This is a genomic window from Pseudomonas azadiae (genome assembly GCF_019145355.1).
Taxonomy (GTDB): Bacteria; Pseudomonadota; Gammaproteobacteria; order Pseudomonadales; family Pseudomonadaceae; genus Aquipseudomonas; species Aquipseudomonas azadiae.
On sequence record NZ_JAHSTY010000002.1, the window covers coordinates 2,221,487 to 2,279,157 of the forward strand.

The 57,671-nt window shown below is 63.7% G+C and carries 45 protein-coding genes (2 of these 45 running past the window's edge); 10 read left to right on the top strand and 35 right to left on the bottom strand.

Annotation, left to right across the window (positions count from 1 at the left end; genetic code table 11):
• The 15 genes from KVG91_RS26255 to gspG all read right to left on the bottom strand — a co-directional run.
• Positions 1-699, bottom strand: partial view of a putative porin gene (locus tag KVG91_RS26255; protein ID WP_169377444.1) — the start only. Its footprint begins 1,002 nt before the window's first position; only the first 699 of its 1,701 coding nucleotides appear in the window; the start codon lies at positions 697-699; its stop codon lies beyond the left edge, outside the window.
• Between the two features lie 43 nt (positions 700-742).
• On the bottom strand, positions 743-1,447 hold the full coding sequence (locus KVG91_RS26260) for an energy transducer TonB family protein (protein WP_169377443.1): 705 nt from the start codon (positions 1,445-1,447) through the stop codon (positions 743-745).
• A gap of 3 nt (positions 1,448-1,450) precedes the next feature.
• Positions 1,451-1,876, bottom strand: a complete 426-nt coding sequence (locus KVG91_RS26265) for an ExbD/TolR family protein (RefSeq protein ID WP_076955068.1) — start codon at positions 1,874-1,876, stop codon at positions 1,451-1,453.
• Positions 1,877-1,887: 11 nt separating this feature from the next.
• Positions 1,888-3,687, bottom strand: a complete 1,800-nt coding sequence (locus KVG91_RS26270) for a DUF2341 domain-containing protein (RefSeq protein ID WP_169377442.1) — start codon at positions 3,685-3,687, stop codon at positions 1,888-1,890.
• A gap of 24 nt (positions 3,688-3,711) precedes the next feature.
• Complete coding sequence (locus tag KVG91_RS26275; RefSeq protein WP_169377441.1) at positions 3,712-5,295, bottom strand: ShlB/FhaC/HecB family hemolysin secretion/activation protein; 1,584 nt, start codon at positions 5,293-5,295, stop codon at positions 3,712-3,714.
• Between the two features lie 59 nt (positions 5,296-5,354).
• Complete coding sequence (locus tag KVG91_RS26280) at positions 5,355-5,948, bottom strand: transposase (RefSeq protein ID WP_169377440.1); 594 nt, start codon at positions 5,946-5,948, stop codon at positions 5,355-5,357.
• Between the two features lie 219 nt (positions 5,949-6,167).
• Positions 6,168-18,791: a filamentous haemagglutinin family protein gene (locus KVG91_RS26285; RefSeq protein ID WP_169377452.1), complete on the bottom strand. Its 12,624-nt coding sequence runs from the start codon at positions 18,789-18,791 to the stop codon at positions 6,168-6,170.
• 229 nt (positions 18,792-19,020) lie between these two features.
• On the bottom strand, positions 19,021-20,244 hold the full coding sequence (locus KVG91_RS26290) for a substrate-binding domain-containing protein (protein ID WP_450091394.1): 1,224 nt from the start codon (positions 20,242-20,244) through the stop codon (positions 19,021-19,023).
• A gap of 625 nt (positions 20,245-20,869) precedes the next feature.
• A complete protein-coding gene (gene gspF / locus KVG91_RS26295) occupies positions 20,870-22,081 on the bottom strand; it encodes a type II secretion system inner membrane protein GspF (protein ID WP_169377439.1) in 1,212 nt (403 codons plus the stop codon).
• Positions 22,081-23,499: a type II secretion system ATPase GspE gene (gspE, locus tag KVG91_RS26300; protein WP_169377438.1), complete on the bottom strand. Its 1,419-nt coding sequence runs from the start codon at positions 23,497-23,499 to the stop codon at positions 22,081-22,083. Before gspE ends, gspF begins: the two co-directional genes overlap by 1 nt.
• Before the next feature lie 820 nt (positions 23,500-24,319).
• Positions 24,320-26,644, bottom strand: coding sequence for a type II secretion system secretin GspD (gene gspD / locus KVG91_RS26305; protein WP_169378412.1), 2,325 nt, complete (start codon positions 26,642-26,644; stop codon positions 24,320-24,322).
• Positions 26,641-27,153: a type II secretion system protein GspM gene (gspM, locus tag KVG91_RS26310; protein WP_169378411.1), complete on the bottom strand. Its 513-nt coding sequence runs from the start codon at positions 27,151-27,153 to the stop codon at positions 26,641-26,643. The genes gspD and gspM overlap by 4 nt, the downstream gene beginning before the upstream one ends.
• Positions 27,146-28,204 (bottom strand): type II secretion system protein GspL, encoded by a 1,059-nt coding sequence (gene gspL / locus KVG91_RS26315; RefSeq protein ID WP_169378410.1) that lies wholly within the window; start codon positions 28,202-28,204, stop codon positions 27,146-27,148. The genes gspM and gspL overlap by 8 nt, the downstream gene beginning before the upstream one ends.
• The gene (gene gspK / locus KVG91_RS26320; RefSeq protein ID WP_169378409.1) at positions 28,201-29,070 is read right to left on the bottom strand and encodes a type II secretion system minor pseudopilin GspK; all 870 of its coding nucleotides are present in this window, start codon (positions 29,068-29,070) and stop codon (positions 28,201-28,203) included. Before gspK ends, gspL begins: the two co-directional genes overlap by 4 nt.
• 8 nt (positions 29,071-29,078) lie before the next feature.
• Positions 29,079-29,528, bottom strand: a complete 450-nt coding sequence (gene gspG / locus KVG91_RS26325) for a type II secretion system major pseudopilin GspG (protein WP_169378408.1) — start codon at positions 29,526-29,528, stop codon at positions 29,079-29,081.
• 147 nt (positions 29,529-29,675) lie between these two features.
• Between gspG and gspI the strand changes: the two genes are divergently transcribed.
• Positions 29,676-30,056: a type II secretion system minor pseudopilin GspI gene (gene gspI, locus KVG91_RS26330; RefSeq protein WP_169378407.1), complete on the top strand. Its 381-nt coding sequence runs from the start codon at positions 29,676-29,678 to the stop codon at positions 30,054-30,056.
• Here gspI and KVG91_RS26335 read toward each other — a convergent pair.
• A complete protein-coding gene (locus tag KVG91_RS26335; RefSeq protein ID WP_169378406.1) occupies positions 30,043-30,474 on the bottom strand; it encodes a type II secretion system protein N in 432 nt (143 codons plus the stop codon). The genes gspI and KVG91_RS26335 overlap by 14 nt on opposite strands.
• A gap of 93 nt (positions 30,475-30,567) precedes the next feature.
• Between KVG91_RS26335 and gspH the strand changes: the two genes are divergently transcribed.
• Both gspH and KVG91_RS26345 read left to right on the top strand, forming a co-directional pair.
• Positions 30,568-31,020, top strand: coding sequence for a type II secretion system minor pseudopilin GspH (gene gspH, locus KVG91_RS26340; RefSeq protein WP_169378405.1), 453 nt, complete (start codon positions 30,568-30,570; stop codon positions 31,018-31,020).
• Positions 31,017-31,613: a prepilin-type N-terminal cleavage/methylation domain-containing protein gene (locus KVG91_RS26345; RefSeq protein ID WP_169378404.1), complete on the top strand. Its 597-nt coding sequence runs from the start codon at positions 31,017-31,019 to the stop codon at positions 31,611-31,613. Before gspH ends, KVG91_RS26345 begins: the two co-directional genes overlap by 4 nt.
• A gap of 1 nt (position 31,614) precedes the next feature.
• Here the strand turns inward: KVG91_RS26345 and KVG91_RS26350 are convergent, their stop codons facing one another.
• Genes KVG91_RS26350 through KVG91_RS26360 form a run of 3 tightly spaced genes read right to left on the bottom strand, consistent with a single transcriptional unit; the run spans position 31,615 to position 33,765 of the window.
• Positions 31,615-32,541 carry a FecR family protein gene (locus tag KVG91_RS26350; RefSeq protein ID WP_169378403.1) on the bottom strand — a complete coding sequence of 309 codons (927 nt, stop codon included), beginning with the start codon at positions 32,539-32,541 and terminating at the stop codon, positions 31,615-31,617.
• A 37-nt stretch (positions 32,542-32,578) separates the two neighbouring features.
• Positions 32,579-33,124, bottom strand: coding sequence for an RNA polymerase sigma factor (locus KVG91_RS26355; protein WP_169378402.1), 546 nt, complete (start codon positions 33,122-33,124; stop codon positions 32,579-32,581).
• Positions 33,121-33,765 carry a secretin and TonB N-terminal domain-containing protein gene (locus KVG91_RS26360; RefSeq protein WP_169378401.1) on the bottom strand — a complete coding sequence of 215 codons (645 nt, stop codon included), beginning with the start codon at positions 33,763-33,765 and terminating at the stop codon, positions 33,121-33,123. Before KVG91_RS26360 ends, KVG91_RS26355 begins: the two co-directional genes overlap by 4 nt.
• A gap of 216 nt (positions 33,766-33,981) precedes the next feature.
• On the opposite strand from KVG91_RS26360, the gene KVG91_RS26365 reads away from it, so the two are divergent.
• Complete coding sequence (locus tag KVG91_RS26365) at positions 33,982-34,281, top strand: hypothetical protein (RefSeq protein ID WP_169378400.1); 300 nt, start codon at positions 33,982-33,984, stop codon at positions 34,279-34,281.
• Here the strand turns inward: KVG91_RS26365 and KVG91_RS26370 are convergent, their stop codons facing one another.
• The 8 genes from KVG91_RS26370 to KVG91_RS26405 all read right to left on the bottom strand — a co-directional run bounded on the left by KVG91_RS26370 (position 34,282) and on the right by KVG91_RS26405 (position 41,832).
• Positions 34,282-35,526 carry an OprD family porin gene (locus KVG91_RS26370; RefSeq protein ID WP_169378399.1) on the bottom strand — a complete coding sequence of 415 codons (1,245 nt, stop codon included), beginning with the start codon at positions 35,524-35,526 and terminating at the stop codon, positions 34,282-34,284.
• Positions 35,527-35,614: 88 nt separating this feature from the next.
• Positions 35,615-37,000, bottom strand: coding sequence for a tripartite tricarboxylate transporter permease (locus KVG91_RS26375; protein ID WP_178115282.1), 1,386 nt, complete (start codon positions 36,998-37,000; stop codon positions 35,615-35,617).
• Positions 37,000-37,500 carry a hypothetical protein gene (locus KVG91_RS26380; protein ID WP_169378397.1) on the bottom strand — a complete coding sequence of 167 codons (501 nt, stop codon included), beginning with the start codon at positions 37,498-37,500 and terminating at the stop codon, positions 37,000-37,002. Before KVG91_RS26380 ends, KVG91_RS26375 begins: the two co-directional genes overlap by 1 nt.
• A 52-nt stretch (positions 37,501-37,552) precedes the next feature.
• Positions 37,553-37,948: a hotdog family protein gene (locus KVG91_RS26385; RefSeq protein WP_169378396.1), complete on the bottom strand. Its 396-nt coding sequence runs from the start codon at positions 37,946-37,948 to the stop codon at positions 37,553-37,555.
• Between the two features lie 2 nt (positions 37,949-37,950).
• Positions 37,951-38,406: an FAS1-like dehydratase domain-containing protein gene (locus KVG91_RS26390; protein WP_169378395.1), complete on the bottom strand. Its 456-nt coding sequence runs from the start codon at positions 38,404-38,406 to the stop codon at positions 37,951-37,953.
• The gene (locus tag KVG91_RS26395; protein ID WP_169378394.1) at positions 38,403-39,629 is read right to left on the bottom strand and encodes a CaiB/BaiF CoA transferase family protein; all 1,227 of its coding nucleotides are present in this window, start codon (positions 39,627-39,629) and stop codon (positions 38,403-38,405) included. The genes KVG91_RS26390 and KVG91_RS26395 overlap by 4 nt, the downstream gene beginning before the upstream one ends.
• Before the next feature lie 17 nt (positions 39,630-39,646).
• Positions 39,647-40,543 (bottom strand): hydroxymethylglutaryl-CoA lyase, encoded by an 897-nt coding sequence (locus tag KVG91_RS26400; protein WP_169378393.1) that lies wholly within the window; start codon positions 40,541-40,543, stop codon positions 39,647-39,649.
• A 2-nt stretch (positions 40,544-40,545) separates the two neighbouring features.
• Entirely contained in the window at positions 40,546-41,832 is a 1,287-nt protein-coding gene (locus tag KVG91_RS26405; protein WP_169378392.1) for a hydroxymethylglutaryl-CoA reductase, degradative, read from the bottom strand.
• Between the two features lie 134 nt (positions 41,833-41,966).
• Between KVG91_RS26405 and KVG91_RS26410 the strand changes: the two genes are divergently transcribed.
• The gene (locus tag KVG91_RS26410; RefSeq protein ID WP_169378391.1) at positions 41,967-43,343 is read left to right on the top strand and encodes an aminotransferase-like domain-containing protein; all 1,377 of its coding nucleotides are present in this window, start codon (positions 41,967-41,969) and stop codon (positions 43,341-43,343) included.
• Positions 43,344-45,297: 1,954 nt separating this feature from the next.
• Here KVG91_RS26410 and KVG91_RS26415 read toward each other — a convergent pair.
• On the bottom strand, positions 45,298-46,365 hold the full coding sequence (locus tag KVG91_RS26415; RefSeq protein WP_169378879.1) for an NAD(P)-dependent alcohol dehydrogenase: 1,068 nt from the start codon (positions 46,363-46,365) through the stop codon (positions 45,298-45,300).
• A 148-nt stretch (positions 46,366-46,513) separates the two neighbouring features.
• On the opposite strand from KVG91_RS26415, the gene KVG91_RS26420 reads away from it, so the two are divergent.
• The 3 genes from KVG91_RS26420 to KVG91_RS26430 all read left to right on the top strand — a co-directional run bounded on the left by KVG91_RS26420 (position 46,514) and on the right by KVG91_RS26430 (position 49,704).
• On the top strand, positions 46,514-47,410 hold the full coding sequence (locus KVG91_RS26420) for a VOC family protein (RefSeq protein ID WP_169378880.1): 897 nt from the start codon (positions 46,514-46,516) through the stop codon (positions 47,408-47,410).
• A complete protein-coding gene (locus tag KVG91_RS26425; protein WP_217894956.1) occupies positions 47,407-48,798 on the top strand; it encodes an alginate export family protein in 1,392 nt (463 codons plus the stop codon). Before KVG91_RS26420 ends, KVG91_RS26425 begins: the two co-directional genes overlap by 4 nt.
• 87 nt (positions 48,799-48,885) lie before the next feature.
• Entirely contained in the window at positions 48,886-49,704 is an 819-nt protein-coding gene (locus KVG91_RS26430; protein ID WP_169376221.1) for an alpha/beta fold hydrolase, read from the top strand.
• A gap of 55 nt (positions 49,705-49,759) precedes the next feature.
• On the opposite strand, the gene KVG91_RS26435 is transcribed toward KVG91_RS26430, so the two are convergent.
• Positions 49,760-50,146: a DoxX family protein gene (locus tag KVG91_RS26435; protein ID WP_169376220.1), complete on the bottom strand. Its 387-nt coding sequence runs from the start codon at positions 50,144-50,146 to the stop codon at positions 49,760-49,762.
• Positions 50,147-50,311: 165 nt separating this feature from the next.
• On the opposite strand from KVG91_RS26435, the gene KVG91_RS26440 reads away from it, so the two are divergent.
• Positions 50,312-51,310: an NAD(P)H-quinone oxidoreductase gene (locus KVG91_RS26440; RefSeq protein ID WP_169376219.1), complete on the top strand. Its 999-nt coding sequence runs from the start codon at positions 50,312-50,314 to the stop codon at positions 51,308-51,310.
• A gap of 279 nt (positions 51,311-51,589) precedes the next feature.
• Here the strand turns inward: KVG91_RS26440 and KVG91_RS26445 are convergent, their stop codons facing one another.
• From KVG91_RS26445 to KVG91_RS26455, 3 genes are all read right to left on the bottom strand, one after another.
• Positions 51,590-52,717 (bottom strand): alkene reductase, encoded by a 1,128-nt coding sequence (locus KVG91_RS26445; RefSeq protein WP_217894957.1) that lies wholly within the window; start codon positions 52,715-52,717, stop codon positions 51,590-51,592.
• A gap of 80 nt (positions 52,718-52,797) precedes the next feature.
• Positions 52,798-53,475 (bottom strand): type 1 glutamine amidotransferase domain-containing protein, encoded by a 678-nt coding sequence (locus KVG91_RS26450; RefSeq protein ID WP_169374776.1) that lies wholly within the window; start codon positions 53,473-53,475, stop codon positions 52,798-52,800.
• Positions 53,472-54,101 carry a TetR/AcrR family transcriptional regulator gene (locus KVG91_RS26455; RefSeq protein WP_169374775.1) on the bottom strand — a complete coding sequence of 210 codons (630 nt, stop codon included), beginning with the start codon at positions 54,099-54,101 and terminating at the stop codon, positions 53,472-53,474. Before KVG91_RS26455 ends, KVG91_RS26450 begins: the two co-directional genes overlap by 4 nt.
• A gap of 173 nt (positions 54,102-54,274) precedes the next feature.
• On the opposite strand from KVG91_RS26455, the gene KVG91_RS26460 reads away from it, so the two are divergent.
• The gene (locus KVG91_RS26460) at positions 54,275-55,219 is read left to right on the top strand and encodes a GlxA family transcriptional regulator (RefSeq protein WP_169374774.1); all 945 of its coding nucleotides are present in this window, start codon (positions 54,275-54,277) and stop codon (positions 55,217-55,219) included.
• Here KVG91_RS26460 and KVG91_RS26465 read toward each other — a convergent pair.
• From KVG91_RS26465 to KVG91_RS26475, 3 genes are all read right to left on the bottom strand, one after another.
• Entirely contained in the window at positions 55,197-55,703 is a 507-nt protein-coding gene (locus tag KVG91_RS26465; RefSeq protein WP_169374773.1) for a GNAT family N-acetyltransferase, read from the bottom strand. The two genes, KVG91_RS26460 and KVG91_RS26465, sit on opposite strands and share 23 nt — an antisense overlap.
• A gap of 219 nt (positions 55,704-55,922) precedes the next feature.
• Positions 55,923-56,747, bottom strand: coding sequence for a sugar phosphate isomerase/epimerase family protein (locus KVG91_RS26470; RefSeq protein WP_169374772.1), 825 nt, complete (start codon positions 56,745-56,747; stop codon positions 55,923-55,925).
• Between the two features lies 1 nt (position 56,748).
• Positions 56,749-57,671, bottom strand: the 3' portion of a protein-coding gene (locus KVG91_RS26475; RefSeq protein WP_169374771.1) for an NAD(P)/FAD-dependent oxidoreductase. The gene runs 292 nt beyond the window's last position; only the last 923 of its 1,215 coding nucleotides appear in the window; its start codon lies beyond the right edge, outside the window; it ends in the stop codon at positions 56,749-56,751.

Here is a 57,671-nt window from a genome sequence, read left to right on the forward strand (position 1 = left end):
CTTCTTGCCGAAACCGCCGCCCAGGGTCTGGGTGGTGGACACCGGGCTATTGTCGGAACCGGTGCCCAGGCGAATACCGGCGGTCCAGTCCGGCGCCAGCAGCGCTTTCATGCCCAGGCGTGCGCGCAGGCGGAACAGGTTTTCGCGGTCTTCGCGGGTATTGAGCAGCGGTGGCAATTTGCTGTTGGTGTTTCGGTTGACGTCGTAAGGCCCACTGTCATTGAGCTTGGCGTAATCGAGGATTTCATTGCTGTTGTTGCCCGAGAAGTAGCGTGACTCGTCGCGCAGGCGGATATCGCCGTCAAAGGTGACGCGCGAGACCCAGTCGGGAAAGGTATTGGGCTGGGCCCAGTTTTCCTGTTTGGCGGTGGCCATGACCTCGGCCTTGACCTGATCGCGGATCTGATCGCGCACCGCTTGCGGCACATACTGCACGCGCACATCGCCGGGCGCAGCCGTGGGGCCGCTGGCGACCACCGGGGCTGCATTGGCCTGGCGCGCCTGTTGGGCTTCTTTTTCCGCCTGGGCGATCAGCCCGTTGGCGGTGTCCTGGGTAAGCACGCCTTGCTGCACCAGCAGGCGGATCAGGTTGATGGTGACGTTTTCCGATGGCGCAACCGGGGCAGCCGTCGCCTGGCCGACCAAGGTCGCGATGACGATGCCAACCGCCAGGGTCAGTCGATTCACGGGGGAAATCATGTGTACGCAACTCCTGTAAAAAATGACCAGAAAATAAGGTTGATCAATCCGGGCGTCGGCCCTTGAGGGACAGACGTACCGGCATCGTCACGGACGCCGGCACACGCTGCGTGGCATGGGGCGCACGCAAGGCCGCCAGCACCTGGGCATCGGTTTCGGCATCGCCGCTGGACTTGACCAGCTCGACACGCGTGACCTGGCCTTCGGCGCTCAGCCACAAATCCGCCTGCACCGCGTAAGCCTTCTTGCGCAACTGCGGGTCATCGCGCAGCAAGCGCTGAAACAGCCCCGCCAGGTACTGTTTGTAAGTGCCGGTGCCAAGGCCGCCGCCACCGGATCCGGCCATACCGCCACCCTTGCCGGCACCGATGTTGAAACCGTCATTGCCCGACTGAGCATCGCCATCGATCTGCATCGGGTTGGCCAGGTCGTCGGCGGGTGAAGGCGGTGCCTCCTCGGCCGGCTTGACCTCTTCCGGCTCAGGCGTGGGCACAGGTTCCGGTATTTTTTCCTCAACCTGAGGCTCGGGTTCCTTGGGTTTTTCCGGCGGCGGTGGCGGTGGCGGCGGCAACGGAATAATCGTCGGCACCTTCGGCGCTTCGCGGCGTACGCCACTCATGTCATTGGCCCACTGCCACAAGAACCAGGCCGCCACGGCGCCCAGCAGCAGGCCGGCGCCCCACTTCAACGGGCGCAACGGCGGTTTGTTTTTCGCAGGCGATGGCGTGATCGGAATTTGTGCGGTCATCACTCAGCCCTGGCTCGGTTTGCCGGTGACCAACCCGACCTGGGACAGCTCCAGCCGGCGCAACAGGTCGAGCACTTCGATGACCTTCTGGTACTGCACCATCGCATCGCCGCGCACGATCACCGGGAAATCCGGGTTCAGCGCTTTCTCGATACGCAGGCGCTCTTCCAGCTCGCCGAGGGTCACCGGGTAGGCATCAAGGAACACCTGGCCACCGTCATTCACGGAGATCGCCTTGGTCTTGGCCTCCGACAACGACACCGAAGCGCTGGCTTTGGGCAGGTGGATCTGGATGCCCGAGACCTGGGCGGTGGCGGTGAGAATAAACATCACCAGCACCACCATCAGCACGTCCACCAGGGGCGTGATGTTGATGCTGTCGACGGCGGCATCATCGTCGTCGTCATGGGAGCTGTTTACGGAAGCCATGGCGATTCTCCTCAGGCCGGAACCGGTGCGTGATGGGCAACGCGGTGCGCCGCTTCACTGTGCTGGCTCTCGCCGTGCATTTCCGCCAGGCGGGTGATGAACTCGTCGACGAACACGCGCATGTCCGCACTGACTTCCTTGTTGCGCGTGATCAGGCGGTTGTAGCCGAACAGCGCCGGGATCGCGACGAACAGGCCCATGGCCGTGGCCAGCAAGGCCGCCGCCATACCCGGCGCGATGGCGTTGATGTTGACGTCACCGGCCATCGCCGTGCCGAGGAACACCACCATGATCCCCAGCACCGTACCGAGCAGGCCGATGTAGGGGCCGCCGGCGATGGCGTTGGACAGGGTCGAGAGTTTGGAGCTGAGCGCCTGGTTTTCGCGGGTGCGCACACCGTCCATGGAGCAGCGGATGGCTTCGATGGTCGCGGCCGAGACCGATGAGGTGTCGGCGCCCTGGGCGCGGCGGGTGCGGATCTCCTTGACCGCCACCAGGTACAGGCGCCACAGCGAAGAATGGGTCAGACGCTCAGCCAGTTGCGTGTCGTCGGCGTACATCTCCAGGCGGGTGCCGATCTGCGCGAAGTGCTCGCGGAAGATCTCGTTGGCACTGCTGAGGCGGCTGACCTGGCGGTTCTTGCGCAGCATGATCACCCACGACTGGAACATCATCGCCACCAGCACCAGGATGATCACCCAGGCGTCCACCGGTACGGCGTTGAGCAGGAAGCCCAGGCTACCGAAACCTATGCCGGACTGTTCTTCGTCCACGCCATAGGCCGTAAGCTTCGACTCGGCACCCTGGGCATTGGCATCGGCCAGCAACAGTGCCGCCGGGCGCGCCACCTTGGACAGGCGCAGCTCATCGATTGCCCCGGCGAATGGCAGGTGCGTGCTGCCTGTTTCCGGCAGATCGGCGCCAATGGCCAGTTGGGAATTGAAGGCCGGCAAGGCGACGGCCAGGGTCGCGGTTTCGCGGCCATTCACATACAGCGTGACCTTGTCACCTTCGGCGGTGAATGCCAGGTGCTGCCATTGGCCGGGGTTGAGCGGTTGGGTCGACACGGCGCGCTGGCCGTCGATCTCGACGAACGGCATGCCTTGGTTCAACCCCAGCAACAGGCTGTGGGGGCCGTCGCGGCGGGCCAGCAGCACCTGCTCGCCACTGGCCTGGTCCAGGCGCAGCCAGGCGCTGAAGGTGAACGCGCCGCCGGCAACCTGTTGCAGCGATGGGCTGGCCGGCAGCATCAGCGGCTGGCCGCCGAGCTGCAAGGCGCGGCCGATCACGCCGTCGATGCTCACGCCGGTGGCGTTCAGCGCGGTGTTGGCGTAGGCCGTGGTGTCACGGGGCGGTGTGGCATTGGCGCCATCGAAGTGGTAAAGCGCGGTGTAGTTCGGGTCGAAGGTCAGTTGGCCGTTGGCGCTGGCCGCAGCCTTCTGGTTGCCGTAGTACATCCACAGGTCCTGACGCTGGCCGCCTTCGACCTTGGGCACATCGACCCAAATCAGCGCCATGCCCATCAACGGGTCGAAGCTTTCGATCTGGTGGTTGAACACGGTCTTGTCATCGGCACTCACAAAGCGCAGGTCGGCGCCGTCATCCTTGACCCCGTCAAAGCTGAAGTTGCCGGTGTGCAGGCGCACCAGCAGCGCGGTGCGGCCCAGGGCCTGGTTGATCGCGGCGCCTTGGGCGGTGGTGTCCACCGAAATCTGTTTGCGGTAGTGCCAGTCGTCCTGCCACCACGCTTGGGCAGTGGCCGGGAGCGCGATGCCCAGGCAGATCAACAGGCTCAGGAATAGGCGTTGCATGGGTGAAATCTCCGGAAGAAAAAGTCAGAAAGTCGCCTGCACACTGAAGTGCAGTCGCGAGTCCTGTTTCTGGGTGTTCGGTCCATCGAGCAGCGGGTAACCCCAATCCAGGCTGCCGGACAACCATTTGCTCAAACTGGCGCGGGTGCCCAGGCCGACACTGGCCAGGCTGTATTCGTCTTCTTGTTCGGGCAGCGGGTCGTGCAGGCGCAGGCGCGCGCCTTCGGCGAACGCATAAAAGCGCCACTCCTGCACATAACTGCCGAGAAACTTGGCCAGGGACGGCGTGCGCAGTTCCTGGGAGAGCAAGTAGCCCTCGTCGCCGGTGCGCTCGGCCGCGAGGTAACCGCGCACCGAGGTGGCGCCGCCGGCGGAATACTGTTCGTTGGACACCAGCGGTCCGGAGGCGAGCTGGAAGCCGCCTTTGGTCGCCGACTGCCAATCGTTGGTGAAGGTGTAGGTGAACGTGGCATCGCCCTTGAGCGCCGCGAAACTCGGGCTGGCGTTCCAGCGCTTGGCGGAAAACTCCTGCGCATCGCTGCCGTAGCCGAAGAACGCACGGGTGCCGACCACCAGGTTCAAGCCCAGGCCCAGCTGGGATTTTTCGCTGTAGCGGTAGCCGTTGTAGCCGAAGGTGAACGGCGCGTACTTGAGCGGCACCTGATCGCTGCTGCTGCCCAGTCTCAACTGCTCATCGAAGTCTTTGAAATCGATGCCGAAGGAAAACGAATTGGCCCAATTGCCGGCGGCGGGCAGGTTGTAGATCGTCGACACGCCGTAGGAATGGCCTTTGCCCAACACGTTGCTGCCGCCGATGGTGGCGATATTGCTGTCGGACTGGTAACCGGAGAACTGCAGGGTCCAGCGTTCATCCAGCGGCGCGCTGTAAGCGCCTGACCACACCTCGGCGTTCGAGGTGTCCTGGGGGGCGGTGAAGTAGGTCAGGGAAACGCTGTGGCCCAGTTGCCACAGGTTGTCGTAACCCAGGGTGGCGACCGAGCGCAGCTTCTCGGTGTCAGCGCTGTAATCATTGTTCAGGCCGAGGCTGGCATGCCAGGGGTTCTGGTCTTCGACCTGCAAATCCACATCCATGGTGCCCGGCCGCTGGCCTTCGCGCACCAGTGGCGTGACCTGCCGACCGGCACTGCGGTTGAGCCCGGCCAGTTGGGTTTGTACCGTGGCGAAATCCGGTACCGCGCCTTCTTTCAGCGCCGGGACTTGCTCGCGGATCTCCACCGGTGAATAGTGCTTGGCACCGACCACACGCACACGGCCGACCTTGGTTTCGCTGACTTGCAGGTAGACGATCCCGTCGTCGACCTTCTGCTCCGGCAACTCGACAAACACCGACTGGTAGCCGCGCGACTGGTAGATCTTCTGCAGCGCATCGCGGGCGCCTTCGATATCGGCCAAGGTCTTTTGCGGGCCGAGAAACGGATACACCGCCTCCTCAATGGTCGCCGCATCCAGCGCCGTGTTGCCGCGCACGAAATACTCGTTGACGTCGACCTTGCGCGCCGCCGCTTCCTCATCGGCCAGCGCCGTTTGCGTCAGGCTCCAAAGCGTCACGCAACACAGCGCCAGCGTTAATTTGAACAGATGCTCCACATCGCCCCCTGACTTTCTATTTTTGTGCGCCATCGCCGATTGCCCGGCGTGCGGCCTGCTCAATTGCTGGTGATCGAGGTGTTGCCGTGCCGGGCCAGCCAGGTGTGCAGCAAGGCGAAGTTCAACGAGAACTCCGGCATGTGCAGCAAGGCGCCACAAAACACGTCACCGATGATTTTCTGGATCAGTTGCACCGCACGCGGGTTGTGCAGCAGCGTGGCGATGTCGCGGGTCAGTGCATGGCTGCTCCAGACCTTCTGGTTCAGGTCCAGGCCGACAAACCAGCGAAACAGCAGGTTGTAATTCAGCTGTTCGTGCAGTTGCTGCTCGCTGGGCACCGAATACAGCAGTTGCAGCAAGAGGATCTGCAGCACGGTGTGCGGAGCGATCGACATCGGCGCTTCAGCCACCAGCCAGTCACGATGTTGTTCAAGCACCTCATCGATCTGTGGGCGCAGCAACACCAGCGAATGCCCCGCCGGAATGTAGCTGGACACTTCTTTCAGCGCGCCCTGCCAGTCGTCCTGCGAGACGATCCATACCCACGGTGCGCCGTAGCGATACACCGAAACCGGCTTCTTGCGCGCCGCTTCGACGATCTTCGACAAGCGCTGGTCGAGCTCCTGCATACCTACTTTCGAGTAACGTTCCATAGTTCCCACGTGCCCCACTCCTGGCGTCTTGCCGACGGCTGGGGAGACCACTTGTGGCGGCCTCCAGCGCGTTACATAGGAGAGACGGGAGTGGCCGGGAGCTACCGAACTTTTGTCATGAAAGCTTCATTTGGAATTGGATGGGGGGCAATGCAGACAAAAAAACGGGGCAATCACTGATTGCCCCAAAAGTTACATCGAGAGGTTCTTTGCAAAGCCTTACAAACTGATCTGCTGGCGCTCCTCATCGGTCAACCGCGCCCGCGCTTGCTCACTCAAAGGCCCGGCCCCCAGCACCTGCACCGGGCTGTCGGGGTTGTAGCCCGAGGTTTTCTGCTGTGCCTGCGGCTCGCGCTGCACCGGCTCGGCGCCAAAGCTCAACACCTCCACCGTCACGATCGACGCCCTGCCCTGTTTGGCCGCCGCCTGTTGACTGCGCGCCGCATCTTCCGCCGCCTGGGACGCCGCCGCGCCTGCCGCGCTGGCCGAACTCAAGGCGCCGGTATTGACCGTCGCCGACACCGGCACCCCGGACGACTTGCCCTGGGTCTGGATGTTCGCAGCGTTGACCACGCGCAAGGCCGCGATGTTGACGTTGCCCGATACCCGAATGCCCGCCTCGCCCGCATCGATGGTCCCGGCCGGGGCCAACAGGTCGATATCACCGGCCGGCACTTCGGCAATCGGGGCCAGCGTGGCGATACCGGCACCGGAGCTTGGCACGCTCGGCGACAGGGTCACGTTGCCCCAGGTGTCGTAGATGCGCTTGGGCGGGGTGTAGAGCACGGTGGTTTTCGAGCCACGCCCGGCGTTGATATCGCCTTCGTTGGACCAGGCAAGAATCGCGCCGCCGAAGGTGGTCATGATCCGGCTCTGGCCGAGCAGGATGCTGCCCTGGGCATACAACTGTATGTCCCCGGCACCTTGGGTGAGCACCCCGGCGCTGGCCGGCGGTACCGTGCCTTCGATACCGAACACCTGCTGCCCGCCCGGGCTGAGCATCTGGATATTGCCGCCAAACAGGGTGCGCACGCCGGCGCCGCCATAGAGGGTGATGTCGCCGTCATACACAATCGGGTTGCCCGCCACGTCCTTGCCCGGCAATAACGCGGCAATGGCCGCGCGGCTGCGGGCAAAGCTGCCGGAACGTGGGCCTGCGCTCTGGTTGAACTCGCGGCCGCCGTCGCGCACTTCGGCGAAGTACACCGAGCGGGCGAAGATCCGTTGCTGCTCGGGGCCCAGGCCGGCGAAGTACGCCCGCGCCTGGTCGGCGTCGCCGCTGAAGGCATAGCGCTCGCTGAGCCATTGCAACAGTTCGGCCTCGTAGGTTTTCGCCACCTTGCCGGCCTGCGCCGCCAGCGCTACACCTTCGACCGCCTGGTTGGCGCGGTCCAGGTATGGCGTGACGAACTTCAGGTAATCCAGGCCATTGAGCCCAACCCCGGCTTCCAGCACGACGGACGCGCCCGGACGCGAATCCCCTACCGCCACCGGTCCCAGGCTGATGATCGAGGCCTTGTCCTCCATCAGCAGGTTGCGCCCGGCGCTGACTTCCAGGGTACCGGGGCCGGCGACGTTGAAGCTGCTGTAGACGATATCGCGCCCGGCGGACACCACCGACACGTCCTCGGGACGGTTGTGAACGAACAGATTGCCGCTGCTGACGCCGGTGTAATCACCGTTGTAGGCCAACAACGAAGGGAGCACCGTCGGCAAGCCCAGATACGTGCCGGAACCGACGATATCCCGCCCCGCCCGCATCCAGACCGGGCCGGCGGCCTCATAGCGCACCTGGCCCTGACGCGCGCCATCGAACGTCAGGATCTCACCGCTGCGCAACCCCACGATGTCGCCTTGGTGGGTGTAAAACCTCGCGGGTTCTGCCTGGGAAGCCGGGCGCGCAAGATCGGTTGGGCTGCGAAAGGCGAACAAGGAAAGGTCAGCTTGTATCGCGTCACTGCCCAGATTGTCGACGACGAACGTGAATCCATTTCTGCCGACAAAGGCTGGCGCAAAAGGCGTCGGTATCGAACCCGGGCTGTCACCCGACTGGTTGACCGCGTAGCCGCTGGCGTAGATCGAGTCCCCCGCCAACATTGCCAGCCGCCCGCTGCTTGAGGGCGCCAGCAATAGCGAATAAGCGGGATTGTTAACTGGCGCACCCGCGCTCAACGCGGACTGACCGAGGTAAATACTGCCGTTGGCGGCCACCACGCCGAGTTTGGAGGGGAAGATAAACCGTCCATCGGTACTGGAGTAGTTCTGGCCCTGCAGGGGAGTGCCGCCACTTGCCCCCAACGACACACTCTGCACGCTAGGGGTCAAACTGCCACCTGCGGAGAACAAGTCGATGGCGGTACGCTCCGTCCATAACGAAAACCATGTGGACCCGCTGCCATAGTCTTTGCCGTTGTAGTTGAACGCTTGGGTATTTTCGGTAGAAATCCGCCCCGGATCGCCCGTTCCCGACAGCACCAGGTCACCCCGGGTAAACAGGTTGGCCGTGGCGTCGCCCAGCATCAGCGTCATCCCACCGGTAGCTGTTCCCAAGCTTGCGGTATAAGGCGAATAGGCCCGGGTTTCCTTGGCATCCTGATCCAAACTGAAACTGCCGTAGTTCAAGGCAATGCCCCCCAGGCTGCCTGCCTGCACATTCAGGGCACCACGCAGATTGGTCAGCACACCGTTGAGGCTGAGCACTTGCTGTTTATAGTCGGCTGACAGCGTACTGGTGTTGTTAGCCGTGATGGTCGCACGAGCATCCAGCCCGGGGTTCAAATCCCCGCCCATGCGCACATCCAGGTCACCGCCACCGGTCAGCAGCAGTTGACCATTCACCACCCGACCAGTGCTGCCCACTGCCAATACCAGCCCTTCGCTGCGCGGTGCTCGCAACGCGTCGCCGCGGCGAACCAACATGCCGGCATCGCTGCCCAAGTCCAGGGTCATGTTGCCTCCACCCAAAGTGCCGACTCCAGTGAACCCCACCAGCCGCGGCAGCAGGTTTATCTGGGCGCTGTCCTCCAATTCAGATTTGGCACCGCTTATGCCCTGCACATACGTGCCGAAGTTGATCCACCAGCTGGTCGGCACGGGGGATACACCCGTGGTATCGCCCGTCCCTTGGCGCCACAACCAGTTGCCCAGGTTCGCACTGCTGAGTTGGGTGCGGCCGTCGTTGGGCATTGACACGCCTTGGTTCGGCGTCCAGGCGTTGCCCGTGAGGCTGGCGCCGGTGCGCAGCAACAGGTTGCCGCCGCCGTCGGGATACCAGGCGGCGTAAGGGCTGGCAGTGCTTTCATCGACCAGGCTTTCATAATCCTTGGCCGCCTTGCCCAGCACCGTGTCTTGCGCAGCCTTGGCGCGAGCCCGATCAAAGTCGGCAGTGGCACTGCCTGCGCGAGAAGCGCTGGAAGCGCCTGCGGTATAGATGCCGTAGGGCGATTGCATCGACACGTTGCCCGCAGCGATCAGGTCCAGGTCACCGGTGCCGGTGCGCAGCACGCTGAAATGCTGGCCCACGGGTGAAACCAGTTTTACCGGCCCCACGGTCACCTGCTCGGGTATTGCGGGAAGAGGTTCGCCTAGGGAAATGCAGAAACCGGGTTCACTGCATGAGGATTCATCCGTAGGCGAGACTGGTTGGCCGGGTACTTTTCCGAACAGTTCGCCCAGTTCGTCCCACACATACTTGACGCGCACACACATGTCAGGTTCATCACAAAGACCCGAATCGGACGTCGGCACCGGGGTACCCGCCTCGACGCCGAACAGCTCGCCGGCAAGGTCACTCCAGTACCAAGCTCCCCCTGGCTGGGCGGGTTGCCCCGGAATGATGACTTTGCTGTGGGTCTCGTAAATGCCGTAGTGCGTGTCGGCCAGGGTCAGGTCGCCGACAAAGGCCGGCTGGATCGAACGCGTGTCCGCAGCCTGGGTATCGGCACCGGACACCAGGCGCAACGACCACGACTGCGAGCCTTCGGCCAGCATCGGCGCAATGGCCCAGTTCTGGCGCGCCGTGGCGCCGGTCACGGTGCGCAACGGCACCGACAACGCGCCATTGGGCAATTTGACGTCCGTGCCAAAAGGAATCAGCGCCCCGACATTGAGTGCCAGGCTCTCGGCCAGCACCACACCGTCGACCGCACTGCCGGTCACCGTGCCACGGCTGGGCAAGGGCACGCCGGCCGGCCAGGTCATCGCATGCAGAGAGGCCGCGCCCGCCAGTACCGTACCGGCGTCCAGTCGCGTACCGACGGCCAATACAACCGGTTGTTGCAACAAGGTGCCGGCGGCATACAGCAGGTTGCCGGCGCCGTCGCGCACCGCCGCGCTCAATACGGTATTGGCCGGCAGGGTCAGTGCCGCATCGAGAATGCCCTGGGTCGGCAGCACGGTGCCTTGCGCCAGTGTGGTGGCCTGGATCGGCAACGGGTAGTTGAGGGTCTTGCCCGCAGGGAACGCACTGCCTGCGGCCAGCACCACGCCAGGGCCTGGCACAATCACATCGCTGCCGAACCCCTGCAGACCAGGGGTCAACACCCAGCCGTTGTCGTCCGGAGTGGCCGGCGGCGGGGCGAAGCCATCGTTGATGCTGCCGTAGACATCCAGGTTGCCGCCGGCGCGCACCACCAGGCTGCCGACATCGCCCGACCCCTTGACCAACGTCTTCTGCGTGTTGGGATTGACGCTGGCATAGCGCATGCCCGACAGGTCCAGGTCGCCACTGACCACCAGATCGCCTTCGGTGACGATTTCCACGCCTGGGCGCAGGTGGAAGGCATCGCTGTAGTTGCTGTTGTTCAAGCCGGCGAGCTTGCCCTGCATCAGCCCGGTATTGTTCAAGGCGTTGTTGATGAAGGTTTCGGCAAGTTCGTGTTTTTTCGTCAGGTAGGCCTGGTCGATAAACTGATACGGTCGGCCGCTGGCCGACGGCGCGGGGCCAACCGGTGCATCGGTGTAACGGGCCACCGCGTTGACCGCAATGGAACGGGCGCCGAGGATATTGACCCGCCCGCCGGCATCGATAGCCACGTCATTGGCATTGAGCCGTGGCGCGTTCAGCTCCAGGGTGCCCCGGGCCAGGCCGTCGTATTGCCCACGGCCGCTGCCCACGGCTGCGGCCGTGCCGTGACGCAGATCGATGCGCACGCCATCGGCCAGGGTCAATTGACCGTCACCGCTGTTGAGTTCAACCATCGCACGGTTCGGCGCATCGATGATTTTGCCGTAACTGTCGACCCGCAATGTACTGCCGTGGGCGTCCAGCACGGCGCTGCCGGCGAGGGTCAGGCCCTGCTTGCCGGCCAGGCGAATGCTGCCGACCCGCTCGCCACTGGCGTCGATGGTGCCCAGCACCGTCAAGCTGCCGTTGTCCACCGAGACATTGACTTGATTGGCCTTGAGCTCATCGCCGATCACCAGGTTGCCCTGCTTGAGCTGGAAGCTGCGTGAGCCAAACACCTGCCCCTGGTTCAAGCGTTGGTTCAACGCGGCAAAATTCCCCACCTGCTGCGCCCGAATATCCACCCCGCCCGCCTTGTACGGCACCAGGGTTCCGCCGGCATCGTAATAGCCGCTGCTACCCGCGCGAACCTGCCCTTGGAGGTCGACCTGACCGGCTGCGGCGTCCACGGCCACGGCCTTGAGCAGGCCACCCTGGTTGAATTGGGCTGACAGGTCGATGAGCGCACCCGCCGCCTGGCGAATATTGCCGTGGCGGCTTTCCAGGCTGACGTCACCGCCCCAGCTGTATTTGCTGACGTCGTTGATCTGCACTTTGCGACCGCTGAGGTCCAGGCGCGAAGCTGCGCCCAGGGTCAATGCCTCATCGGCGCTGAGGGTCAGCTTGCCGCTGGGCAGTACCACTGACGTGTCGAGGGTCACGCTGCGCCCGGCCAACAGCAACTCGGCGCCCAGTGCGTCGATGGCTGCCGCATCCACCGGCGCCGCACCGCCGGCCGGCGCCACCACGGTCACCGCGCCACCGGCGGTGATGCGATTGACCGAGCCGGCTGCGCCGGTCAGCAACGGCGCGGTAAGGGTCAGGTTGCCGCCGCTGTAGGCAAAGCCCTTGCCGGCTTCATAGGCACCCTGAGTCTGATGCACCGCCAAGCTGCCTTTGTGGTTGGCGGTGATGCGTTCGCTGGCGTTGAGGTTGACGTTGGCAAAGCCCAGGGTCATCCGGCCAGTGTTGGCCAGGCCGTCGGGCTGGGCATTGCGGCCATAGCCGAATTCGATGCGCCGGGCCTGCACCGCCAAAGTACCGCTGCCGGTGCCCGCGCCATTGGCGATCACGGCCGGCGGTGCGCTGGTGTCGCCGCCCCACACCAGGGTGCCGGTCTGGATCAGCGCCACATCGCTCGCGTTGCCATACCCATAGATCGCCGGCGTGGTCAGCATCAGTTCATCGAGCAACGACTTACCCGAGCCGTCCAGGGTGCTCAGGGTTGTGCTGCCGTAAAAGTTCAACGATTGCCCGGCGGTCAGCGCCAGGCTTTGCAGGGCCGGCGCGCCTCTGGAAGCATCGCCGCGCAGCAGGCGGTCCAGCACTTGCTGGTTGAGGGTCAAGCCCGATGGCAATGCACCTCGCACAGCCGCCTCGGCCAGCGCTTCGGCGCTGCCGACGTTGATCCCGCCCACCGCCAGTGCCAGATGGCGGGTGCCGTAGCGCACGCTGTCGCCCAAGACAAACCGGTTGGTGGTGGCAAAGGCAATCGAACCCTCGGAATACAGTGACGTTTCACCGCTGCAGGCACCTGGATTGCATTGGCCAACGAGGATGCTGCCCGGTCCTATATTATTGGCGCCGCTGGTCGGCGCCAGCATCTGCAAGCGCCCATTGGAGACTGCCAATACGCTGCGATTGCCCGGTCGATAAATAAATCCATCGTCCGAATCGTAGGCGGCCTTGCCGCGCCCCAGCGTGTTGATCGACGCACCTTGCTCGATCTCAATGGCGCCCGAGGAGCGCCCGGTGATCAAGAACACTTCCGGCGCCGCCAGGGTAGCGCCCTGACGCACGACCAACGAAGTCGCAGCGGTGCCTGCGTTGAATCCAACAAAATTGCCACCCTGGCCATACACCACGGTCATGTCGCCGCCCAGCACCAACCGCGCAGCCCCCAAGGCGTTCAAGTCGCGGGCACGCACCGCCACCATAGAGGGTGCAGTACTGGCCTGGGCAGTGTCGGAAATCACCTCAATGCCGTCACTGGCCTGTACCGAGACAGTGGCACCCAATCCGCCTTCCGATGGCTTGAAACGCCCTTCACCGTCAAAGGTGAACCCAACGTCTTTTTGGCCGGCAGTCAATAGCATCCTCAAGTTTTTGGCGTCGGCTTCGAGTGCGGCGCGTGGTACGCCCAGCCTCGTCGCGTCAGCGCGAACGAAGTCTGCGTAGGCGGTTTCGTTGTACTGTGAGTAGCGGCGCAACACCGCCGCCGGGGTGACAATGACCTGGCTTGACAGGCTGTCGCGAATCCCGCTGCGGGCAATCGACAGGAAGCCTTCGGTTGACCAGGAACCGTTATTCATGGCCGAAGCGGTGGGCATCGAACCGCTGGCGAACGGCGCTGCCAAGCCGTTGATCTCCACCCGAAACGCCCCCGGCAACAAGGCGTAAGTGGACGGCAGCAAGGTGTAGGTGCCTGCCGACAAGCCCGGAACACCTGCACCGATATTGATTTGTTGCCCTGTCAGCGGCTGGGTCGCACCCGCTTCTCCACCGCTGGGCGCTACCTCGGGCTGGACGCCGGGAACAATCGCATAGACCGGGTTGGTGGCCAGCCCCGGCAAGGTAAAGCGCCCGTCCGCGCCGATCTGCACCAAAGGGTTGTAGCGTGCATCGGTGGAGCCGCCACGCCCGGAAACGAACGCCGCGCCGAGCAACTCGCCACCGCCGGAGAGGTCCAGCACCGCGTCCCGCTGCACGTTCAGCGAGCGTCCCGTCAGTTGCACGCCCACCGCCACACTGCCCGAGCTGCGGGTACCGCCGACGCCCAGCAGTTCCACTTGCTGGCCGTCGTACTGCCAGGTCACGCCGTCGACGGTGCCGCCATAGGGCAGCACCAGGCCCCCGGCGCTGACGGACGTCAGGCTGCCAGGCAGCAAGTTGACCACCTTGGTAGAACGCAGGGCGCCACTGCTCGCGCCCAAGGTCAGTACACCCATGGGCGCCCGTAGCACCCCACCTTGTTCAATGGTCGAAGCACCCAACAATAAGCTGCCAAACACTGAATAAGGTTGTGCCGGGGCCGTATTGCCGACCCTGCCGATGCGCAAGGTGCGCGTCGGGTCAAAATCACTGTTTGCCCCCGTATAGCCTGCGGTAACCTCGGCAACGGCGCCGGTAGCCGGGTAAATTTGCGCCGCCGTGAGGTTCAAGTCGGCCTGGGTGGTCAGGGCGGTTTTAGTCTTGTCGGAGCTTCGCGCCAGAAAGCGCATATCCCCCTGGCTGACCAAAACGGCCTGATCGAACGCACGCCGATCAACGCCGTTGGCCAGTGCTTTGGAGCGCTCGGCATGGGCGCCGAAATTGACGCTGTCACGTATATCCAGCGCGTTTGCGGCTTCAACCCTCAACAGGCCTGCCGCACCCTGCGTAGAAACGCCGCCCTGAACCGTCGGGCGCACGGAGCTGTCGGTGCCATTATTGTTGTTGCCCACCCCAGCCAGACGCACATAGGGTGCCGCCAGCAGCACTTGAGACTGCCGGGCCGCGCCATCCGTCAAGGCCATGGCCCCTGAATACAGGTTCAGGCTCTGCCCCAGACGCAGGGACACGTCACCGTCAAAGCTGATCAGGCCGTTGCTCAACAGCGACAGGTTATCGAAGCCGCCGGCGTTGACCTGGCTGACGGTCAGCCGGCCATGGCCGTAGGCGAGGCTGCCGGCGACCGATTCGGGGCTGCTGCCGTTCGGCAACGCGGTGCCTGGATCGGTAGCGCTGACGATCACTTCACGGGCTTGCCGCACACGGACGGTGGCCCCATCACCATAGAGCGGCGCTTCCAGGGCCAGGTTCAGGCTGCCGCCCGCCGCCCCCGTACCGCCGCTGCCGGCCTTGAGCATCCCGTCCAGGTACACGCCGTTGTTGGACGCCAGGGAGATGTTGCCACCCCGGCTGGCGATCACCCTCGGACCGCCGCCAGCCGGGTCCAGCACGGCCTGGGTGCCGGAGGCGTCAAGGCGTGCGCCGTCGCGCACCACCACAAACAGGTTGGCCGCGCTGGCGATCCCGGTGGCCGGGTCGATGACCCCGCCGATCACGATGTTGCCACCCTGACCCACCACGCCATAGCGACGGCCAAGACTGTCGACTGCGGTTGCCGCGCGTGCGGCCACGTCCAGCACCGCGTGTTCACCGACCCAGATCGAACGGCCATGGCCCTGGGCTTCAACGCTGTCGCCCACGGTAGCTTGCACGCTGACGCCACCCAGAGTGATGCTGCCGCCCCAGGCGTTCAGTGCGCCGTCCACGGTCAACTGGCCAATGCTGCGAATGCTGATCGCTTGCCCTGGGTCGACATTGATCTGCGCGCCCTGGCCGACGTGCGCCTGCACCGATGCCATCTGCGCCGCTGTCGACAAAAACGTACCCGCCTGCAAGCTCAGGCTTGCGCCCTTGCGCGGGGTCAACAGGCCCTTGGTGGGGTTTTCCTGGTAGTTCGGCGCAGTCCAGATGTCCAGTGCGCTGCGCGGGTCCGCGCCGCTGACCACGCCCTGCGCCGTTTCATTAAGGCGGTACACCGGCGCCGTCACGTTGACCTGGGTACCCTCGGCAACCCGTAAACCCTCATTGCCGGTGATGTCGTAGGCGCCGAAGCCCTTATTGAAAAACCCGCTGTCGAGCTGCAACGTTCCGGCCTGGGGCGCGACGGCCTGATCACTGATCAGCACCTTGCCGGCTTGCACACTCAGGCGCCCGCCGCCATTGACCCCATAGCCGAGCAACTCACCGTTGAGGGCCAGGTTGCCCCGGCTGTCGGCGGTGTTGGCGTTGGCGGCGAGCGTCAGGTCGCCGCCCTTGCCGCCGGTAAGCTGGCCTCGGGCATCCAGGGCCGCGCCGGACGACACGTCCACCCGGCTGCCTGCCGCCAGGGTCATATCAGCGCTGCTTCGCAACGCCACGTTGCCGCCGTTGAGGTAGGGCAAACGGCTACCATCGCCGGCGCCCAGCCGCTGGTTGCTCCACAGGCCGCTGGTGTCCAGGGACACGCCGGTGTTCACGCGCAAATTGCCGCGCCCGTCGAGGGTCACGTCGACTTTGCCGTTAGTGCCGATCTGTGCTTGCACGTTGCCCAATTGCAGGCTGCCGGAATGCGCGGTCAGGTTGGCATTGACCTCGATGTCCGGACCAAACAGGGTGATTTCACCGGCGGGTGCCACCTCCAGCGCGCCGTTGACCAGAATCGAGCCGGTACTGGCGATTTTGATCGAGCCCAGTTGCGTCGCGTTCAAGGCATCGCTGTCCAGATAGAGCGTGGACACCCGCTCAGCCGGCAGCGCAGTGGTCAAGTCCAGACCGGCGGCAATGGCCGCGCCGCGTTGCGCCAGCACGACGTTTTTTACGGTGCCGGCATCCGCGCCCAGGGCGTACTGCAGTGTGGCGCTGTCCTTGACGTAATACGGCACGTAGCTGCCGACCACCAGTTCGGCGCCACGGGCCACGGCTTTTTGCGATTGCAGATAGCCGTCCAGGCCTTTCTGCGCAGCCTGGGTCTGGCGCTCACCCTGGTAGGTGTCGCCGACAATTTGCCCCTCCAGAACCGCGCTGGTGGCACTGACGACCAGGCGCCCGGCGTCGCGTCCCACGGTATAACCCCCCTCGGAACGCTCACGCGGGGCGATCAATGGGTTGTAGTAATACTCGGTCACGCCCCAGCGCTTGCTGTGGTCTTCATACCCCTTGTAAATCCCGCTGTAGAGCACATCTCCTGGCGCGGTGGAGAGTTCATACAAACGACCGTCAGGGCCTTTGAGCCAGGTCTGCCGGACTTTGCCCGCCTGCACATCGAGGGTGCCGCCGGACAGGTTGATCTGCGAACCCTGCTGGGTCACCACGTCCTTGCCGCTGAAGGTCACGGTGCCGCCCTGGGCCATCCATTCGCCAACGCCGTGGTTGCGGGTGCCCAAATAGCCGCCCACCTCCAACAGGCCGCCGGCGGTGTACCAGCGGTCGGTGGCATAGCCGTTGGTGCCGGCCGCGACAAAAATCAGGTCGCGGACATCCACCCACACATCGTTGTTGTTCAGGGATTTGTCGTCGCGATTGACCGCAGCGTCGCGCTGTTCGTTGCCCTGGATGTTGACCTTGACGCTGTTGGACTCCATCGCCAACTTGACCCCGATGGCGCCGGATACGTCGATGACCGCACCGTCGCGCACCAGCGTGCGTTGGGCGGCCTTGACGCCCACCTGACCACCGGTGGCCAGGGTCACCGAACCGTTGCGAAAGTCCACCGTGCCATCGCTGGTGATGTCTATCAGAGACTGGTCGCGGCGGTATTGATCGGTCGGTACACTGTTGCCGGTCTGATCAATCGACGGTGTGATCAACCCGGCACGCTGGCTGTCGAGGGCACTGCCGGCGTCGAGCACAATGGCGTTGAGGGCGCTCTCACCCAGGGTCACGCTGGCGTCGTTGCCCACGCCCTTCAGGTGCAAGGTACCCCGGGCGTCAACCGAGGAGCTGCTGAGTAACACACCGTTTTGCAGCACCTGCTGGCCGGTCAGGGTGATGTCCCCGGTGGAGGCTTGAATCAACCCGCTGTTGCCGACCTTGCCATTGCCGGTGACGCTGACTTCGTTGCCACGCGTGGTGGAAGCCGCATTGCCATCGGTGCTGTAGCCCTTCTTGATCACAAAGCTGTCACCCGCCGCCAGGGTGGTCTGGCCGCGCGCGGTGGAAATGAGCCCGGCGTTCTCCACCTCTTTGCCGAGCAACAGCACATAACCGCCACCTGCGGTCGACGTGGCGGGCAGCTGGGTCTGGATTTGCGCGCCGCGCTCGACCGTGACCTTGCCGGCAGCCTGGGTAAAACCGGGGGCGGTATTGCTTGAACTGTACAGGCCCCTGGCGGTGAATTGCTCATCACTGAAGCTCGTGGCAGCCGCCACCAGGTTGCGCACATTGACCTGGCTGGTGCCGCTGAACACGATGCCGTTGCTGTTAAGGATCATCACCGTGCCATCAGCCTTGATCGCGCCCTGGATCTGGCTCGGCGCGGTGCTGTTGTTGACCTTGTTGAGCACGGCCCAATCGCTGTTCTGCTGGAACTGCACGGTGGTGTTGCGGCCGACGTTGAAGGTTTCCCAGTTGAGGATCGCCTTGTCGGCCGTCTGCTTGATCGACACCAGGGTCTTGCCATTGGCATCGGTTTGCACCGGCCCCTGGGCGTTGACGAACAGCGGTTTGCCATCCGCGCCGACCACCACGTTCAAACCATTGCCGCCCAGGCCGTTATGGATAGTCTCCGGCGCGGCGTTCGCGTTACCTCTGGCGGCGGCTTGCGCGGCCTGTTGTGCGGCAATCGCGGCGACGCTGGTATTAAGGGTCTGCAAAGAGCGCTGCAACTGTTGGCCCAGCCGTTGCTGCTGGGCCAGCGGCGGCGGCGTGCCAGGCATCGTCGTGCCTGGCCGCGCGCCGCCATCGGTCTGCATCGCGCCCGGGGTGGCAAACCAGCCCGAACTGAACGCCTGGGGCTGCGCCGCGTGGGCGCCGCCGGCAAACACCAGCAGTGCAATGACCTGCGCCAGGGGTTTGAGCAGCAACACCGGTTGACCGGCGGTGGCAGGCATCTTGGCGGCGCGGGCAGCAGGCAGCTTCAGTCGGGAACGCATCACTTACAGGTCCTTTTGACGGGGCAGGCGAACGACGAGCGCGCGAACACTGCGCGGGCACGTGTTGTGGTTATTGCTTAAGGCGGTTGCCGGGGGACGGGACCGAACTGATGTCACACAATGTTCATACACAGCGGTTCAACGGGTCGATCTGGGGAGTGAAACGACAAAACCGGCAATGACGCGAAGTCATTGCCGGTTGTGGGGCAAACCCTGTCGAGACGGGGTCTTACAGCGGACGACCAATACCGTTGCAGGTGTTAGGGTCGCCTACGCGCAGCGAGCTGGTGGTGGCGTAGAAGGTGTCAAGAATTGCTTTCTGCCAGTTGGCAGGCACTGGGATGAACGCATGGCTTTCAACAGCACTGTTGTTCACACCCGTGTTGTGACGGTTCAGGAAATTACGAATGCGGATGTTGTCAGTAGAGTCTTTGTAGCACTGGCTGAAGACCAGGTTGGTGTACCCAACGATTGGATAGCCTTGGGCAGGGTTAGGGAACGTAGGTACCCAATCGATAGGGTTGCTGACACTTTTTGTTGGATCAACAGTTGGCAGCGTAGCTTCCGTAAGCGCGAGCTGAACCTTGTCCTTGGTGGGCAGGGAGCCGTTGATCGAAGCGACAGCCGAAGCCTGGTCGAACTGGGAGAAGTCCGGGCTGACGTAGCCGATGGCACCGTTGTTGTCGGCAACGGCGGTAGCGACACCTTGGCTGCCAGTTGCACCGATATAGCTCGAGCCGGCCGGGGCGCCGGTGGCTGGGTTAAAGCCGACGGCGGTGGCGAAACTGTTGCTCACGGCAGGGACCGAGGCAGGTTTCACGGTTTTGAGGTGGTTGGTGAAAATTTCAGTGGTGCCGCTGGTTTCCAAGCGATAAACCACTTTGATCTGCAGGTTCGGACCCGCAGTTCCGTTGAATTGCACCTGGTTCCAGTTAGTGATTTTGCCGGCGAAGATATCCGCCAACTGAGCACTGGTGAGCTGCAACGAGGTTTGACCGTCGATGTGGTAAGGCACGGTGACCGAAGTAGCTTCAGCCGGGATTTGGATCAGCGGGCCGAAAGCAGCGCGGCCTTTGACGGCATCGGCGTTGTAAGCTGCCAGTTCCGCAGCGCTGACGATCGAGTCGCTGCCTGCGTAGTCAACGGTGATGCCGGCGGCCAATTTCAGCTTGGTCGAATCGTTGCCGAAGAAGGCCTTCTTGCCGTCGCCACTGCCCACGCCGATGTAGGCGTTAAAACCTGGGATGGAGGAAGCGAGGATGCCGGTACCGGTCGTGGTGCCGTAGAGTTTTTCCGGCAGGGTGGCACCGCCACCGACCACTGCGGCCATGGATTGGGCCGAAGCCAGTGCTGCAACTGCCAAAGAGGCCGCGATCATAGTGCGCTTAAACATGAAGAATCTCCTTTCGTCGTGTTTGTACGTTTGAGGTAGATAGCTCTTGCAGGACGCCATGGCTCCGGCCCCGAACCGTGTCTCGGGGGTGGCAGGGGTGAGGCCATGGGTAGGAAATTTCGCAGCTTCCGATGACAGCAAAAGGAAAAAACCTCGGGAGGAAGGGCTTGATTTTTAAAAAGATTCTCGGGTGTTTTGGTCATGGTTTTGAGCGGTTTGGCGGCAGGTGACAGCGAGGTTTCAGCGCCAGTGCACTGAACGCGGCCAAGGGCGTTGGAATGTGACGGAATGAGGAACCCGAGATTGCGCAACGGCACCGGGCATCACCCAATTTAAATGACTAAACATGGATTCATGTGGGCGCGGGCTTGCTCGCGAATGCGGTGTATCAGCGACTCCATCTGTCACTGATACACCGCATTCGCGGGCAAGCCCGCTCCCACAGTTGAACTGAGTTCGACATAAAAAACACCGGCGGCTCTAAGGCCGCCGCGCTCTGGCTTTTGATCTCGGATCGCCCCGTCAACCACGATGGCCGCCACGAAAGCCGTCTCTCCACAGATCGCTAAAAATTGTGTAAATGCCTATGCTGCGATGCGGACTGTCACATGACCTGTTTTTGCTGACACACCGCTATCGCAGGCAAGCCAGCTCCCACATTTTGAATGGGTTTCGTCAGTGTGCGTCAGGTAACCAGCTGGTTGATCTCGATGATCGGCAACAGCACCGCCATGACGATCACCAGCACCACCGCACCCATCACCACGATCATCAGCGGCTCCAGCAACGCCGTCATACCCATGGCGCGGCGCTCGATATCGCGCGACAGGGTCTGCGCCGCACGCTCCAGCATCGGCGGCAGCGAGCCGGTTTTTTCGCCGCTGGCGATCAGGTGAATCAGCACCGGCGGAAATACCTTTTCCACCGCCAGCGCCGGGGCCAGGTTGACGCCTTCGCGCACCTTGGCGGTGGCGTCGTTGACGCACTGGCTCAAGCGGTCATTGGACAGAGTCTGCCGCGCCGCTTCCAGGGCGCGCAACAAGGGCACGCCGGCACCGCCGAGAATCGCCAGGGTCGAGGCGAACCGCGCGGTGTTCAGGCCGAGCACAAAACGCCCGATCAGTGGCAGCCTCAATACGCGGCTATGCCAATTCAGGCGCGCCACCGGGTTGCGCAGGTACAGGCGCCAACCCCAGAAACCGCCGACAATGCCGGCAAAGCACATCCCGCCCCAGGCGCGGATAAAGTCGCTGGCATTGAGCATCGCCAGGGTCAGCCCCGGCAGGTCCTGGCGCGCCTGGGAAAACGCGCTGACCACCTGGGGTACCACGTAGCTGAGCAGGAAAATCACAATGCCGATGGACACCAGCCCCACGACGCCGGGGTAGATAAACGCGGTGAGAATCTTGCCGCGCAGGTTGTTGCGCTCCTCGATGTAATCGGCCAGGCGCTCCATCACCTGGGCCAGGTCACCGGACTCCTCCCCCGCCGCGATCAACGCGCGGTAGATCGACGGAAAATCCCGTGGCCGCGCCGCCAACGCATCCGCCAGGCGCATGCCGCCGCGCACATCGGCGCGCACGGCGGCGAGGGTCTGAGCGATGTGTTTTTTCTCGGCCTGTTCCACCGTGGCGCTCAAAGCCGCCTCCAGCGGCAAACTGGCACCGAGCAGGCTTGCCAGTTGCCGCGTGGCCCAGGCCAGGTCGTTGTCCGACAGCTTGGCGCTGAACAGGCTGCTGCCGGCTTTCGTGGACTGCCCACCTTCCACCTGCACCCGCAACGCGGTCAGGCCACGGCTGCGCAACACCGCAAACGCGCCGCTCTGGCTATCCGCCTCCAGGTGCCCGGCCTCGATTTTGCCGCTGGCATCGGCGGCTTCGTAGCGATAGCGATTCATCAGGCGTCCCGTGTCACGCGCAGGATTTCTTCGGGCGCGGTGGCGCCGCTGCGCACCCAGCGCTCGCCGTCTTCACGCATGCTCAACATTCCGGCGCGGCGCGCGGCCAGGCGCAGGTCCTGCTCGGCGGCGCCCTGGTGGATCAGGCTGCGCACGTCGTCGTCAACGCAAAACAATTCATGGATGCCGGTACGGCCGCTGTAGCCGGTCTGGTTGCACTGCGCGCAGCCCACCGGGCGCCAGGTGCCGGGCGCGGCCGGGTCTTGCTGCTTGCAGTGCGGGCACAGGCGGCGCACCAGGCGCTGGGCCAACACGCCGAGCAGTGACGAGGCCAGTAGAAACGGCTCCACGCCCATGTCGATCAAGCGATTGACCGCCGACACCGCATCGTTGGTGTGCAACGTGGCGAGCACCAGATGCCCGGTGAGCGAAGCCTGTACGGCGATTTGCGCGGTTTCCAGGTCGCGGATTTCCCCGATCATGATGATGTCCGGGTCCTGGCGCAGAATCGCGCGCAAGGCCAGGCCGAAGGTCATGTCGATCTTGGCGTTGACCTGGATCTGGCTGATGCCCGGCAGGTCGTATTCCACCGGATCTTCCACGGTGAGGATATTGCTGGTGCTCGCATCCAGCCGCGCGAGGGCGGCGTACAGGCTGGTGGTCTTGCCGCTGCCGGTGGGCCCGGTGACCAGCACGATGCCGTGGGGCTGGCGGATCAGCGTGTCCAGGCGCGCCAGCACCTGCGGCTCCATGCCCAGGGTCTCCAGCTGCAAGCGCCCGGCCTGTTTGTCCAACAGCCGCATCACCACGCGCTCGCCATGCCCGGTGGGCACCGTCGACACGCGAATATCAATCGGCCGCCCGGCCACCCGCAACGCGATACGGCCGTCCTGGGGCAAGCGTTTTTCGGCGATGTCGAGCTGGGCCATGATCTTGATCCGCGACACCAGCGCACCGTGCAACGCCTTGCGTGGCGACACCACATCACGCAGGGTGCCGTCGACGCGGTAGCGCACCACGGAATGGGTTTCATAGGGTTCGATGTGAATATCACTGGCCTCATCGCGCGCGGCCTGGGTCAGCAAGGCGTTGATCATGCGAATCACCGGCGCGCCATCCTGGGTGTCGAGCAGGTCGGTGATTTCGGGCATGTCCTGCATCAGGCGGTCGAGGTCCACCTCGTTTTCGGCGGCGCCCACTACAGCGGCGGCGCTGCCGGTGTCGGCGTAGGCGCTGGCGAGCAGGCCGTCGAGTTCATCGTCGCGTACCTGTTCGAGGTGGGCCTGGCCGAACTGACGGTGGACCTCACTGATAGACCAGCCGGGGGTTGAGGGGCACACCGTCAGCAGCATGCCGCCCTCGCCGGGGCGCAGGAGGATGCGCTGGGATTTGGCCCAGGCGTAGGGTAGAAGGCTCATGGGGTTGGCCTTTTTTGGAGGCGTACATATCCATTATTGGGGTAACGGCGGCTTATGGTTTCGCCCTTACGGCGAGTCACTTTGGAAAAGCCCCAAAGTAACCAAAGGGCTCTTGCCCCAACACTCGGCACCTCGCTCACGCTCGGTGTGCCCGTAATTCGACAGGGATTTGGGGGGCCGCCGCCACGCGCCATCCATGGCGCGGGGCGGCTAAACCGGCATCCTTGCCGGTTTACCCCCCAAATCCCTGTCGAATTCCGGCCAGCGTGTTTGACGGGGCGCCTAAGATCAAAATCAAGATCAAAAGCGAAAGCAAAGCGGCCTGACAGCCGACTTGAGTGGTGGAGATCAAAAGCAGTTTTTTGTGCACCGCAGATTGCTTTTCTGTGGGAGCTGGCTTGCCTGCGATGCGGACGCCCAGGTGAATCAGGCATATCCAGTTGATGCCTTCGCAGGCAAGCCAGCTCCCACATTTGACCGAGTTCGACAGTAAGATACCGGTCGGCTCTAAGGCCGCCGCGCTCTGCTTTTGCTTTTGCTTTTGCTTTTGATCTTAGGCGCCCCGTAAAACCACGCTGGCCGAACGCAGGCTTGAATCCGTGGGTAACCCGGCAGGACGCCGGGTTAGCCGCACTGGGCCAAGGATGGCCCATTGCGGCGGCCCACGGATTCAAGCCGGAGTGAGGGCATGCCGAGCCTAGGCGAGGCACCGAGTGGTGGGGCGAGGACCTTTTGGTTACTTTTGGGTCCTTCCAAAAGTGACCCGCTGTAAGAGCGGAACCATAATTGGCCGTCACCGAAGAAACGGATATGTACCCAATCACCGCGGCGCCCCCTGTGAAACCGGCACCGCCCTAATCACCGCCCTAGGCCCCTGCTGCTGCACCCCAGGAATCGCCTTCTCCACCGACGGCAACTGCGGCGCCTGCACATCCGGCATCGCCCAACTACGCTCCGGCTGCAACCCTCCCTGGGCCCGGCGCATAAACTCATAGCGGTTCAACGTAATGCTGCGCCCCGCCCCACTGTCGCGAATAATGTAAGGCCGCAGAAACACCATCAGGTTGGTCTTGCTCACACTGCGCTTCTCATTGCGAAACAGCGCGCCCAACCCTGGAATATCCGCCAGCCATGGCACCGCATCATTGCTCTGGCTGTAGCCGTCCTGCAGCAGCCCGCCGAGCACCATGATCTGCCCGTCATCCAACAAAATACTGGTATCGATCGCACGCTTGTTGGTCACCGTGCCCGCCGTCACCGAGGCCCGTTCATCCACGGTGCTGACTTCCTGGTAGATATCCAGCTTCACCGTGCCGCCCTCGGAGATCTGCGGCCGTACGTTCAGCTTGAGCCCCACCTCTTCACGCTGCACGGTCTGGAACGGGTTGTTGCTGGTGCCCCCGCCTCCGGTCACATAACTGCCGGTGACAAACGGAATGGTCTGCCCCACGAAAATGCTCGCCGCCTCGTTGTCCAGGGTCAGCAGGTTCGGCGTGGACAGCACGTTGGTGCCGCCCTTGCTCTTCAACGCACGGGCCAACACCTTGAGGTCAAGCACCTTGCCGATGCCGGGAATATCCACCGTGCCGTTGACCAACCCAATGTTCAGGCCCTTGGGCAGTACATCAATACTGGTCGGGCTGGCGGGCGTGCCAACCACGCCGCTGCCGCCGAGGTTCACGCCGCCGAACGCGCCCTTGCCCGCCAGGTTGCCGGCCTGCCATTGCACGCCGAACTCGGTGGCGTCGTCTTCGCTGACTTCCACGATCAGGCTTTCGATCACCACCTGGGCGCGGCGCTGGTCGAGCATGTCGATGACCTCGCGCAGGTTGCGGTACAGCGGGTCCGGCGCGGAGATCAGCAAGGTGTTGGTGGTGGCGTCGGCCTGAATGGTCACGCCGCCGGCGCTGAACGCGGTGTCCTGGTCACTGGCGGGTTTGCCATTGCCGGTGCTGCTGGTTGAACCGGAGGATTGCCCATAGCCCGGCTGCACGCCGCTGCCGGTCGGTGTCCCCGTGCTGTTCTGGGCATTGCTCGCGCCCTGGCTGTTTTTGTCATTGCCGCCCATGGCGCTGAGCTTGCCACGGGCATCGTCACTCACACCCGAATCACTCTCGCCCGTGAGCAACCCGCGCAGCGACTGGGCCAATTTGCCGGCCTGGGCGTTGCGCAGGTACACCACGTGCATGTTGCTGGGATTGCTCTGGGCGTTGTCGAGCTTGTAGATCAGGTTGCGCGCCAGCTCCGTGCGCTCCGGGCTGCCGGAACGGATGATGACGGAGTTGGAGCGCGGGTCGCCGATCACGTTGATCTTCTGGGTCTGGTCGGCGCCCTGGGTTTCCAGCAGTTCGGAGACCATGGCGGCAATGTCCACGGCGATGCCGTTCTGCACCATCACCACGTCGGTGTCGATGGCGCTGGGGGTGTCGATACCATTGATGATCTGCGCCACCCGCGCCAGGTTTTCCGCATAGTCGGTGATGACAATGCTGTTGTTGCCGGGGTAGGCATTGATCGGGTTGTTCGGCGACACGATGGGGCGCAGCACCGGGATCAGGTTCACCGCGTTTTCGTATTGCAGGCGAAAGGTGCGGGTCTGCATGCCGCTGCTGCCGGCACTGTAGATCGGCCCGCCGAGCAACTTGGCATCGGCCTCGGGCACCACCTGGGCCACACCGCCGACATCCACCACGCTGAAGCCCTGCATGCGCAGCGCCGCCAGCAGCATGTCGTAGGCCTGGTGCGCCGGGACCTGCCCTTCGCTGACCAGGGTGAGGTTGCCTTTCACGCGCGGGTCCACCAAAAACTGCTGCCCGGTGGCGCGGGACAGCGCGCGCACCACCGCCTGGATATCCGCATCGACAAAATTGAGCTGCACCGGCTGATCACCCAACGGGTTGCGCGCCTTGACGGCCGCCGGGGCATGGCCGCGCGCGGTGTCGGTGATCCGGTGCTGTACGGGAGGTTTGGGCAGGCGTTCACCTTGGCGGTCCAGCACCGTCTCGGCGCTGCGACGAGTGTCCGCCAGGGGCTGGCCAAGCTCACTGTCCACCAGCAATGGCGTGGTTGACGGATTGCTGCACGCACTCAGAGCCAGCACCAGCAGCGGCGCGACCATGCGAAACGGGGGGACTGACCACTTCATGAAGCTTCCTTAGCGCCAAGCGCCTGATCCATGCGAACGGTCCCGGACACAGTGCCGGCCGAGCTGTCGACGGCATCCATCGCGCGCTGCAACCGCGCTTCGGACACCTCCAGGGAAAACGAACGGGGATTGCCCAGCAGCCAGCCCACCACCGCGTCGGCCGGGGCGTTGTCGAACGTCAACCGCCAGCCGCCGGGTTCCAGCGCCTGCAATTGGTAATGCCCTTTGAGGCCGGCGTTATCCAGGGCCTGGCGCAGCGCAGTTTCGTCGCCCGGCCTTGGTGCGGATACGTCCTGCAACAGCACCTGCAGGGCTGCGGCCTGGGCGCGCAGCTTGGGGGTTTCAACCTGCCAGTAATCGATCTTCTTCAATGCCGGCTGCACCAGCACCAGCCAGGTCAGCAGGCTCGCCAGGACCAGGCCCGCGCCGCTGAGCAGGCGTTTTTCACGCAGCGCCAGGCCACCCCAGAACACCTGGGCCTGGCTGCGCAGTCGTTGGATTTTATTCATCGTCGGCACCCGATTTTTCCGAGGCCTGCGCCGGGCCAATCACCCAGGCCTGCTCATCGCGGCTGGCCGTGAAGCCGGCCTGGGCCAACGCCGCCTGCCATTCGCCCTCGGCTTTCGGGCTGCGACTGTCGGCGACCAATTCAACCCGCAAGCGGCCCTGTTCAAAGCTCAGGTTGGCGACGCTGCCGACCATGAACGGCAGGTTGCTGCCCGCCAGTTGCAACAGGCTGGCAAAGCGTTGACCGGGGTCGCCGGCGGCGCCGCTCTGGCGTGCGGCCAATTGCTGGCGGGCCTGCTGCAAAGGGTTGAGCACCACCGGCAATTCGGGAAACGCCTGGCGCACCTGCTGGCTCATCAACGCCTTGAGCCGTTGGCCCTCCTCCACTTGGCGTGCGGCATAGAGGTTGAGGCCCAGCACCCAGATGACCGTGGCCAGCGCCACACAAGCCAGCGCCCTGCCCCATCCGCCGGTCGAGGGTTGGCTGAGGTGGCCGTGCAACCCCCACGCGGGCAACGGCCCACTCCAGCGCTGTGGCGCGTCCACCAGTTGCATATCCAGCGTCTGCGCGCCCAAGGGGTGCACCGCGCCTTGTTGCAGGCTCTCGCGTGTCAGCAGATAACCTTCGTCCAGCGCAGCGGCGCCCAGCGGCAAGGCAAAGGGCGCCGGGTACAGGCCGCGCAGTTTGAGCGGCAGCCGGGCCAGCCGCTCCAGCCCGGCCTTGGGCACCCAGGCCACCTGCACGCGCCCATCGCTTTCACGCGGGCCGTGGGCCACGTGCATGTGTTCCACCGGGCCGAGGATCAACGCCTGAGCGGCGCAGGCCACGGCGGCAGCGGTTTTCGCGGCCGGTAACGGCGGCAGCTCGAGGCTGGTGAGCAGGCTGTCACGCGGGTGCAGGAAACACTCCACGGCCTGGCGCGGCTTACCCACTTGCGCCAGGCTTGCATAACCCTCTTCAATGACCACGCCACGGTCCAACCAGGCAAATTTGACCTGGCTCTCGGCGCTCAATTGATCCAGCGGCGGCAAGCCAATGCGCAGGCGTTTCATACGCCCACCCGCGACCAGATCACGCGTGGTTCGCGGTCTTCGGGACGATGCAACAACGCATCAATCGTCACCCGTCGCTGTTCACGGCGCGCCTGGCCCTGCACGCGGAACCACTCGCTGGTAATGCCCACCTGCACCGAGTCCACGTTTATCTGGGGCAAGCGCAGGCGGTTAACAAAATCCCCCCGGTTGATAAACCACTGCCCGCTGTCACGCTCGGCCACCAGCCCGTGGGCCTGGGCCAGGCTGAGCTGCGGCACCACCGCGCTGAGCACTTCGGCGCTGGCGGTATTGCCATTGACCCAGGTAGGGCCGGGCAACACGCTGATGTACGCCTGCATGCGCTGCAACACAACAGGGTCCAGGCCCTCGATTCCGCTCAAGTCATCCAGGCTGCGCAGCATCGGGTATCTGGCGGGCGGAACATAGGAACCGATCACCCGCTGGCTGATCCGCCGGCTCACCGCCGGGTCGACGCCGATCAGCCGGCACAGGCGCTCAAAGCTCTGCAATTGCTCGGCGTCCACCTGTTGGCGAATGACCAGGTTGCGCAGGTTGAACTTGCCCTGCTCGTCCTCGATCCGCCCCGCAAACGCACCGACTTGAGCGTGCGCCCAGGGCTGATCGAGGCGGGTCAGCACGTCCTTGCGGCGTGCGTCCCAGAGCATCTGACGGCCGTGTTCGAGGCCACCTTGCAACAGCCATTGGCCCTGCACGCGCAGTTGCTCGGCCTCCAGGCTGCGGGTGAACACACTCTGGCGCGTGAGCATGGCGCCGGCCAGTACCGCCACCACCGCCGCGATCAGCAAGGCGCTGATGATCGCCATGCCGCGCTGCTTCGCCGCTGGGGGCGAATACCCTTTCATGGGGCGCCCTAGAGCTGCCAGGAGCCGATATCGGCATTCATGCCATCGCCATCCGGCTGGCCGTCGGCGCCGAGGGAGAACACGTCCACTTCACCGTTGGCGCCCGGGTTGAGGTAGTGATACGGGTGGCCCCACGGATCGTTGGGCAGACGGTCGAGGTAGGCACGCCAGTTGGTGTTCTTCGCATCCGCCGGGCGCTCGACCAACACCTTCAAACCCTGGTTCATGTTCGGGTAACTGCCGTGGTCCAGGCGGTAGAGTTTCAAGGCCTGCATCAACCCGCCGATGTCTTGCTTGGCCGCGGTGGCCCGCGCCTGGTCCGGCCGGTCAAGGACCTTGGGCACCACCATCGCGGCCAGGATCCCGAGGATGACCACCACCACCATGATCTCGATCAAGGTGAAGCCACGTTGCCCGCGAGGGCCTGGCAGCGGTGACGTTAGGCGTGCGATATCCATCTCGACATTCCTTGGCTTGAGTGCAATGGGGGCGCAGTGTTGCAAGAACACATGTCAGTCGTATTGAAAATGCTCGGGAGTTTCGGTCGCCAATCGGTCAACTGCCGGCGCTAGTCTGCGGGCCTGTTTCCCGGCTTTGAGAGCGCCATGTACGGCCGTCGCAAGGAGCAAGGTTTTACCCTGATCGAGGTGCTGGTGGCGCTGGCGATCATTGCCGTGGCCATGGCCGCCGCCGTGCGCGTGGCCGGGCTGATGGCCCAGAGCAACGGCCTGCTGCGCGACAAATCCATCGCGCTGCTGGCGGCGCAGAGTCGCCTGGCGGAGTTGCGTCTGGAGGGGCTGGGCCCGGAAGGCCACCTGCGCAACGGCAAGAAAACCTTCGAGTGCGATCAAGGCCGCCTGAAACTGCGCTGCGAACAGACCATCAGCGCCGATGGCCGCCTGCTCCAGGTCAACCTGCAGGTGCTCGACGCCAGCCGCGAAGCACCGCCCCTGGCGCGCCTGGAGACTCAGGTCATGGCCGAGTGAGCCGCGGCAGCGCAGGCCCCTGGGGCAACTTGTCGAGGTTGACGCGCAGCGTCTCGCCCCCGCGTTCTATCTCCACCCCATCGCCTTCGATGCCGGTCAGCCGCACGCCGGGGCTGAGGCGCTCGCCCAACAGGAAACTGCGCGGCGGCCCATCGTTAAGGCTGAGGATCGCCACCGCGCCACGCGCGCCCGCCAGCACGCCGGTCACTTTGACCTGCAGCGCCGTCGGCGCATTGGAAAACCATTGCAGTGCCGGGTTATCGCTGCGCGCCGCCAATGCCTGGGGCGTGGCGCTGGGCGTGTGGGACTCGGCGCTGGTGAGCAGCAGCGGCATCCACACCGCCGCGCCCGCCAAAGCCGCCAGCACACCCAGCGCCTGCACGCCGTGGGCCAGGGTGAAACGAGGGGCGAATGTCATGGGCAGGACCTCCTGTTTGTCCGTCGCACCAGCCTACAGGGTCAATTCGCACGCTTTTATTTCACACACTCCCCAGTTTCCAGGAAACGCGCGATGAAACAGCAAGGCTTCACCCTGATCGAGCTGATGGTGGTGCTGGTGATCATCGGCATCGCCAGCGCCGCCATCAGCCTCACCATCAAGCCCGACCCGCTGCACCTGCTGCGCAAGGATGCCGAGCGCCTGAGCCAACTGCTGCAAGTCGCCCAGGCCGAAGCCCACGTCGACGGCCGCCCCATCACCTGGCGCGCCGACGCCAAGGGCTTCCGCTTCAACCGCCGCAATGATGATGGAACCCGCGTGGAAGCCTTCCAGGGCGACAGCCAACTGCGCCCGCGCCTATGGGAAAGCACACCGATGCAAGTCACTGTCGAACCTCGGCAACCCCTGGTGCTCAATGCCGAATGGATCAACCCGCCGCTGCGGGTGGTGCTGTCCGACGGGCAACACAGCCTCAGCCTGCAACGCGACGCCGCCGGCCTGATGCGCGTGGAAGCCCTGCCATGAACCGGTCGCAGCAAGGCTTCACCCTGATCGAAGTGATGGTGGCGATCATGCTGATGGCGCTGGTCAGCCTGATCGCCTGGCGCGGCCTCGACAGCGTGACCCGCGCCGATCAGCACCTGCAGGCCAGTACCGAGCAGACCGAGGTGTTGCTGCGGGCGCTCAACCAGATGCAGCGCGATATCAGCTTGCGGGCCAGCGTCGAACTGACGGCCCCGGATACCCCGACCGACGAGGGGTTGGCGGCGGTCACGGTACGCAGTTCCGACAGCAAGGGCTTTCGCCTGGACGTGATCCGCAGCGCCCCGGTTGCCGGTGACGGGCTGCAGCGGGTGCGCTGGTGGCTCAAGGGCGATTCGCTGTACCGCGCCGCCGCGCCGGCACGAAACCGGTTTCCGCTGCCGGCGGCGAAGGATGGCGTGGTGGTGCTGACGGGCGTCAGCGACTTGCAGGTGCGCGTCTGGGAGACGGACAAGGGCTGGCGGCAGTTGAGCGGCAATCGGCGTGAAGATCCAACGGGGCTGGAGATCAAGCTGGTACGACAGACGCCCCAGGGGGTGGAAAAGTATCGGCAGGTGCTGGGGCCGTTGAAGTGAGTCAACTCAACAACACCACCCCACCCGGCAGCTCCGTACATTTGGCGCCATACGCATCGCGAATCAACAACGCCACGCCCGCCAGTTGCTGCAAGCTGAACCGCGCCTGCACACGGCGCTGGCCAAGTTCTTTGTTCAACAACACCAACATCCCCGGCCGATAGCGGTTGATCTCGTCCACCACCGTCGCCAGCGTGGCGTTGTTGAACACCAGCACCTGCTCACGCCAGGCCACCACGGCCTGGGTGTCCACCGTGGTCACTTCACTGACCCCGGCAGCGCCATAGGTCAGTTGCCGTCCACCGTCCAAACGCAAGCTGCGACCGGCGATGTCCACCAAAAGCGAACCCTCGATGCAGGTCACGCAGACGTTCTGGTCGGTGTTGCGCACATTGAAGCGCGCCTGGGCCGCGCTCACCCAGCCCGCGCCAGCCTGGACCTTGAGCGGTTGCGCAACGTGGGCGACGACTTCGACTTCACCTTCGAACAATTCAATGCCCTGTCCGACCCGGCTGATGCGGGTCTGGGTATTGAGTTCCAGGCTCACGCCTGCGCTCAACAGCACTTGGCGCTGCTCGCCGACGTCGGTGCGGTAGTCCGCCGTAAGCCCGGCGAAGCCGCCCGGTACGCCGACGCGCACCATCACCACGGCCGCCGAAGCGGCAATCGCACCGCCCAGGAAGGCACGCCGGCCAAAGCTGCGCGGTTGCGAGACTTGATCGAGGGCCGGCGCCAACTGCTGCCACAACGCCTTGGCCTGCTCGAACGCCTGGGCATGTTCCGGGCTTTGCGCGCACCAGGCTTTCAGGGCCTTGGCGTCGGCCACGGTGGCACGGCCCGACGTCAGCAGGACCAGCCAGTCGCGGGCTTCATCGTGCAGGGGGCTGGCGGTGGATGGCCGGGCGGTGGAGAGGTTAAAAATATTCAAGCGCGCACGTACTCACGGATTTATCAGGGACTCGACACTAAGACGGTTTTCCGGCCCCGGGACCGAACCGCTGAATCACTTTTCTTTCCAGGCGCTTGGCACAATGGCCCAGGGCAGCCTTGATTTCCTTCTCGACCATACGCGTGGAGATGCCGAAACGCTGGGAGATTTCCAGGTGCGGCGCCTCTTCCAGGCGGGCGGCAATGAGGATCTTGCGGCGGCGCGCCGGCAGTTCGTAGAGGGCCTTGACCAGGGACTGGATTTCTTTCTGCCCGCCCACCACCCGCGAGGGGTCCTGGGCGTCGTCGGTGCTTTGCAGCAGCTCTTGCACTTCGCTGCCGGTGAGCAGGCGTGCGTCGGCCTGGCGGCGGTCGGCGGCGATGTTCAAGGCCATGCGATACAGATAGGCGTTGGGCTGTTGCAGGTTCGCCGGCACGTCCATGCGGTCGACCCGCAGGTAGGTTTCGTGCAGGACGTCGTTGGCCAGGTCCTCCGAGCCCAGGCGCTTGCGCAAACGCACCTTGAAGTCTTCGTAGGAGGCCAGGAACAAGCTGACCATCGGACTGTGCCCGGTATTTTTCATCCGCCCCGGGCTCCTTTTGCAGCTGTGCATTCCATGCGTGTTCCCGTTGTGTCAGGCATCAGAAGTAAAGTCACCGGCTGGCGCAGTGAGCTCGGCGCCGGGCGTTCCACCCGTGCCGTTGCCAGGCTGCGTACCAGTGCTTCATCGCGTTGTGCATCGCCGGTGGAACTGACCAGCCGACTGTGTTCCATCACCCCGTCCGGGCTCACCCAAACCTGCACCAGCGCCCGGAAACTGCCGGGGCGGGTCAAGGGCGAACGGCACAGGCTGGTCTCGATCGCTTGCTGCAACGCCGTCGCGTAGCTGTTGTTGATCCGCACGGCACTGCGAGCCGCCGCGCCCTTGGTGGGAGGCGGCTGGCTGACCTGCGGCGCCTGCAAGGTGAACGCATCGCTGCGTGCATAACGTGCCATCAGGCCACTCCCTGTCAGCAACATCGCCAGTGCTTCTTGCGCCGTAAACCGCCCGCGCACTCCAATGGAACGCCGGCCCCGCGTCAATTCACGGTCCACCAGCACCGCCATCCCGGTGGCGCGGCTGTAGGCTTGCAGGGCGTGTTCCAAGTCTTGCGCCGGCAAATCCAAGGTCAAAAACGGCGACTCTGCCTGCGCCGCACGGCCGCCAGCCAGCAGCAACAGCAAGACCAGGGCGCATGCGGCGCGCCTCCACACTCCCCATTCACCCCCTGCTCTGCATTGCTGCACGGCCGACGCGCCCTAGAAAACCGTCATCCTGAGGCCAGTTTATGAAACTGATGTTACGGTGATAGCAAAAAAAACATCACGGTGACGAGAGGCCCGCTGCGCTAGACTTTCAAGCCTTACCGGGCCACTCCTACGGGCCCGCCAGGAGGCCCGATGAACCTGTTCCCGACCCTTGCCAGCTTGATGCTGTGCGCCGCCCTGCCCTTGTTCGCCCACGCCGACAGCTGCGCCGAAGTCACGGTGGATGGGTATAAGGCACCCAACTATGGTTGCCTGAGCCAGCAGATGGGCAATGACACAAACGCGACCAAGGCCGCCAGCAAAAACCGCGAAGCGCAAAACATCCCCATCGAGAAACGGCCGCCGAACGCGGTGGGTTTATCCACCCCGGCGGCGACCAGCGTGCGCATGGGCAACACGTTCGGTACGTCGGTGAAGCCGCAGCGGCCCTGATTACAACAATGACAGCGGATAACTGATGATCAACCGGTTCTCATCGAACTCGTTGGTGCTGAAATCCCGACGCAAGGTCGAATTGCGCCAGCGCACATTGAGAAGCTTGGCCGGGCCGCTCTGCACCACATACGCCAGCTCCGATTCGCGGCCCCATTCCTCGCCATCGGTGACGGTGCCGACATGCGCATTGCTGCCGCGGATATAGCGCGTCATCAAGGTCAGGCCCGGCACGCCTTGGGCGGCGAAATCGTAGTCATAGCGCAGTTGCCAGGAGCGCTCCCTGGCCGCGTCATAGCTGGAGTTGTAGCTGTCGTTGGCCAGGCTGGTGCCGGCGGTGCCATTGACGCGCATCCAGCCGTCGTCGCCGGACATGCGTTGCAGGCCGACATAGATCGTATGGGCACCGGTCCTGGCCGAGAGCATGGCCGACAAGGCGCGGTTCTCCAGGTTGCCGGCCAGGGCCTTGCCGTTCTGCTCACCGGAGAAAAACCCGAGATTGGCGCCCAGCACCCAGCCGCCCACCGGTTGGCTGTGGGTCAGGTTGATATAGCGCTGCTGGTAGATGTCGGCGAGTTCCGAATACCAGGCGCCGACCTGGGTTTTCTTGTCGTTGAACAGGTACTCGGCGCCGCCGAAGTTGAAGCGATCGGAGGTGGCATCCGGGCGGCCGCCCATGAACATATCCTCCATGCTTGCATCATTGCGCGGGCTGTTGGCCCGGAATTGCCCGCCGTACAGGGTCACGCCGCTGAATTCTCTGGAGGTCAACTGCGCGCCGCGAAAGGTCTGGGTCAGTGAACGGCCGTCATCCGAACGCAGCACCGGCAAGGCCGGCGCCCACTCCCCGGCCTTCAGTTCGGTGTTCGCAAGCTTGGCCTTGAGCGCCACCCCCAACCGACCGAAATCGTCCGCCGGGCGCCCGTCACCGTGCACCGGCAGCAGTTGGGTATTGGCGGTGCCCCTGCCGCCATCGAGCTTCACCGAATACAGCCCCAATACGTCCACGCCAAGGCCGACCACGCCTGCCGTATAGCCGGAGCGCGCATCGAGGATAAAGCTCTGGGTCCACTCTTCGGCCTTGGCCTGGGGGTTGTTGCCATCCACGAAATTGCGGTTCAGGTAAAAATTGCGCAGGTTCAGCGAGGCTTTGCTGTCTTCCAGGAAGCCGTCGGCATAGCTGCTGCCGGTGCTGAACACCAGGCAGGTAAGAACCACAGGGTTGGCGCGCAAAAGGATCTTCATTTTTATTATTCCTTTCTGGGAGGCAAACGCCTCCCGTCGCAGATAACGGGTATCCGCTGGCTTTAGGGTTGAGGTGAGGTGTTGCGGGTCAGTTGCCGGTCAGCGCGATGATCGCAGGCACCGTGAGGACCGCCGTGTAATAGCCCATGAATTGCACGCCGATGTTGAACCCCAGGAAGCGCGCGAGGAACCCGCCGAGCAAGCCCACGGTGACAATCACCAGCAACCCGAGCAGGCCGCCTTCCCAGATGCCGATCACCAGCACCAGGCCGATGAACGTCGTGATCACCGCTTCATGGCTGATCTTGCGCACCACATAGGCCGCCGCGCCGTGGGCAAAGTTCATGGTGAACGGGTAGGCCACCAGGATCGCCACGATCACCGCGAGCATGCCGTAGCCGAGGAACTCCCAGGTGTTGAGCAGGTTATGCAGGTTGTTGATCTCACCGGTGGCGTTGTCGACGAAAAAGCGCGGCGGTGCGTTGAACAACGGCGCGGCCGGGCCGGCCGCGACCGGGCTAAGCGGCAGTCCGAAGGCGATCAGCGGGATCAGGGTTTCGGCGATGTAGGTCGATTCGGTCACACCATTACGCGCGGTGATCACCGTGGTCAGGCGGTCATAGGCGTGCTTGATCCGTGAACCGATGATTTCGCCCATGATCACCGTCATCGCCACCGGGCTGAACACAAAGGTGGCGCTGGTCACGCTGGCGGCCATGGCCGTCACGCGTACCTGGCGCGGGTTGATGACCTTGAACGGGTTCGGAAAGTAGCCGCTCCAGCCCTTCACGTCCGGTGCCAGGGAAAACACCCGGTATTGATCGCGGCGCATGCGCTGGCGCTCGCCGGGCGCCAACAGGGAAAACAGCGAGGCAATCAACGGCGCCACGGCAATGCCGAGGAAGTAGCTCACCGACAGCTTGACCCCGTACTGCCCGGTCAACGCCTGCAACGCCACGATCACCACCACGAACGGCACCAGGGCCAGGACCGCCGCCCAACGCCCGGCGGAAAAGTAGGCGATGGTGAACGCAGCGCACAGGAACACCCAGGGCGCGAACTGCTTGATCACCCCACCGAACGGCGCCAGCAACACCGCGAACAGCACCGACAGCGGTACCGCAATAAGCGCCGCCACCGCGCCACCGGAAATCATTTTGCGCAAGGCGATATGCGGCACGCCGAGTTTGCGCAGGTAGTTCGCATCGGCGAGCAAGGCCGTGGCCGAAGTGTCACCGGGAATCCCCAGCAACGCGGTGGGCACGGCGTGGGTCATGTGCTTGGCGACCGCTCCCGCCAGAAAGAACGTCAGCACCCCGGCCGGTGGCGCGCCCAGCAGCACCACCAGCATGGTCAGGGGCGCGAGGGTGGTGGTTTCGTCGGTGCCGGAGACCAGGCCGATGGCGGCGAATACCACGGCGCCGAGCAGCCCGAGCGCAAAGGCCATCATGATTTCATGCAGGAGGATTTCCATCACCCACGCCCTCCGCTGAGGCTGGGCGTGAGCACGGGCGCCGACGTAGCGGGTAGGTTTTCTTCGCGGGCCTGGGCTTCGCGGAACAGGTCATACAGCTGCAGCTCGCGCAGCTCGGCGATCACCTCGGCGGACACATCCTCCAGGCGCCCCAGGCTGCCGTATTCCTTGAGCAGGTCGGCCACCACTTGCTCGCGGAAACGCTGGTCGGCCACGTTTTCCTGTACATCACGCTTGGGCGCAAACAGCTTGGCACTGATCGCGCCACCGGCCAGGCAGCCGAGGATGCCGATCAGCATGGCGTAGGCACGCGCCATCTGCGCCGATTCCACCAAGTAGTGCAACAGGTGTTGCGCGGCAAAGTAGGCGCCAAGACTGACCACCGCGCCAATCCCGATAGACAGCGCAAGGTGACGCGCATCGATGGTGTCGCCCCAGACTTCATACAAATGTTGCTGGTCCGACGGTAAAAGCGGCTTTTGCCTGAGGTCTTGCTGCATGGTGCCCTCCGGCCCTTTCGGGCTTGTTGTTTTTATAAGGGGGGTGAAGCCTTCACGTCTTTCGAACGGTGGCGCGACCGACCGTGGTCGCCTGGCCCTGTTGATTGACGACCTGCAACGCCAGCGTGATGCAGTCGCCTTCCACCGTGAGGATTTCACCCTTGGCGGTCAGCACATCACCGACATAGGCCGCGCGGCGGTTGCTGTACTCGAACGCCAACAGTTCGTCGGCGCCCTGCATCCAGTCGTAAAGCAACTGGGTCAACCAGTCGCCCTGCAACGGGCCGTCCACCAACAGCGCAGGGTGGCCCTCGTTCTGCTGGGCGTAGGCAAGGTCGTAGTGAATGCGATGAGCGTTCCAGATCGCCGCGTTGTACAGGAACAAGTGCACCGTGTCCGGGGTGTACTGGCGTTCGGGCAAGGCCTGGCCGACTTCGATGAGGGGCATGGTTATCTCGCTATCCGGGTCAGGTGTTCGATCACCAGCGGCTCGCCCGCCTCGTTCTCGAAACGGTTTTCGAACACCAGGAAAATCAAAGGGCCATCGCTGCCCTGCTTTTCGTGGATGTCCACCAGCGTCTGGCGGCAGACCAGCACATCACCGGGATAAATCCGCCGGTGCACCTGGTAGCGGCTGCCCCCCGCCAGAATGCGCTTGAGCGGCAATTCCGGCAGCAGCGGGTTGTCGGGGAAGTGGCCGTCTTCGCGCAACTGCTCCAGGGGCAATACCGGCATCAGCACGCTGAACAAAAACATCAACGGCGCTTCATCACCCGCCAGAAACCGTGCCTGGCGCTGGCCGGTGGCGACCGCATATTTGCGGATGTCCTGGCGGCTGACTTCAAAGCGCACCGGCGGCAACGCCAGGCCGATGCAGCCCATGATTGCCTCGGTGAGCAGGCTCAAATCACACCTCGCTCGACCAATTGGTCGTACTGGGCCTGGTCCAGGCCCAGCCATTGACGGTAAACCTGTTGGTTGTGCTGACCGACGCCGGGGGCACTGGAGCCCTTCTCGCGGGTGCCGCCGGAAAGCTTCACCGGGTTGCCAAACACCTCGAAATGCGCGCCCTGGCATTCGACGCTGATCACCATGTCCCGCTCGCGCACATGGGGATCGGCCACCACTTCGTCAATGCTCTTGATCGGTGACAGCGGGAATCGGTCGCCGGTCAGCGCCTCCAGTTCGGCCTTGGTGTAGGCCGCACACCAGCCTTCGACGATGGGCTTGACCCGACGCAGGTAAGTGGCTTGCTCGAAACGCTTGGCCATGGTGTCGATTTCGGGGTCGGTGGCCAGGGCCGCATCGCCGAAGGCATGGCAGGCCTCGCGCCAGAACTTGTCGGTGTAGGCACCAAAGAACACGAAGCCGTCCTTGCAGGCATAGCGGCCATAGGGTTTGACGAAGGGATGACCGTTGCCGGTAGGCCCGACCACTTCGCCGGTTTCGGTGTAGGTGACCAGAGCGTTTTCAGTCAGGGAGATGATCGAGTCCTGCTGGGACACATCGACCAGTTGCCCCTGCCCGCTGCGCTCGGCTTCACGCAAAGCGCCGAGGGTGCCAATCGCCGCGTACAGCGCCGCCGACAAATCCCCCAGCACCGTGCCGACGCGCATCGGTTCCTCGACCGTGCCATTCATCGACCACAAGCCGCCGGCGGCCTGGGCACTGCTGTCAAATGCCGGGCGTGAAGAGTTGGGCCCGTGCTGGCCGAAACCGCTGATGGCAGTGAACACCAGCGCCGGGTTGACCGCCTTGAGTACCGCATAGCCCAGGCCCAGCTTGTCCATGGTGCCGGGGCGGAAATTCTCGATGACGATATCGGCCTTGCGCACCATTTCAAGAAAGGTCGCCTTGCCGTCCGGGTGCTTGAGGTCCAGGCACACCGCGTGCTTGTTACGGTTGAACTGGGCGAAAAAACCACTGACCGGGGCGCTGGCGCTGCGGCTCATGGGCGGGAACTCGCGGGTCAGGTCTGGATCGGTGGGGTGTTCGATCTTGATCACGTGGGCGCCCATGTCCGCCAGCAGCATGGCGCAATAAGGCCCGGCCACGACGCGGGTCAGGTCGAGGATGGTGACGCCCTTGAGCGGGCCGAAGCCGGCCAGGGTGGTTGCAAGAGGGTTCATGGGTGCTCCGTTTATTGTTATTGGATGCGGGCGCGCACTGCCTGGGCGACCCGCGATGCGCCGCTGCGTTGCAGCTGGCTATCAATAAAGACGCCTACCTCAATCAATTTTGCAAGGTCGACGCCGGTGGCGACGCCTTGCCCTTCAAACAGGTACACCAGCTCTTCGGTCGCCACGTTGCCCGTGGCGCCCGGCGAATAGGGGCAACCGCCCAAGCCCGAGACGGAACTGTCGAACACCCGCACACCGGCCTGCCAGGCGGCCTGCACATTGGCCACCGCCATGCCGTAGGTGTCATGGAAATGCCCGGCCAGGGCGCCGAGCGGCACCGCGTCGGCGCAGGCCTGGATCAACCGCGTGGTCGCGCCCGGCGTGCCGGTGCCGATAGTGTCACCCAGGCTGACTTCATAGCAGCCCATGGCATACAGGGCTTGGGTGACCACAACCACCTGCTCGACGGGCACCGCACCGCTAAACGGACAGCCGAGCACACAGGACACGTAGCCGCGCACGGCAACGCCCGCCTCCAGGGCCCTGGCCAGCACCGGTTCGAAGCGCTCCAGGCTCTGGGCGATCGAGCAATTGATATTCTTCTGCGAAAACGCCTCGGAGGCCGCCGCAAACACCGCCACCTCGCGGCAACCGGCGGCCAGGGCCATGTCCAGGCCTTGCAGGTTCGGCACCAGCGCGGTGTACGTCACACCGGGGCGCTGGCCGAGGCCGCGCAGCACCGCGTCCGAGCCCGCCATCTGCGGCACCCAGCGCGGCGACACGAATGCGCCCGTCTCGATGCTGCGCAAACCGGCGTCGGCCAGGCGCTCCACCAAGGCTATGCGGGTGTGCACCGGCAGGCATCGGGCTTCATTCTGCAAGCCATCCCGCGCGCCCACTTCCACCAGCCTGACGTGGTCCATGCTCACTGACCGCGCTTATCAAGCAGCAACGCACGCGCACTGTCGGCGCGCACGTCGTGAGTGGCCACCATGCGTTCGACCAGCCACTGCACTTCGTCTCCCCGAGCGCCGGCCGAGAGCGCCACATTGCGCGCATGCAACGCCATATGCCCGCGCTGGATGCCTTCGGTGGCCAGGGCGCGCAAGGCACCGAGGTTCTGTGCCAGGCCCACGGCGACAGCAATTTCGCCCAGCTCCTGGGCGGTTTTCACGCCAAGAATGCGCAGCGACAATTGCGCCAGCGGATGGGTCTTGGTGGCGCCGCCGACCAGGCCCAAAGGCATTGGCATTTCCAGGGTGCCCACCAAGTGGCCCTGGCTGTCTTTTTCCCAGGTGGTCAGCGAACCGTAATGGCCGCTGCGACAGGCATAGGCATGTGCGCCCGCTTCGACAGCGCGCCAATCATTGCCGGTGGCGACCACCAACGGGTCGATGCCATTCATGATGCCCTTGTTGTGGGTGGCCGCGCGGTACGGGTCGATGGCGGCAAAGGCATAGGCGTCGATCACGCCCTCGATCACCTCTTCGCCGCTGTACTCGGCGGTGGCCAGGTGTTCCGGGGCGATGCGCAGTTGTGCGCGGCACAGGCGCAGGTCGGCGAGGTTGGACAGGATGCGCAAGCGCACCTTGCCGCCGGTGATACGCTCCATCAGCGGCGCCACGGCCTCGGCCATGGTGTTGACCGTGTTGGCGCCCATGGCGTCGCGCACATCGACGATCAGGTGCGCCACCAGCATCGGCCCGCGCGGGCTGTCGGCAAAGGTATGCACTTCGATGTCCCGGCAACCGCCGCCCAGGGTGTTGAGCAACTGATCCTTGCTGTTGGCCAGGGCGATGATTTCGTCTTTATTGCGCAACAGGCTCAAACGCGCGTTGAACGGGTCGCTGATGCCGATGATCTGCACCTGCGCGCGCATCAGCGGTGCGCTGCTCGAGGTCTGGAACCCCCCGGCCGGGCGCGTCAGCTTGGCCATGAACGACGCGGCGGCGACCACCGAAGGCTCTTCCACCACCAGCGGGATCACCACATCGCGACCGTTGATGCAAAAATTGCTGGCGACGGCATACGGCAGTTCGAATTTGCCGATGACGTTCTCGATCATGCCGTCGGCGATTTCCAGCGGCAGCGCACCGGCATCGCGCAGCAGCGCCAGGTCTTCGTCGCTCAAGCCGAGCAAGGGCTGCAGGTGCTCAAGGCGCTGGCTGGGAGTGAGGCTGCGGAAGTTCGGCAAGCGGGAATCGATAGGCATTCGGGGCTCCTCAAGGAGTCATTTGTTATTGGATGCCCTCAAATTGCCCCATCTGTAGCCCTTAAAGAAGGTACAGTTTTGCCGGACAGTTCAGCCACTGTACCCATAACAAGAGCCCCAGAAGGAATTGCAGCATGTCGCGCCCGACCCTCGCGCACCAGGTGGCCAGCGCCATCGCCCAGCAGATTACCGATGGCGCGCTCAAGGCTGGCGAAAAGCTGCCGTCGCTGCGCGAATACATGCGCCTGCATGGGCATTCAAAGAACACGGTGATCACCGCCTACGAGCACTTGGCCGCCGACGGTCTGATCGAGGCGCGCCACGGCCAGGGCTTTTTCGTGATCAAGCGCGTGGCGCATACCAGCGAAGAAGAAGACAGCCAGCCCTACAACCGAGCCCTGGACACCATCTGGATGATGCGCCAGCAGTTCGTGCGCGACCCGGGCCATTCCCACCTGGGCGAAGGCTTTCCCCCCGTGGAATGGCTGATGGACATGCGCCTGGACAAGTTTCACCGCCAGGTCGTGCGTGCCGGCGTGACCACGCTGTTTCGCTACGGCACGCGCCTGGGCAACGCCGGCCTGCGCGCGCGCCTGGTACAGAAGCTGGCGGACTACGCGCTGCCCGTTTCGCCCCGGCAACTGGTGACCACCCTGGGCGCCAACCACGCCATGGACTTGATCATCCGGCGGTACCTCAACCCCGGCGATCCGGTACTGGTGGAAGACCCGGGCTACTACCCGCTGTTCGGCAAGCTGCAATTGCAAGGCGCACGCATGTTCGGCGTGCCCCGCGAGCCGGATGGGCCGAACCTGCAGGCGTTGGAACAGTTGATCAAGACCCATCGCCCGCGCCTGTTCTTTTTGCAGTCCATTGGCCATAACCCCACCGGCTCGGACCTGTCGCCGGCCAAGGCGCACCAACTGCTGCGCATTGCCGAGACCTACGACCTGCTGCTGGTGGAGAACGACGCAATGGCCGACTTCAAGCCCAGCTCAGCGATCAAGCTGTCGGCCCTCGACCAGCTCAACCGCACGCTGTACGTGGGCAGTTTTTCCAAATCGGTATCGGCAGCGCTGCGCGTGGGGTTTATCGCCGGCAGCAAACAACGCGTGGAGGAATTGGCGGATATCAAGATGATCCTGCACAACAGCGGCGCCGAATACAGCGAGCGCACCATTGACGTGATCCTGGGCGAAGGGCAGTTCCTGCGGCACCTGTCGCGCCTGCAAGACCGCCTGCGCCACGCCACCGCGCGCGGCCTCGACTTGCTCGACGAACTCGGCGCCGAGGTATTTTGCCGCCCCGAACAGAGCCTGTACCTGTGGGCGCGCTTCCCGCATATCGAAGACGCCAACGCCCTCACCCGACACTGCCTGACCCAAGGCGTAATGCTGGCGCCGGGCTCGATCTTCTCGACCCAACCCAAAAGCACATCCCCCTGGACGCGGTTGAACGTGGCGTACCTGGATGACCCGGTGTTTTGCCGGGTTATTCGCGAGCTGCGATAGCCCGAAGTTGGCACTTGATCCTTTGGGAGTTGTCGAGCTTTAGCGAGGCTGCGAAAGCGGTGGGTCAGGCGATGAAGATGCCAGCAGTACCGCCGCCTTCGCAGCCTCGCCGGGGCTCGACAGCTCCCACAGTTGAGCTGCGTCGCGGCTGAGATTGCGGCAGCCGCTAAACCGCAAATCCAGCGTACACAGCCGATCCCCTGTGGGAGCTCTCGAGCTTTAGCGAGGCAGCGATAGCGGTGTGTCAGGCGATAAAAATGTTGGCAATGCCGCCGCCTTCGCAGCCTCGCCGGGGCTCGACAGCTCCCACAGTTGAGCTGCGTCGTGGCTGAGATTGCGTCAGCCGCTAAACCGTAAATCCAGCGTACACAGCCGATCCCCTGTGGGAGCTGTCGAGCTTTAGCGAGGCAGCGATAGCGGTGGGTCAGGCGATAAAAATGTTGGCAATGCCGCCGCCTTCGCAGCCTCGCTGGGGCTCGACAGCTCCCACAGTTGAGCTGCGTCGCGGCTGAGATTGCGGCAGCCGCTAAACCGCAAATCCAGCGTACACAGCCGATCCCCTGTGGGAGCTCTCGAGCTTTAGCGAGGCAGCGATAGCGGTGTGTCAGGCGATAAAAATGTTGGCAATGCCGCCGCCTTCGCAGCCTCGCCGGGGCTCGACAGCTCCCACAGTTGAGCTGCGTCGTGGCTGAGATTGCGTCAGCCGCTAAACCGTAAATCCAGCGTACACAGCCGATCCCCTGTGGGAGCTGTCGAGCTTTAGCGAGGCAGCGATAGCGGTGGGTCAGGCGATGAAAATGCCAGCAGTACCGCCGCCATCGCAGCCTCGCCGGGGCTCGACAGCTCCCACAGTTGAGCTGCGGTGCGGCTCAAATTGGGCCAGTCGCTAGACCGCAAATCCAACCCACACAGCCGATCCCCTGTGGGAGCTCTCGAGCTTTAGCGAGGCAGCGATAGCGGTGTGTCAGGCGATAAAAATGTTGGCAATGCCGCCGCCTTCGCAGCCTCGCCGGGGCTCGACAGCTCCCACAGTTGAGCTGCGTCGTGGCTGAGATTGCGTCAGCCGCTAAACCGTAAATCCAGCGTACACAGCCGATCCCCTGTGGGAGCTGTCGAGCTTTAGCGAGGCAGCGATAGCGGTGGGTCAGGCGATGAAAATGCCAGCAGTACCGCCGCCATCGCAGCCTCGCCGGGGCTCGACAGCTCCCACAGTTGAGCTGCGGTGCGGCTCAAATTGGGCCAGTCGCTAGACCGCAAATCCAACCCACACAGCCGATCCCCTGTGGGAGCTCTCGAGCTTTAGCGAGGCAGCGATAGCGGTGGGTCAGGCGATGAAAATGCCAGCAGTACCGCCGCCATCGCAGCCTCGCCGGGGCTCGACAGCTCCCACAGTTGAGCTGCGGTGCGGCTCAAATTGGGCCAGTCGCTAGACCGCAAATCCAACCCACACAGCAATCCCCTGTGGGAGCTCTCGAGCTTTAGCGAGGCTGCGATAGCGGAGTGTCAGGCGAAGAAAATGCCAGCAATGCCGCCGCCATCGCAGCCTCGCCGGGGCTCGACAGCTCCCACAGTTGAGCTGCGGTGCGGCTGAGATTGCGTCAGCCGCTAAACCGCAAATCCAACCAACACAGCCGATCCCCTGTGGGAGCTCTCGAGCTTTAGCGAGGCAGCGATAGCGGTGTGTCAGGCGATAAAAATGTTGGCAATGCCGCCGCCTTCGCAGCCTCGCCGGGGCTCGACAGCTCCCACAGTTGAGCTGCGTCGTGGCTGAGATTGGGCCAGCCGCTACAACGCAAATCCAACCCACACAGCCGATCCCCTGTGGGAGTTCTGGAGCTTTAGCGAGGCTGCGAAAGCGGAGTGTCAGGCGATAAAAATGCCAGCAATGCCGCCGCCTTCGCAGCCTCGCTAAAGCTCGACTGTTCCCCCATAGGGCAGTGCCGCAGCCGTGTGATCAAGCGGCGTGGCTTTCCTTCTTCAGGCTGTCCATATCAATCACAAACCGGTACTTCACATCGCCCTTGAGCATCCGTTCATACGCTTCGTTGATGCCTTGGATATCGATCATCTCGATGTCCGAGACAATCCCGTGTCTGGCACAGAAATCGAGCATGTCCTGGGTCTCCTGGATGCCGCCGATCAACGAACCGGCCAGGCTGCGGCGTTTGAAGATCAGGTTGAACACCGTCGGCGACGGGTGCGGGCTGTCGGGCGCGCCGACCAGGGTCATGGTGCCGTCGCGCTTGAGCAGGTTGAGGAAGGCGTCGAGGTCGTGCGGGGCGGCGACGGTGTTGAGGATGAAGTCGAGGCTGTTGGCAACCTTGGCCATTTCGTCCGGGTTCTTCGACACCACCACCTGATCGGCGCCCAGGCGCAAGCCGTCTTCGCGCTTGTTGGGCGAGGTGGTGAACAACGTGACATGGGCGCCCATGGCATGGGCAATTTTCACCGCCATATGGCCGAGGCCACCGAGACCGACCACACCGACTTTCTTGCCGGGGCCCACCTTCCAGTGGTGCAGCGGCGAATAGGTGGTGATGCCCGCGCACAGCAGCGGCGCGACGGCGGCCAGGTTGGCGTCGTCGTGGGAAATGCGCAGGACGAACTTCTCCTTGACCACGATGCTGTCGGAATACCCGCCAAAGGTGTTTTCACCACCGAACACCGGACCGTTGTAGGTGCCGGTAAACCCGTTTTCGCAATACTGCTCCTCGCCTTCGGCGCAGGAGGCGCAGTGCTGGCAGCTGTCAACCATGCAGCCGACGCCGGCCAAATCACCGACCTTGAACTTGCTGACATTGCCACCTACCGCCGTGACGCGACCGACGATCTCGTGGCCGGGCACGCTGGGATACAGGGTGTTGTTCCACTCGTTACGCGCGGTGTGCAGGTCGGAGTGACAGACACCGCAGTAGAGAATATCGATCTGCACGTCGTCAGCCCCCGGCGCGCGGCGCTCGAAGGTAAAAGGCTTGAGAGAATCCTTGGCGTTCTGGGCGGCGTAGCTGTAAGTCTTGGCCATTTCGTTCACCTGTGAAATCGGATACTGGAAGTCAGATGACCGGCCTGGACGCTGAATCGTTCAATCAAGCACGCCCGTACAATTCGCCCCGCTGGCGCGTCCCTAAGCTCACGGCTTTCGATCCTAGGCATAGCGCTGGAGAGTAAGCATGTGTAAACGCGTGATTAAGGTTTCCCTGGCCCTGACCTTGCTGGCCGGCCAGATCATGGGCAGCGCATTCGCCGCAACACCCGCAGTCGCCGTGGCGCCGCAATACGACACCAGCCACGTCTACGTCGCGCCGACGGATGTCGACCGCTTTGCCCAGAGTTTCCTGGCGACCTTTGGTGGCAAAAGCACAGCCCAGGTGGTGGTGAACGTGCTGCCGGTGCCGAGCAGCACCACCTCGCAATTGCTGCAGACGCCGGCCGGCACGGTGTCGCTGTTTGGTTTCACCACCCCGATCCCGCACCCGTTCGGCCAGGAGCGCAACGGCTACCTGGTCAAGGATATGGACGTCGCGCTCAAGGCCGCCCGTGAAAACGGTGCAGCGGTGATCGTCAGCGACTTCCCCGACCCGATCGGGCGTGATGCGGTGGTGCAGTGGCCGGGCGGTGTGAACATGCAGCTCTACTGGCACACCAAGACCCCGGACTACGCGGCGTTCCAGACCGTGCCGGAAAACCGCGTGTACCTCAGCGCAGACCGCGCCGATGCCTTTATCAAATCCTTTATGGGCTTCTCCCACGGCAAAGTCCTGGCCGATGACAAGCACGCTCCTGGCGTCGATATCGGCCAAGGCGGTGGCAGCTATCGCCGTGTCGACATTGAGTCGCCGTTCGGGCGCATGGCGGTGCTGGTCACCAACGGCCACCTGCCCTACCCGTTCGGCCACGAGACCACAGGCTATCAAGTGGCTGACCTGACGGCCACCCTGGACAAGGCCACCGGCTCCGGCGCCAAAGTGCTGGTGCCCGCCTTCGACAGCAAAGGCCGGCGCAGCGCATTGGTCGAGTTCCCGGGCGGCTACGTCGCGGAAATTCATCAGCTCAACGCGGCAAAATGAAGCGTCGTGCAGGCTGGAGCCTGGCCGTGCTGTGGCCGCTGCTCGCCGGCAGCGTCCACGCCGACGAACAAGCGACACGCCCGGCGATCAAGGCCAACCGTTGGCAGGAAGACTGGTCGGTGCTGCAAAACCCGGCGCTGCGCACGCAACCGGGGGACAGCTTGAAGTACATCCCGTTGTCGAGTGCCGATCCGTTCACCTACCTGTCCCTGGGCGCGACCTTGCGCGAACGCTTCGAGATGAACGATGCCAGTGGTTTCGGCGTGCACGACGTGAAGCGCGATCGCTACCTGATCCAGCGTTTCCAGGTGCATGCCGACCTGCACCTGAACCGCAACTGGCGGGTGTTTACCCAGCTCGAAGACGCGCGCGCCTACGACAAAACCACGATTGGTGGCGCCGACCAGAACCGCGTCGACCTGCGCCTGGCCTTTGCCGAGTACGTCAATGCCTTCAGCAGCGGCACGCTGAAGGCACGGCTCGGGCGCCAGGATTTCGCCTTCGACCTGCAGCGCTTCATCTCATCGCGGGACGGCCCGAATGTGCGGCAATCCTTCGATGCGCTGTGGGCCGACTGGGAGACCTCCAACTGGCGCTTCATCGGCATTGCCAGCCAGCCGGTGCAATATCAGGACGAACGGCATTTCGACGACAAGTCCAACAGCGACGCGCGCTTTCACCTGGTGCGGGTCGAGCGCCTGGTGGGTGGCAAGAACGAACTGTCGGCCTACTACGGCGTGTATGAACGCAGCGCCGCGCACTACCTGGACGCGGACGGCGACGAGACCCGCCATCTGTTCGACGCACGCCTGGGCGGCGCGGCCAGGGGTTTTGACTGGGACATCGAAGCGATGCTGCAAAGGGGTTCGGTGGGCAGCAAGGACATTCGCGCCTGGGCCGGCGGCAGTCGCACCGGCTACACCTTTGACAGCCTGGCCTGGAAGCCGCGCGCGGGCCTGCAACTGGACATCGCCTCGGGTGACCGTAAGGCAGGCGATGGCAGCGTCGGCACGTTCAACCCGCTGTTCCCCAATGGCTACTACTTTTCCCTGGCGGGCTACACCGGCTACAGCAACCTGATTCACGTCAAGCCGTCGATCACCGTCAAGCCGATCGACAGGCTCAGCGTGCAAACCGCCATTGGCCTGCTCTGGCGCCAGACCACCGACGATGCCGTGTACACCCAGCCTAACCTGCCGGTGGCCGGAACGGCGGGCCAGGGTGATCGCTGGACCGGTGCCTACGCACAACTGCGCACCGACTATGTGTTCAGCCCCAACCTCACCGGCGCCGTCGAGGCCGTGCACTACGACGTCGGCCAGACCCTGCGCGATGCCGGTGGTGGTGACAGCGATTACCTGGGGGTCGAGCTTAAATTCAGTTGGTGACCCCAACCAAGCACACCCATACAAGCCCGGCGTACGCTTTACACCAATAGTAACGCTGAGTTTTTTCCCGCTACCAAGGAGTTTTCCATGAGCACATTTGTTGCCAAAGACGGTACCCAGATCTACTTCAAGGACTGGGGCAGCGGTAAGCCCGTACTGTTCAGCCACGGCTGGCCGCTGGATGCCGACATGTGGGAATACCAGATGGAATACCTGAGCAGCCGCGGCTTTCGCACCATTGCGTTCGACCGTCGTGGTTTCGGCCGCTCGGACCAGCCGTGGACCGGTAACGATTACGACACCTTCGCCGACGACATCGCGCAGTTGATCGAACACCTGGACCTCAAGGACGTCACCCTGGTGGGCTTCTCCATGGGCGGCGGCGACGTCGCCCGCTACATCGCACGCCATGGCAGCGCCCGTGTCGCCGGCCTGGTACTGCTGGGCGCGGTGACGCCGCTGTTCGGGCAGAAACCGGATTACCCGCAAGGCGTGCCGACTGAAGTGTTCGACGGCATCAAGGCCGGGCTGTTGAAGGACCGTGCGCAGTTCATTGCTGACTTCAACACACCGTTCTTCGGCATCAACAAGGGCCAGAAAGTCTCCGAAGGCGTGCTGACCCAGACCCTGCAAATTGCCTTGCTGGCGTCGCTCAAGTCGACAGTGGATTGCGTCACCGCCTTCTCCGAGACCGACTTCCGCCCGGACATGGCCACAATCGACGTACCGACCCTGGTCATTCATGGTGATGGCGACCAGGTCGTGCCATTCGAGACCACCGGCAAAGCGGCCGCCGCTGCGATCAAGGGCGCCGAGCTGAAAGTCTACAAGGACGCGCCGCATGGCTTCGCCGTGACCCATGCCCAGGCCCTGAATGAAGACCTGCTGGCATTCCTCAACCGCTGAAAACCCTGCACCACCCTCTCCTTATTTCGGCCGGGCTTGCCCGGCCTTTTTTTGCTCAGGAGAAATGTCGGCCGACCACCAGGCGACCCGGCCCGCTGATCAGCAACGTGGTGAAGATAATCAGCAGCAACCAGCCAAACTGCCCTTCGAACAGCGACCACTGCGGATGCACCACCAACATGGCGATCAACAACACTGCCAGGATCGGCAAGCACGCCAGGCGCACCAGCACCCCGGCGATGATCAGCAGCGGGCACAGCACTTCGGCAAAAATCGCCAGAGACAGCGTGATGTGAGCGCCCAGGTGGAACGGGTCCTCGATCAGTTTCAGCTGCTCGCTGTAGTCCAGTAATTTGGGCAATCCATGGACCCATACCAGGAACAGCGCCGCGCTGCCCCGCAGGAACAACAGCCCCAGGTCCTGACTTCTTGATTCATTCATAGATGCTCTCTGTAGGTTGACGATCTATCAACGTCGATTGTGTCGCCAGAGACACGCACAAAATTGCATATCTGTGCTGAGCCAGGAATGGGGCATGATTGCGCTGAACCGCCGGCCGCTCGACACGGTCCCAACCCATACGTTCAACGTTGCAGGTAATCTGAAATGACGCTTCCTCAAGAAATGACCCTGATCGAAATCACCGCCCCCGGCGGTCCCGAAGTGCTGCAACCGCGCCGGGCCGATGTGCCGGTGGCAGGCCCGGGCGAGATCCTGATCCGCGTGCATGCCGCTGGCGTCAATCGCCCTGATGCCTTGCAACGCGCCGGCAAGTACCCGATGAAACCCGGCATGAGCCCGATTCCAGGCCTGGAAGTGGCGGGTGAAGTGGTGGCGCTGGGCGATGGCGTGAGCGAATACGCTATCGGTGACAAGGTCTGCGCCCTGACCAATGGCGGCGGTTACGCACAGTTTTGCAGCGTGCCGGCCAGCCAGGCCCTGCCGATCCCCGAGGGCATGGACTGGATTCAAGCCGCCGCCGTGCCGGAAACCTTCTTCACCGTCTGGGCCAACCTGTTTGGTCTTGGCGGGGCACATACAGGCCAACGCGCCTTGATCCACGGTGGCACCAGCGGCATCGGTACGACCGCGTTGATGCTGTGCCGTGAATTCGGCATCCAGGCGTTCGCCACCGCCGGCAGTGCCGACAAGTGCGCGGCGATCGCCCAGTTGGGTGCCGAGCCGATCAATTACCGTGAGCAGGACTTTGCCGAAGTCATCGCCCAGAAAACCGATGACAAGGGCGTGGATGTGATCCTCGATATCATGGGCGCCTCCTACCTGAACAACAACCTCAAGGCCCTGGGCATGGACGGGCACCTGGTGATGCTCGGTTTCCTCGGTGGTGGCAAAGCCAATGACGTGGACCTGCTGAGTATCCTGGGCAAACGTGCCGTGATCACGGGGTCACTGCTGCGCGCGCGCACCAGGGAAGAAAAAGCCGCGATTGCCGACCAACTGCGCGAGTACGTGTGGCCGGTACTGACAGCCGGACGCTGCCTGCCGATCATCGACAAAGTGTACGAATACACCGACGCCGCCCAGGCCCATGCGCGGATGGAGGGTGGCGATCATATCGGCAAGATTGTGTTGCGGGTGGAGTAATACCGACCCAAGCCTTGTGACAACCCAATGTGGGCGCTGGCTTGCCTGCGATGGCCCTAGGTATCTACACATTTAGTAGTGAGCGGGCTTGTCCCGCGCTGGGTGGCGAAGCCGCCCCAATAAAGACACCGCGCAGGTTGAGACAAACGCAATTCGCCTGGTTTGGGGCGGCTTCGCCACCCAGCGCGGGACAAGCCCGCTCACTACAGAGAGATTTGTCAGCTCTTGGAAGTTGTGTAGATACCCATGTTGTGATGGCGGTGTGTTAGCGCAACCTTTCTACCGCTCGGTGTACACCGGGTAATCGGTATAACCCTCTGTACCGCCCCCATACATCCCTTCCGTACGCAGCGGGTTCAGCGGCCAGCCGTTGAATATCCGCTGTGGCAGATCCGGGTTGGCAATGAACGGTCGCCCGAACGCAATCAGGTCCGCGAGCCCTGCTTCTACCAACTGAGCGCCGCGCTCGGCGGTGTAGCGGCCGGCATAGATGATCCGCCCACTGAAGGTCTCGCGCACTGCGCGGCGGAACGACTCGGGCAACACAGGGGCGTTATCCCAGTCGGCTTCGGCAATGGACACGTAGGCGATGCCGGACGCTTGCAGCACCTTGATCGCTTCGATGTAGGTGTGGTGCGGGTCTTCTTCCACCAGGCCGATGTACACCCGGTCCTGGTCGGTGCCACTGAACAATGGTGAAAACCGCACGCCCAGGCGCTCCGGCCCGACGACGGCCGTCACGGCTTCGACGATCTCGCGCAGGAAACGCAGGCGGTTCTCCAGGGAGCCGCCATATTCATCATCGCGCTGGTTGGCGTGGGCCGAGATGAACTGGTTGACCAGGTAACCGTTCGCCGAGTGGATTTCCACCCCATCAAACCCCGCATCCAGCGCATTGCGTGCCGCCTGTGCGTAGTGCTCGATCAATTCCTCGATCTCCAGGACGCTCAATGCACGCGGCACTGGCGGCTGCTTCAGCTCACCCGCGCCTGGCGCGGTTTCGATAAAGGCCTTCGCCTGCAGCGCCTGGATCGCGGAGGGTGCAACCGGCGCAGCGCCGTCAGGCTGCAGGGCGTTATGCGACACCCGGCCGACGTGCCACAGCTGGGCAAAGATCACCCCGCCTTCGGCATGCACCGCGTCGGTGACTTTGCGCCAGCCGTCGATCTGTGCCGGGCTGTAGATGCCCGGCGTCCACGCATAACCCTGGCCACGCGGTTCAATCTGCGTGCCTTCGCTGACCATGAAACCGGCACCGGCACGCTGGCGGTAATACTCGGCCATCAAGTCGGTGGCGATATCACCGGGTTGGGCGCTGCGCTGGCGCGTCAACGGCGGCAGCACGATACGGTTGTCGAGTAGGTGGTGACCCAGTTTTACCGGGGTGCTCAAAATAGTGTGAGTCATCTAAGGTTTTCCAAATGGCGGACGCGCTGAAGCATTGGCGACTTATGCAAGTCGCCAACGAATCAAGCGGTTTGATTAATTTACGCGGTGAGTTTCAGCAGGGCTTTAGCCACGTCGCTGGAACTGCCGGGGTTTTGCCCGGTGACCAGCAAACCATCGGTGATCACAAAGGATTGCCAGTCAGCGCCCTTCTCGTAGTGGCCGCCAAGTTGCTTGAACTCATCTTCAATCAGGAACGGCACCACGTCGGTCAATTGCACCGCGGCTTCTTCCGAATTGGAGAAACCAGTCACACGGCGGCCCTTGACCAGCGGCTCGCCATTGACCGCCTTGACGTGACGCAGGGCGCCCGGTGCATGGCAGACAAAGCCGATCGGCTTGCCGGCACGTTCGAAAGACTCGATCAGCGCGATCGAGACGGGCGATTCCGCCAGGTCCCACAGCGGACCATGGCCGCCTGGGTAGAACACGGTGTCGAAGTCGTCGGCGTTGACGCTATCGAGCTTCAGCGTGGTGGCCAGGGCCTGTTGCGCGGCCGGGTCGGCGGCGAAACGGTGGGTCTGTTCGGTCTGGAAGTCCGGCTGGTCGCTCACCGGGTCCAACGGCGGCTGGCCGCCGGCCGGAGAAGCCAGCACCACGTCGGCGCCGGCGTCCTTGAACGCGTAATAAGGCGCGGCAAACTCTTCAAGCCAGAAGCCGGTCTTGCGCCCGGTATCGCCGAGCTGGTCGTGAGAGGTCAGTACCATTAATACTTTCATTTTCCAGTGCCTCGATAGGTAAGAGTGTCGGTGTGCTCAGGCTGGCCCAACAACTGTCGGGTCAACCGCAGCGCCTCGTCGAAAGGCGCCGATGTACGGGTGATCTTGCTCATGACGCTGGTCCCCAACCACAACGCATACAGGCGCTGGGCCAGGCTCTCGGGGTGTTGCGCAAGCGTTACCGAGCCGTCTTCGATGCCCGCCTGCAAGGCCTTGGCGAGCAACCCGATGGTGCGTGCGGTACCGCGCTGCAGGGCCAGGCGCATCGGCTCTGACAGGTCTGACACCTCGGCACCCAGTTTGACGGCAAGGCATTTGCCCGCGTCGGTGCAGCCGGTCTGGTTGTCGATCCAGCAGTCCCAATAGCGCATCAACTTGGCGTGCTGGGTTAAACCCGGCTGGTCGAACAGTTGCTGCATGCCGTGCACATAGTGGTCGAAGTAGTGGTCGAGCAGCACAACGCCGAACGCATCCTTGGAGTTGAAGTAGTGATAAAACGAACCCTTGGGCACGGCGGCGGCTTGCAGTATTTCGTTCAGGCCCACCGCGGAGAATCCCTTGCGCCCGACAATCAACTGCGCCGTGTCCAGAATGGCCTGCCGTGCGCTTTTAGTTTCGCTGTTCATGCTTCACTCCATCCGATTAGACCAGTCGTCTAGTTCGTTGAGGGGATGTTAGGAGCCGGGAAAAATTCGCACAATGTCAGATGCGCAAGGATTTCGGACATGCCGCAAAGGCAGTTGCCGTTTACCCGGCACGCGCCGACAATCGCCTCTCCCGCACCCCTTGGAGAATGACGATGCACAGCGTTGCGCTGATGGTTTACCCGAACTTCCAGTCCCTGAGCCTCAGCCTGGGTTCGGTGTTCGAGTGCGCGAACCTGCTGCGCGGCGAGCCGGCCTATGAGTTTCACCTGGTGTCGGAGAGCGGCGGCGCGGTGATGACCTCCCAGGGGTTTTCGGTGAATACCACACCGATCCGGCCCGAGGGTTACGACACACTGATTGTCAGTGGTTACCTGGAATTCCGCCTGCCGGAAGCCAACCTGCTGGAGCTGGTCAAGGCCGCGTCCGCCCAGTCGCGACGGGTTGCCTCGCTGTGCATGGGTATTTTCGTGCTGGCCGAGGCCGGCCTGCTGGAGGGCAAGCGCACCACCACGCACTGGATTCACGCCCCGGCGTTTCGCAAGCGCTACCCGCACATACGCCTGGAAGAAGACAAGCTGTTCATCGTCGACGGCCAGGTGTGGACCGGCGCCGGCATGAGCGCCGGCGTGGACTTGGCGTTGGCCATGGTGGAAAACGACCTGGGCGGCGACCTCGCCCGGCGCATTGCACGCAAGCTGGTGATCGCCCAACGCCGCGGCAGTGAACAGTCGCAGTTGTCGGCGCTGCTGGAGCTGGACCCCAAGTCAGACCGCGTGCAACTGGCCCTGGCCTACGCCCGCGAGAACCTGACCCACGACCTCTCGGTGGAGGCCCTGGCCGATGTCGCCCGGCTCAGCCCGCGCCAGTTCAGCCGGGTGTTTCGCGAAGAAACTGGACAAACGCCGGCCAAGGCCATCGAATCCCTGCGGGTGGAGGCCGCCCGGTCGATGATGGAAACCAGTCGCCACCCGGTCGAGGTGGTCGCCCGCGAAACCGGGTTTGGCGACCGCGAGCGCATGCGCCAGGCGTTCCTGCGCGCCTTCGGGCAGCCGCCGCAGGTGATGCAGCAGGCGTTTAATGCAGCGACACCCGCGTAATCAGGTAACTCACCAGTTGCGGCTCGTCCCCCAGCTCAAGCGTCTGCACCGGGCGCGGCAGGTTATCCAGCACCGAGCGCCAGAATGCCTGGGACACTTCATCCTGGTCATAAAAGCGCACCAGCCAATCGGCCGCGCCGCTGCACAGCACTTGGCTGGCGATGGCACGGCCGATGCCTTTGCGCCGATAGCGCTTGAGGATGAACAGGTCTGCCAGTTCCAGTGCGTCGATCCCCGGCAGTTCGCTGCCCTCGATCAGCAGGAAACCGGCGATATAGCCGTCGACCAACAGCAGGTTGGCGCTCCATTGCGGGTCCTGCCAATAACGGTTCAGGTGCTCGTCATGGATGTAGAAACGGCCGTCCGCCTCGACATCCTCCTGCTCCCAGTCCGAGGACTCGTAGGCGTAATACTGGTAGAGATTGCGGATCAGCTCGGCGGCTTCAGGGCCGGTCTGGATCAATTCGACGGTGGTTTCAGGCATGGGACCCTCAGTGGAAAAACGCAGGGCGCCATTGTTCACAAATCGCGGGGACAGTCCAGTACAGCGGTCAACCTTTTGCTGGCTGTAGTGAGCGGGCTTGCCCCGCGCTGGGTGGCGAAGCCGCCCCAAACCAGGCGACTCGGTATTATCGGGAACTCGGCGGTGTCTTAGTTGGGGCGGCTTCGCCACCCAGCGCGGGACAAGCCCGCTCACTACAGTTCAGGGCAATGTCTGGCAGCTTTGCCACACCTGTCGGATCAACGTCTGCATCTGCAGCGCTTCGGCCCAGCGATCACTGATCTCACGGCCATCCGCGCCGGTGATCGCATAGGGCGGCGGGCCCAGTTCGCAGGTGAACGCCAGGCTCTGCGGCGTCTCGGGCCGGGCCAGCCAGTCTTCGATGCCGTAGCGCCACCACGCGGTGAACCGCTGCACCCAGGCCTGATGCTGCGCAAAGTCCAGCGACACCTGGACCTGTTCGCTGCTGGCCACGCGGCCATGGAAACCCCAGCTGTGGCGCAGGATGGTGCGGATCTGTTCATCGTCTTCGGCCGCGCCAGGCTCCGGCAGTTCGCGGCCGACCACGTAGTGGGACAGGTCGGCCAAGAGTTTCAAGTCGGGCATCTGGGCCAGCAGGTCGAGGGTGAACAGCAGGTCGTTGGTGAGCCGGTAGCGGTGGGTTTCGAGCAGGACCGGAAAATCCACCTGTTCAGCCAGGCGTTGCCAGCCCTCCACCAGCCGCGCGGCTTCGGCCTGGGTGCGCGGGCGCACGTCGGCTTGCAGCGTGAGGTGGTGACAGCCAAAGCGGCTGATCACTTCCAGCGCGGCCGCCAGGTCATCCACCGATTGCGGAAACAACTGGCCTTCGATCTGCAAGCCCCTGGCCGAGGCGGCGGCGTGCAAGCGCGCCACCTCGGCGGGTTGCCAGTAGTGGTCGGTAATGCCATCGAAACCGGCGGCCTTGATGCGGTCGAGTTGAGCTTCGAGGGGGCCGGGTTCGGTTTGCATGGCCCACAGGGATTGGAACACCAGGAATTGGCGCATATCAGCCTCGCAGCAGGTGTTTGAGGGACAGCTCGGGGTTGGCCAGGCTGGCGCTATCGAGTGGCAGACGCGCGCTGATCAGGCGTTCGCAGAGCTTGATGTCCTTGGCCACACTGTTGCCCCGCGCCCAACCGCAGGCGCCTTGCAAATGGCAATCGGTATCCAGGTAGAACAGCAACAGGCCACCGTCGGGCAAGGTGCGGCTGACCGTCAAGGGCGTGCTCACGCCCACGGTCTGCAAGCCCCAGTCGTACTGGTCGGACCAGAAACCGGGGAGCGCCTCGAACGCTGCTTCACGCCCCAGCAGGCCCAGCGCCGCATGCCGGCCCTGGGCTTCGGCGTTGCGCCAGGTTTCCTGGCGCTGGTAGAGGCCGCCGAGACGAAACTCGCACACGTCGCCGGCGGCGTAAATGTCGGGCGCGCTGGTGCGCAACTGCGCGTCCACGCGAATGCCCTGCCCAACGTCCAGCCCGGCCGCCGCGGCCAGTTCGACATTAGGCTGCATGCCGATGCCCACCACCACCCGATCACAGGGCAGCCGCTGCCCGTCCGCCAGCAGCACCGCGTCGGCCTGGATGGATTCCAGCGTCACATTCAAACGCACGTCGACCCCATGCTGACGATGCAACTCCAACAGCGCCTGGGAGATAACCGGCGGCAACGCCCTGCCCGCCAAGCGCGGCCCGGCTTCGAGCACTGTCACTTCACAGCCCAGGCCACGTGCGGTGGCGGCCACTTCCAGGCCGATAAAGCCACCGCCCACCACCACCAGCCGCGTGCCGGGTTGCAATGCACTGCGCAACGCCAGCGCTTCATCATGGGTGCGCAGGTAAAGCACATGGGCCTGCTCCTGGGGCAACCGGCGCGCCCTGCCCCCGGTGGCCAACAGCAGGCCGGCATACGGCAGCCACTGCCCGTCATTGA

Coding starts and splice junctions, on each gene's coding strand:
- KVG91_RS26380 (WP_169378397.1), bottom strand. CDS start 37,500: ATGCAGCAAGACCTCAGGCAAAAGCCGCTTTTACCGTCGGACCAGCAA.
- KVG91_RS26365 (WP_169378400.1), top strand. CDS start 33,982: ATGAACCTGTTCCCGACCCTTGCCAGCTTGATGCTGTGCGCCGCCCTG.
- KVG91_RS26405 (WP_169378392.1), bottom strand. CDS start 41,832: ATGCCTATCGATTCCCGCTTGCCGAACTTCCGCAGCCTCACTCCCAGC.
- KVG91_RS26430 (WP_169376221.1), top strand. CDS start 48,886: ATGAGCACATTTGTTGCCAAAGACGGTACCCAGATCTACTTCAAGGAC.
- KVG91_RS26265 (WP_076955068.1), bottom strand. CDS start 1,876: ATGGCTTCCGTAAACAGCTCCCATGACGACGACGATGATGCCGCCGTC.
- gspM (WP_169378411.1), bottom strand. CDS start 27,153: ATGAATAAAATCCAACGACTGCGCAGCCAGGCCCAGGTGTTCTGGGGT.
- KVG91_RS26425 (WP_217894956.1), top strand. CDS start 47,407: ATGAAGCGTCGTGCAGGCTGGAGCCTGGCCGTGCTGTGGCCGCTGCTC.
- gspF (WP_169377439.1), bottom strand. CDS start 22,081: ATGAATCGCTATCGCTACGAAGCCGCCGATGCCAGCGGCAAAATCGAG.
- KVG91_RS26260 (WP_169377443.1), bottom strand. CDS start 1,447: ATGACCGCACAAATTCCGATCACGCCATCGCCTGCGAAAAACAAACCG.
- KVG91_RS26450 (WP_169374776.1), bottom strand. CDS start 53,475: ATGAAAGTATTAATGGTACTGACCTCTCACGACCAGCTCGGCGATACC.
- KVG91_RS26345 (WP_169378404.1), top strand. CDS start 31,017: ATGAACCGGTCGCAGCAAGGCTTCACCCTGATCGAAGTGATGGTGGCG.
- KVG91_RS26355 (WP_169378402.1), bottom strand. CDS start 33,124: ATGAAAAATACCGGGCACAGTCCGATGGTCAGCTTGTTCCTGGCCTCC.
- KVG91_RS26440 (WP_169376219.1), top strand. CDS start 50,312: ATGACGCTTCCTCAAGAAATGACCCTGATCGAAATCACCGCCCCCGGC.
- KVG91_RS26470 (WP_169374772.1), bottom strand. CDS start 56,747: ATGCGCCAATTCCTGGTGTTCCAATCCCTGTGGGCCATGCAAACCGAA.
- gspD (WP_169378412.1), bottom strand. CDS start 26,644: ATGAAGTGGTCAGTCCCCCCGTTTCGCATGGTCGCGCCGCTGCTGGTG.
- KVG91_RS26270 (WP_169377442.1), bottom strand. CDS start 3,687: ATGCAACGCCTATTCCTGAGCCTGTTGATCTGCCTGGGCATCGCGCTC.
- KVG91_RS26465 (WP_169374773.1), bottom strand. CDS start 55,703: ATGCCTGAAACCACCGTCGAATTGATCCAGACCGGCCCTGAAGCCGCC.
- KVG91_RS26335 (WP_169378406.1), bottom strand. CDS start 30,474: ATGACATTCGCCCCTCGTTTCACCCTGGCCCACGGCGTGCAGGCGCTG.
- gspE (WP_169377438.1), bottom strand. CDS start 23,499: ATGAGCCTTCTACCCTACGCCTGGGCCAAATCCCAGCGCATCCTCCTG.
- KVG91_RS26290 (WP_450091394.1), bottom strand. CDS start 20,244: ATGGCGTCCTGCAAGAGCTATCTACCTCAAACGTACAAACACGACGAA.
- KVG91_RS26455 (WP_169374775.1), bottom strand. CDS start 54,101: ATGAACAGCGAAACTAAAAGCGCACGGCAGGCCATTCTGGACACGGCG.
- gspL (WP_169378410.1), bottom strand. CDS start 28,204: ATGAAACGCCTGCGCATTGGCTTGCCGCCGCTGGATCAATTGAGCGCC.
- KVG91_RS26415 (WP_169378879.1), bottom strand. CDS start 46,365: ATGGCCAAGACTTACAGCTACGCCGCCCAGAACGCCAAGGATTCTCTC.
- KVG91_RS26285 (WP_169377452.1), bottom strand. CDS start 18,791: ATGCGTTCCCGACTGAAGCTGCCTGCTGCCCGCGCCGCCAAGATGCCT.
- gspG (WP_169378408.1), bottom strand. CDS start 29,528: ATGGATATCGCACGCCTAACGTCACCGCTGCCAGGCCCTCGCGGGCAA.
- KVG91_RS26410 (WP_169378391.1), top strand. CDS start 41,967: ATGTCGCGCCCGACCCTCGCGCACCAGGTGGCCAGCGCCATCGCCCAG.
- KVG91_RS26400 (WP_169378393.1), bottom strand. CDS start 40,543: ATGGACCACGTCAGGCTGGTGGAAGTGGGCGCGCGGGATGGCTTGCAG.
- gspH (WP_169378405.1), top strand. CDS start 30,568: ATGAAACAGCAAGGCTTCACCCTGATCGAGCTGATGGTGGTGCTGGTG.
- gspI (WP_169378407.1), top strand. CDS start 29,676: ATGTACGGCCGTCGCAAGGAGCAAGGTTTTACCCTGATCGAGGTGCTG.
- KVG91_RS26375 (WP_178115282.1), bottom strand. CDS start 37,000: ATGGAAATCCTCCTGCATGAAATCATGATGGCCTTTGCGCTCGGGCTG.
- KVG91_RS26370 (WP_169378399.1), bottom strand. CDS start 35,526: ATGAAGATCCTTTTGCGCGCCAACCCTGTGGTTCTTACCTGCCTGGTG.
- KVG91_RS26460 (WP_169374774.1), top strand. CDS start 54,275: ATGCACAGCGTTGCGCTGATGGTTTACCCGAACTTCCAGTCCCTGAGC.
- gspK (WP_169378409.1), bottom strand. CDS start 29,070: ATGAAAGGGTATTCGCCCCCAGCGGCGAAGCAGCGCGGCATGGCGATC.
- KVG91_RS26435 (WP_169376220.1), bottom strand. CDS start 50,146: ATGAATGAATCAAGAAGTCAGGACCTGGGGCTGTTGTTCCTGCGGGGC.
- KVG91_RS26445 (WP_217894957.1), bottom strand. CDS start 52,717: ATGACTCACACTATTTTGAGCACCCCGGTAAAACTGGGTCACCACCTA.
- KVG91_RS26385 (WP_169378396.1), bottom strand. CDS start 37,948: ATGCCCCTCATCGAAGTCGGCCAGGCCTTGCCCGAACGCCAGTACACC.
- KVG91_RS26395 (WP_169378394.1), bottom strand. CDS start 39,629: ATGAACCCTCTTGCAACCACCCTGGCCGGCTTCGGCCCGCTCAAGGGC.
- KVG91_RS26280 (WP_169377440.1), bottom strand. CDS start 5,948: ATGGAACGTTACTCGAAAGTAGGTATGCAGGAGCTCGACCAGCGCTTG.
- KVG91_RS26420 (WP_169378880.1), top strand. CDS start 46,514: ATGTGTAAACGCGTGATTAAGGTTTCCCTGGCCCTGACCTTGCTGGCC.